Raw genomic sequence first — 57,671 nt, 5'->3', positions numbered from 1 at the left:
CGTGCTCTTCACCGCGCTCTCCAAGTACGACGGACAGCGGGTGCGGGTCCTGCGGGCCCGCGAGTTCCACCAGATCGCCGGCCGGGCCGGCCGGGCCGGCTTCGACACCGTCGGCCAGGTCGTGGCGCAGGCCCCCGAGCACGTGGTGGAGAACGACAAGGCGCTCGCCAAGGCCGGCGACGACCCGAAGAAGCGCCGCAAGGTCGTCCGCAAGAAGGCCCCGGAGGGCTTCGTCGGCTGGTCGGAGGAGACCTTCGAGCGCCTCATCGCCGCCGACCCGGAGCCCCTGGTCAGCCGCTTCAAGGTCAGCCACGCCATGCTGCTGTCCGTGATCGGCCGGCCCGGCGACGCCTTCTCCGCGATGCGCAAGCTCCTCACCGACAACCACGAGGACCGCTCCGCCCAGCGCCGCCACATCCGCTCCACCATCGCCATCTACCGCTCGCTGCTGGAGGGCGGCGTCGTCGAGCAGCTGGACGAGCCCGACCCCGACGGCCGCCGGGTCCGCCTCACCCTCGACCTCCAGGAGAACTTCGCGCTCAACCAGCCGCTCTCCACCTTCGCGCTGGCCGCCTTCGAACTCCTCGACCAGGAGTCGCCCTCGTACGCGATGGACGTCGTCTCCGTGGTCGAGGCGACCCTCGACGACCCGCGGCAGATCCTCGCCTCCCAGGAGAACAAGGCGCGCGGCGAGGCCGTCGGCGAGATGAAGCGCGACGGCATCGAGTACGAGGAGCGGATGGCCCGGCTCCAGGAGATCACCTACCCGAAGCCGCTCGAGGAGCTGCTCGGCCACGCCTACGAGGTCTACCGCCGGGCCCACCCGTGGATCGGCGACCACCCGCTGGCGCCCAAGTCCGTCGTCCGCGACCTGTACGAGCGGGCGATGACCTTCACCGACTACGTCGGCTTCTACGAGCTGGCCCGCACCGAGGGCATCGTGCTCCGGTACCTGGCCAGCGCCTACAAGGCACTGGAGCAGACCGTCCCCGACGACATCAAGACCGACGACCTGAAGGACGTCATCGCCTGGCTCGGCGAACTCGTCCGGCAGGTCGACTCCTCGCTGCTCGACGAATGGGAGCAGCTCGCCAACCCGACCGAGCCCGAGGCCGGCGAGGTCCGACTCGACGACAAGCCGGCGCCGGTCACCGCGAACGCGCGGGCGTTCCGGGTACTGGTGCGCAACGAGATGTTCCGCCGGGTGGAGCTCGCGGCGCTGGAGCACTACGACGCGCTCGGCGAGCTGGACAGCGAGTACGGCTGGGACGGCGACCGCTGGGCGGACGCGATGGACGGGTACTGGGAGGAGTACGACGACCTCGGCACGGGGCCCGACGCGCGCGGCCCGAAGATGCTGCTGATCGAGGAGGTCGAGGACGAGGGCCTCTGGCGGGTCCGGCAGATCTTCGACGACCCGGCGGGCGACCGCGACTGGGGCATCAGCGCCGAGGTCGACCTCTACGGCTCCGACGAGGAGGGCCGCGCCGTCCTCCGGGTCACCGCCGTCGACCGCCTGGGCGGGTGAAAGGGCAAGCCTTTAGGGAAGGCGATCACCTAGGGGCGCGGGGAACTGCGCAGTCCGGGAGTGGAGCACTGTACTGATCGGGGCCGCCCTGATCTGTAGAGTTCGCCCCATCTGGAATGCGCAGTTCCCCGCGCCCCTGAGGGACGACCCGGCCTGCGCAGTTCTCCCCCGGGCTTCGGCCGGGAGGTGCCCCCACGCGCCCCTGGGTTGCTCTCGCCCTACATCCAGAGGAAGGGGGCGCGGGCGGCGTAGGAGAGGGCGCGGGTGGCCTTGTCGAGGGTCTGGTCGCCGGCGGTGAGGGTGGTGCGCTGGTCGGTGTAGCGGGAGACGGTGACGGTCAGGTAGTGGCCGACCGGCTCGATGCGGGCCACGCCGGCGGGCTTCGGCGCGGGGGTGGTCGGGCTGGGCGGCGGGGTGGTGCCCGCGGGGGTGCCCGGCGAGGCGGTGGTGCCGGCGGTCGCGGTCGGCGACGGGGTCGGGCTCGGCGAGGGCGCCGCGGACTCGGCGGTGAGGAAGGCCAGGGCCGCCGGGTCGGTCAGTGCCTGCCGGGCCTTCTGGGCGCTCTGCTCGTCGGCGAAGCGGAGGACGGTCACGCTGCCGACGACCTGCTGGTCGGCGTTGGTGAAGGCGACCGAGAGGTAGGCCTGGCAGCCGGCGCCGTGCAGCGGGTCGTGGTCGCGGTCGGCGAGGATCTCGGTGCAGTCGCCGCCCTCGCGGGCCGCCGTGCGGTGTGCCTGGAAGCCGGCCTGGTCGACGGTGCGCTGGCTCGGGAAGTAGTGGTCGGCGGTGAAGGCCTGGGACTCCGTCAGCGGCTGCTCGGAGGCGAGGCCGGGGGCCGGCTGGGCCTTCTTGGAGTGGCCGCTGGTGCTGCCGAGGCCGGGTATGAGATCACCGGGGTTGGGGCGGCTGACCACCCATCCGGTGCCGGCGGCGGCTATCGCCAGGGCGCACCACAGGGCGGTGCGGCGCCGGCCGGGGCCGAATCGGCGCGGTCGGGCGGCCGTGCCGTCCTGGCCGGCCACGGTCTGGTCGGGCTCCCCCTGCGTGGTCATGCGGGAGATTGTAAGCAGTTGACTTCCTCCCCCTCCTGCGGGGGTTCCCCTCAGCCTCGCGGCTGAGCCGCCGCGCGTGAGCGCTGCGGGCGGACGACTTCCTGCTTCATCGACGACCGCCCGCCCGGAGTGCCCCGTTGAGGTCCTACATCGTCTCCACAGGCTGCAACCGCCAGTCCGGCGGCCAGGATGTTGCGTGCCGCGTTCACGTCCCGGTCGTGGACCGCGCCGCAGCCACACGTCCACTCGCGGACGTCCAGCGGCAGCTCGTCGCGGACGGTGTCGCAGGCCGAGCACTGCTTGGAGCTGGGGAACCATCGGTCGACGACGACGAGCTCGCGGCCGTACCAGGCGCACTTGTACTCCAGCATGGTCCGCAGCTCGCTCCAGGACGCGTCCGATACGGCTCTCGACAGCCTCCGGTTCTTGAGCATGTTGCGGACGGTCAGGTCCTCGATCACGACCACTTGGTTTTCGCGGACGAGTCGGGTGGTGAGCTTGTGCAGGAAGTCCCGGCGGCGATCGGCGATCCGCGCGTGCACGCGCGCGGCCTTCCCTCGGGCCTTCTCCCGGTTCTTCGAGCCCTTCGCCTTGCGGGACAGCGCCCGCTGCGCCCTGGCCAGGCGCTCCCGGTCCTTGCAACCGTGCCTCGGGTTGCTGATCTTCTCCCCGGTGGACAGCGTCACCAGGTTGCTGATCCCCGCGTCGATGCCCACCACCGCATTGACGGCGGGCAGCGGCTCGATGCCCGAGTCCTCGCACAGCATCGACACGAACCAGCGGCCGGCCGCATCCCGGCTCACGGTCACCGTGGACGGCGACCGCCCCACGGGCAGCGGCCGGGACCACACGATGTGCCAGCGGCTCCGCCATCTTCGCCAGCGTGAGGCAACCGTCCCGGTACCGGAACCCGGACCTGGTGTACTCGGCACTGCCGCGGGACTTCTTCTTCGACTTGAACCGGGGATACTCCGCCCGCTTCTGCCAGAAGTTGGAGAACGCGCCCTGCAAGTGCCGGAGGGCCTGCTGGAGCGGCACGGAGGAGACCTCGGAGAGGAACGCCAGTTCGTCGGTCCGCTTCCACTCCGTCAGCATCGCCGACGTGGCGTTGTACCCCACCCGCTCGCGGCGCAGAGTCCACGCCTCGGACCGGGCGGCCAGCGCCTTGTTGTAGACGAGCCGCACACACCCGAACGTGCGCGACAACTCAGCCGCCTGCGCATCCGTCGGGTAGAAGCGGAACCTGAACGCCCGCCTCACGCGGGTGATCGCCATGACACACACGGTAACACCCGCCCTTACGGCCACCCGCATGTGACGGGAGCTTCGCCTCCTCCTCCATGGAAACCGGGCGGATCCGCGGAAGAACCCAGATGATCAGTGGGGCCCGGAGGGAGGGGCTGTCGCTGGGGGCGCTGCGCGCACGAAGGGGGCGTACGTGACCTGCGCCACTACCCTGTGCGGCGACACTGTGACAACTCGCACACCGCCGAGCGGATCTTCTGGCGGGTTCCCTCTGGCGGAACGCGACGCGGCACGGGCAGGATCGGGCGCATGGATCTGCTCGACACCCTCACCGCCAAGGGCCTGCGCCGGGAACTGCCCACCCGGGAGGAGGCGCTGGCCGTCCTCGCCACCACCGACGACGAACTGCTCGACGTCGTCGCGGCCGCCGGCAAGGTCCGCCGCCAGTGGTTCGGCCGGCGGGTCAAGCTCAACTACCTGGTGAACCTGAAGAGCGGTCTCTGCCCGGAGGACTGCTCGTACTGTTCGCAGCGGCTCGGTTCCAAGGCGGAGATCCTCAAGTACACCTGGCTGAAGCCGGAGCAGGCGGCCGAGGCGGCCGCCGCGGGTCTGGCCGGTGGCGCGAAGCGGGTCTGCCTGGTCGCCAGCGGCCGCGGTCCGACGGACCGTGACATCGACCGGGTGGCCGACACCATCGCGGCCATCAAGGGCGCCGACGAGCAGGTCGAGGTCTGTGCCTGTCTGGGTCTGCTCTCCGACAACCAGGCGGAGCGGCTGAAGGCGGCCGGCGCGGACGCCTACAACCACAACCTGAACACCTCCGAGTCGACGTACGGCGACATCACCACCACCCACACCTACGCGGACCGGGTGGACACCGTGCAGAAGGCGCACGGCGCGGGCCTGTCCGCCTGCTCGGGCCTGATCGCGGGCATGGGCGAGAGCGACGAGGACCTGGTCGACGTGGTGTTCGCGCTGCGCGACCTGGGTTCGGACTCGGTGCCAGTGAACTTCCTGATCCCGTTCGAGGGCACGCCGCTGGCGCAGGAGTGGAACCTCACCCCGCAGCGCTGCCTGCGCATCCTGGCGATGGTCCGCTTCGTCTGCCCGGACGTCGAGGTGCGGATCGCCGGCGGCCGCGAGGTGCACCTGCGCTCGCTGCAGCCGCTCGGCCTGGAGATCGCCAACTCGATCTTCCTGGGCGACTACCTGACCAGCGAGGGCCAGGCCGGCCAGGCCGACCTCGACATGATCAAGGACGCGGGCTTCACCGTCGAGGGCGCGGACGAGCGGACGCTGCCCCGCCACCGTGCGGACGCGGTGGCGGCCGGCGGCTGCGGCGGTGCCTCGGCCTCTGCCTCTGCCTGCGGCACCGCGGAGCACGCCTGCGGCAGCGGCGGCGGCTGCGGCCCGTGCGGCGGGCACGCCGAGCAGGCCCCGGCCGAGGCCGCGGACGCCGCGGCGGAGTCTGCGGACGAGGTTCGGACCGACCTGGTGCGGGTGCGCCGCCGCGGCGCGGGCACCGAGCTGGCCCCGAACGCCTGATGTCGGACGTCCAGCACCTCCTCGGCCTCGACCGGGCGCACGTCTGGCACCCGTACGGGCCGATGCCCGGCACCGTCGCCCCGTACGTGGTGGAGTCCGCATCCGGGGTGCGGCTGCGGCTCGCCGAACCGGCGGGCGGCCACCGGGAACTGATCGACGGCATGTCCTCCTGGTGGGCGGCGATCCACGGCTACCGGCACCCGGTGCTGGACGAGGCCGTGCGCGAGCAGCTCGGCCGGATGAGCCACGTGATGTTCGGCGGGCTCACCCACGAGCCCGCCGTGCGGCTGGCGGCGACGCTGGTCGACATCACCCCGGAGCCGCTGCGGCACGTCTTCCTCGGCGACTCCGGGTCGGTCGCGGTCGAGGTGGCGCTGAAGATGTGCCTGCAGTACTGGCAGTCGGTCGGCCGCCCGGCCAAGCGCCGGGTGCTGACCTGGCGCGGCGGCTACCACGGCGACACCTTCCACCCGATGTCGGTCTGCGACCCCGACGGCGGGATGCACCACCTGTGGGGCGGTGTGCTGCCCCGTCAGCTGTTCGCCCCGGAACCGCCGGCCGGCTTCGACGCGCCGGTCGACGAGGCGTACGCGGGTGCGCTCGCCGACCTGGTCGCGCAGCACGCCGACGAGCTGGCCGCGGTGATCGTGGAGCCCGTGGTGCAGGGCGCGGGCGGGATGCGCTTCCACTCCCCCGGCTACCTGCGGCTGCTGCGCGAGCTGTGCGACGAGCACGGCGTGCTGCTGGTCTTCGACGAGATCGCCACCGGCTTCGGCCGCAGCGGCGCACTGTTCGCCGCCGACCACGCCGGGGTGTCGCCGGACGTGATGTGCCTGGGCAAGGCGCTGACCGGCGGCTACCTGACGATGGCGGCCACGCTGTGCACCGCGGAGATCGCGGACGGGATCAGCCGCGGCGAGATGCCGGTGCTGGCGCACGGGCCGACGTTCATGGGCAACCCGCTGGCCGCGGCGGTCGCCAACGCCTCGATCGGGCTGCTGCTCGGCCAGGACTGGCAGCTGGAGGTCAAGCGGATCGAGGCCGGGCTGGCCGCCGGGCTGGCCCCGGTCGCGCAGGCGCCGGGCGTGCGGGAGGTCCGGGTGCAGGGCGCGATCGGCGTCGTCCAGCTGGACCACCCCGTCGACATGGCGGCCGCCACCGAGGCCGCCGCCCGCGAGGGCGTCTGGCTGCGGCCGTTCCGCGACCTCGTGTACACGATGCCGCCGTACGTGACGGACGATCAGGACCTGGCGCGGATCGCCGCCGGTGTCGCGGCCGCGGCGGTGGCCGGATGACCGTCCTGTTCGTGACCGGCACCGGGACGGAGGTCGGCAAGACCGTGGCCACGGCCGCGGTCGCCGCGCTGGCCGACGGCCCGGTGGCTGTGCTGAAGCCCGGCCAGACCGGGGTCGCCCCCGCGGAGGCCGGCGATGTCGCCGAGGTGCTCCGGCTCACCGGGCGCAGCCTCACCACCCGCGAGCTGGCCCGTTACCCGGAGCCGCTCGCCCCGGACACCGCGGCCCGCCGGGCCGGGATGCCGACCGTCCGCCCGGAGCAGGTCGCCGAGGCGGTCGCGGAACTCGCCCGGGACCACGCGCTGGTACTGGTGGAGGGCGCGGGCGGGCTGCTGGTCCGCTACGACGAGCAGGGCGGCACGCTGGCCGACATGGCGCTCGCCACTGCGGCGCTCGGCCTGGACCCGGCCGTGCTGGTGGTGGCGACCGCGGGCCTCGGCACGCTCAACACCACCGCGCTGACCGCGGAGGCGCTGGCCGCCCGGGGCCTTGCGATGCACGGTGTCGTGATCGGCGCCTGGCCCGGGGAGCCGGACCTGGCGATGCGCTGCAACCTCGCCGACCTGCCGGTCGCGGCCGGCGCACCGCTGCTCGGCGCCCTGCCCGCAGGTTGCGCCGCGGACACCGGCGCGCCCTTCGTCTCGACGGCCCGCGCCTCGCTCGCCCCGGCCCTCGGCGGCACCTGGGACGCCGCCGCGTTCACGGCCACCCACGCGATCCCCGCCCCCGGCAGGTAGGACGGACGCACCGGTGCGGCCCCCGCTCCCCGGGTGGGAGCGGGGCCGCGCCGCGGGCGGTCACTGGGCGAGCGTCTTGCCCGTCTCCAGGAGCGACTTGAGGTCGCTGAGCACCCAGCTCCAGCCGCCGCCACCGCCCATCTGCTCGTCGTCGTGGGCGCCGCTGACCAGGGACGCGAGCTGCGGGGCGCCGGAGAGCTCGTGGGTGACGGTGAGCCGGGTGGAGCCGTTCTTCTCCGCGAGCTCGTAGGTGAGCCGGGTGAAGCCCTCGGCGGCCAGCTGCGGGTCCATGAGCATCCGCCAGGTCAGCACCAGCTTGCGCGGCGGGTCGGCCTCGACGACCTCGCCGTCGATGACGGTCTCCGGGACGGGGAAGCCCATCGCCTTGGATCCCTCGACCATCGCCGGGCCCGGCCGGGTCCGGTAGGCCGCGCCGGGGGTGAGGTCGTAGTCGGTGAGGCCGCCGTAGCCGTAGCGGTCGGTCCACTCGGGCTTGGTGATGGCGTCCCACACCTGTTCGGGGGAGGCCTTGATGTAGACGCGGTAGACCTGGGTGGTCGCCGCGGTCTCGGTCCCGCTCATGAGTCCTTCTCCAACTCTGCTTTGAGCTCGGTCAAAGCGGTCACGTGGCGTTCGGTGTACTTGTCGATCCAGCGGTCGTGGATCAGCCGGATCGGCACGGGGTTGAGGAAGTGGAGCTTCTCGCGGCCCGATTTGCGGGTGACCACGAGGCCGGCGTCCTCCAGGACGCGCAGGTGCTTCATGACGCCGAACCGCGACATCTCCAGCTCGGACTCCAGCTCGGTCAGCGTTCGCCCGTCGCGGGCGAAGAGCAGGTCGAGGAGGAACCGGCGGGTCGGATCGGCGAGCGCCTTGAACACCAGGTCGTCGTCGGACACGACTCCAGAATAGGTGACCATTTGGTCACATGTCCACCGGACGCGCGAACTCGGCCGACCCCGGCCGTCAGGCCACGCCGCAGAGCCGGAGCAGCGCCGTCGTGCCGGCCGCCGCCACCACGACCAGCGGGAAGGGCGCGCGGCGCAGCACCAGCACGCCCGCGACGAGCACGCCCGCCGGGCGGGCCCAGCCGGCGAAGCCGTGCGCCTGGGTGAGCGCGGCGGTCGCCACCAGGGCGATCAGCAGCACGGCGGTGGCGGTGGAGAGCAGTTTCTCCAGGGCGTCGGAGAGGTGCAGCCGGTCGCGCAGCACGGGGCCGGCGAGGCGGAACGCGTAGGTGCCGCCGGCGAGCAGCAGGATGGCGTAGAGCGGCATCAGCGGACCTCCGCCACGGGTTCGGGTTCGGGCGTGCGGGCCGGGGTGCGGCGCAGTGCCGCGCGAACGGCCGGGACGAGAGCGGCCAGAGCCAGCAGCACGGGCAGGCCGGCCGGCAGGAAGGGGGTGGCGGCGACCGCGATCACCGCGCCGACGAGGGCCGGGTTGCGGACGGAGCGGTCGGTGAGCGAGGGCAGCACCAGGGCGAGCAGGACGGCGGGGAATGCGGCATCCAGCCCGAGGGCGCCGGTGTCGCCGACGGCGCCGCCGACGAGGGCTCCGAGCAGCACGGCGGCGTTCCACACGGCGAACAGGGCGACGCCGCAGATCCAGAAGGCGGCGCGGCGGGCCTTCGGGTCGCGCTGCAGCAGGGTGAAGGCGGCGGACTCGTCGGTGAGCATCTGGGCGCCGAGCAGCCGCTGCCATCGGCTGCCGCCGAGGACGTCGGCGACGGCGAAGCCGAAGGGCAGCAGCCGCGCGTTGAGGACGAGGCCGGTGACCACGGCGGCGATCGGGCCGCCGCCGGCCAGGATGACGCCGACCGCGGCGAACTGCGAGCCGCCGGCGAAGACCAGCAGGGACATGGCGACCGGCACCCAGGCCGGCAGGCCGCCGGAGACGGCGATCGCGCCGAAGGAGGCGCCGACGAGGGCGTCGGCGAGACAGACCAGGGCGATGTCGCGGAGCGTGCCGCGATCGAGTGTTCGCATTGCCGAACGCATGTCCATTAGAATGAACAGCACGACAGGCGTTCGTCAAGTCGAACGATCGGCAGTCTGGAGCGAACACGTGGATCACGCGGACGTACCGGTACCCGGCGGGCACCGGTCCTCCCTCGACCTCATCACCCTCATCTCCGCCGCCATCCGGCGGGAGCGGGAGCGGGCCGGCCTCTCGATGGCCGAGCTGGCCCGCCGGGCGGGCATCGCGAAGTCCACGCTCTCGCAGCTGGAAGCCGGCGCCGGCAACCCGAGCGTGGAGACGCTCTGGGCGCTCGGCGCCGCACTCGACGTGCCGTTCAGCCGGCTGGTCGACCCGCCGCGCCCGCAGGTCCGGATCGTCCGGGCCGGCGAGGGGCCGGTCACGTGGTCCGAGCGCGCCGACTACGCGGCCACCCTGCTGGCCTCCTGCCCGCCCAACGCGCGCCGCGACATCTACCGGATCGACGCCCAGCCCGGCGGCGCCCGGCGCTCCGACCCGCACCTGCCCGGCTCGGTCGAGCACGTGGTGCTCGGCACCGGCCGGGCCCTGGTCGGCCCGGCCGAGGCCCCGGTCGAGCTCGGCCCGGGCGACTACATCGCCTACCCCGGCGACGCGCCGCACGTCTTCGAGGCGCTGGAGCCCGACACCACGGCGACGCTGACCATGGAACACATCTGAGCGCCCGCGGCGGCCGGGCGGGCCGTCCTCAGACCGCCAGCGGGCGGACCCAGCGGCGCCAGTCCTCCTCGCGCCGGTAACCGGCGCCCACCCAGGCACTCTGCCCCAGGGCGTTGCGCTCCAGCACCATGGCGTCCACCCGGCGACCGCCGAGGGCGGCGAACCGTTCCTCCGCGGCCGCGATCAGCGCGCCGCCCACGCCGCGGCGGCGCAGTTCCGGGGCCACCGCCAGCCGGTACAGGTGGCAGCGCCAGCCGTCGAAGCCGGCGATCACGGTGCCGGCGAGCACCCCGCCGACCTCGGCGACCAGCAGCGCCTGCGGGTCGCGCTCGACCAGCCGGGCCACGCCGTCCTCGTCGTCGGTGATGCTGGCGCCCTCGGCGGCCCGCGCCCAGAAGGCGAGCAGGGCGGGGATCTCGTCGGGGCGCGCGGGGCGGATCTCGATCTCGGTCATGCGCCTCTGTCTAGCAGCCGCGCTCCGTACCGACACGACATTCCGCATGCCGGGACGGACCTCGGCTGACCGCATGTCACCGATCCCGTAGGCTCGGGCCACGCCGCCAGCGACACCCCTCGAGGAGCACTGTGCCGACAGCATCCACCGCCGACCCCGCCAGGGCCGACACCGCCGGTCCGACCGAGTCCGCGGAGGACTTCGTCCGCGCGCAGACCGCCGTCGGCGCGGTCCCCTTCGTCCCGGAGGTGCGGCTGCACCTGGCGGAGGAGGCGATCGGCCTGTGGGAGCGCACCGAGTCCGCGAAGGGTGAGATCGGGCTGCCGCCGCCGTTCTGGGGGTTCGCCTGGGCGGGCGGCCAGGCCGTCGCCCGGTACGTCCTCGACCACCGGGAGGCAGTCGAGGGGCGGACGGTCCTCGATCTCGCGGCCGGCTCCGGGCTGGTCGGCATCGCCTGCGCGCTGCGCGGTGCGGCCGCCGTCACCGCGGCCGAGATCGACGCCTACGCGGTCGCCGCGATCGGCCTCAACGCCGAGGTCAACGGCGTACGGATCGACGCCCGGTGCGCCGACCTGCTGGCGGGCGACGGCGCCCCGGCCGAGGTCGTGCTGGCCGGCGACGTGTTCTACGAACGGGCCATGGCCCTGCGGGTGCTGCCGTTCCTTCAGCGCGCCCGGGCCCGCGGCGCCCTGGTGCTGGTCGGCGACCCCGGCCGGGCCTACCTGCCGCGCGAGCACTTCACCGAGGTCGCCTCCTACCGGGTGCCCGTGGTGGCCGACCTGGAGGACACCCCGGTGAAGACCTCGGTGGTCTGGCGGCTCACCGGCTGATCCCGCACCGGCCGATCGCCCACCGGCCGGTCCCGCCCCGGCCGCCCGCCGCACCGAAGCGTCACCGCGTTCGTACCGTTTCCATACCGAAGCCGTGATGAGCTGCGGAAACGCTCGCGGCCCGAGGGGTGCCCGAGTACCATCCGGCTGACGCCTCCGGGGTGCGCGCCACTGTGCCGTGCCGCCCCGCGGCGGACTCTCGCGGGGCAACGGAGGTCACCGCGCACTCGGCACCGCGCGCCAGAGCTGTCGCGCGAACGCGGGAAGGGCAGCGACTTGGCGGATCGGCTCACCGGAGGCGACTCCTCGCTGCTGCGTCGGATCAACGCGGCGGTCACCCTGCGGGCACTGCGCGACGGACAGACCGTCACCCTGACGCAACTCGTCGGCGACACCGGCCTCTCCCGGCCGACCGTCGAGGGCGTCATCGAGAGCCTGGTGGAGTCCGGGCTGGTCGCCGAGGTCGAGCACGGCCAGGACGGCGGCGGGCGCCGGGGGCGGCCCGCCCGCTGGTTCCGGTTCCGCGCCGAGGCCGGTCACGCGCTCGGCATCGAGATCGGCGTGCACGACGTCCGGGTGGTGCTGGCCGACCTCAGTGGCGAGATCCTGACCGGCCACGCCAAGCCCGTCGAAGGGACCCTCGACGCCGAGGAGCGGCTCGGCGTCATGCGGACCACCGTGGCCGAGGTGCTGCGCAAGACCGGTGTCTCCCGGGACAGCCTCTGGGCGGTCGCCGTCGGCACCCCCGGCATCGTCGACGGCGAGGGCACCGTCCGGCTCAGCACCGCCATGCCCGGCTGGACCGGTCTCGACCTCGGCGCCCGGCTGCGCCGCTCGTTCCGCTGCCCGGTCGTCATCGAGAACGACGCCAACCTCGCCGCGATCGCCGAGCACTGGAAGGGCGCCGCGGTCGGCAAGGGCGACGTGGTCTTCGTGATGGCCGGCCTCAGCCCGGGCGCCGGCTCCCTCATCAACGGCCGGCTGCACCGCGGGTACGGCGGCGCCGCCGGCGAGATCGGCGCCCTCCACCTGCTCGGCCAGGAGGCCACCCCGGAGCGGCTGCTCTCCACCACCGGCAAACCGCTCGACCCGCTGGACGAGGCCGCCGTCGCCCGGGTGCTGCGGCTGGCCCGGGAGGGCGACGAGGTCGCCAAGGACGCCATGGACCGCTTCCTGCACCGGCTGGTGCACGACGTGGCGGCGCTCGTCCTCGCCCTCGACCCGCAGCTGGTGGTGGTCGGTGGCTGGGCGGCCGGACTGGACGGCGTGCTGGAGCCGCTGCGCGAGCGGCTCGGCCGGTTCACGCTGCGGGCGCCCGAGGTGGCGCTCGCCGCGCTCGGCACCGAGGTGGTGGCGACCGGCGCACTGCGGGTCGCGCTGGACCACGTGGAGGAGCAGCTGTTCGCGGTCGACCCGCCCGGGACCGGCCCGCGCTGACCCGCGGTCCACGATCGAGAGACAGCACGCGGGCCCGTCCGGTGTCGGACGGGCCCGCGCTGCGTGTTCGGGCAGGTGTCAGGCCGAGCGGACGGCCTCGACCGGGGTGACCTCGACGGCGCCGGTCTCGCCGAAGGTGAGCTTGCAGGTGTCGGCGCGGTAGGTGCACACGGCGCGGGCGATGTGACGGCCGGCGGACGCGTACACGGTGGTGACCACCAGCACCGGGGTGCCCGGCGGGCGCTCCAGCAGAGCGGCCTGCTCGGCCTCGGCGACGCCCAGCTCGACCGTGCGGGACTCGCCGTCCACCCCGCAGCGCTCCAGCTGGCGGAGGACCGAGCGGGCGCGCTCGCCCTCGGCCGTCGAGCCGACCAGCTGCGGCAGGGCGGGCAGGTGCGGCACCGCGGAGTCGGGGACGTGCAGCGACTCTGTCGCCATCACGCGGCCCTGGACGAGGCGCACCCGGCGCACGGTGTGCACCGTCTCGCCCGGCAGGACGCCCAGCTCCGCGGCCAGCCGGACCGGGGCGGGGGCGCTGGTGCAGTCGACGATCCGCCAGGACTGGTTGCGCGAGGCGCTGGGCCAGCCCTCCTCGCTGCTGCTGACCGGGACGCCCACCCGCGGGGCGGCGATCACGGTGCCGATGCCGCGGCGGCGGACCAGGCGGCCCTCCAGCTCCAGCTGGTCGAGGGCCTGGCGCAGCGTCGCCCGGGCCACGCCGAAGCGGGCGGCGAGCTCGCGCTCGTTGGGCAGCACCTGACCGGCGGAGAACTCCGAGTCGATCGTGCGCACCAGGACGGTGCGCAGATGCCAGTACTTCGGCTCAGGGGCCGCCGCGAGCTGTCCTTGCGCCACCGTGTCCTCCGCCCTGAAGGTGTGGGGCCGCCCGCCACTCCCCCGGTTTCGGCAGGTGGGGAGGGTGGGCTTTATCCGTCCTTCTTTATTAAAGGTCTTTGCAGTAAGCGACCCTAGGGGGTGGCCGAGGAGATGGTCAAGACCAATGACCGAGCTTGACCAGAGCGCGGACGACGGCCGACCGTTCGTGACCTGCGCCACAGCGGAAGCGGACCGCTTCGGCGATCCGGCGGGGCGGCGGGTACCCTCCCGGGGTGATCGTGGTTTCAACAGTCAACGTCAACGGCATCCGTGCGGCCGCCAAGAAGGGCCTCACCGAGTGGCTCGCCGGCACCAAGGCCGACGTCGTCTGCCTGCAGGAGGTCCGCGCCGAGCAGGACCAGCTGCCGGCCGAGATCCGCGACCTGGAGGGCTGGCACGCGGTCTGGGCGCCGGCGGCCGCCAAGGGCAGGGCCGGGGTGGCGGTGCTCTCCCGCCGCGCGCCCGAGCGAACGGCGATCGGCTTCGGCTCGACGGAGTTCGACGGCTCCGGCCGGTACGCCGAGATCGACCTGCCGGGTCTCACCGTCGCCAGCCTGTACCTGCCCTCCGGCGAGGTCGGCACCGAGCGCCAGGACGAGAAGGAACGCTTCATGGCGGAGTTCCTCGTCCACCTCGACAGCCTGAAGCGGCGGGCCGCCGAGGACGGGCGGGAGGTGCTGGTCTGCGGTGACTGGAACATCGCGCACCGCCCCGAGGACCTGAAGAACTGGCGGGCCAACCAGAAGAACGCCGGCTTCCTCCCCGAGGAGCGCGCCTGGCTGACCCGGATCCTCGACGACGTCGGCTACGTGGACGTCGTCCGCGACCACCACCCCGACCAGGCCGGCCCCTACACCTGGTGGTCGTACCGCGGCCGCGCCTTCGACAACGACTCCGGCTGGCGGATCGACTACCAGATCGCCACACCCGGCCTCGCCGCGAAGACGGTCGAGGCCCATGTCGAACGCGCCGCCACCCACGCCGAACGCTGGAGTGACCACGCTCCCGTCACCGTGGTGTACGACCACGGATTCTGACGGTCCCTTCCGACCAGGTCCCCGGCGCGCGCTGCGGTTGTGGCCGCACATGTCCACCGGTCTCCGTGCCGAATCCGCGAGCGCGGCGACAGTCGTCGGGGCGGCGTGCGCGCGCCCTTCAGCCCGTCACCCCTTCAGCACCCCGAGCGGGACCAGCCGGGCGACGATGCGGCTGAGCCCGTTGCGCTCACTGGCGGTGACGACGGCGTCGACGTCCTTGTAGGCCTCCGGGGCCTCCTCCGTCGCACTGCGCCACGAGGTCGGGCGGGCCGACACGCCGGCCGCGACCAGTTCGGCGCGCAGGTGGCGGATATCGATCTCGCGCTGGGCGCGGTGGCGGCTCCAGACCCGGCCCGCACCGTGGCAGGAGGAGTAGAACGCCTCGTTCCCCGCCACCCCCGCCAGGACGTAGGACGCCGTGCCCATGGTGCCGGGGACGAAGACCGGCTGCCCTGCCCCGGCCAGGTCGGCCGGCAGGTCCGGGTGGCCCGGCGGCAGAGCTCGGGTGGCGCCCTTGCGATGGACGCAGAGCAGTCGGCGCTCTCCGTCCACCTCCTGGCGTTCCAGCTTGGCCAGGTTGTGCGACACGTCGTAGAGCAGGTCCAGCCCGTAGCCGGTGTTCTCCCGGAACGCCGCTCGGGCAGCGTCGGCCAGCAGGTGGCGGTTGGCGCGGGCGTAGTTGGCCGCGGCGGCCATCGCCCCCAGGTAGTCCCGGGCCTCCGGGGAGTCCACCGGGGCACACGCCAGCTGCCGGTCGGGGACGGAGATCCCCCGGCGGTGCATCACGGCCTCCATCCGCCGGACATGGTCGGTACAGATCTGGTGACCCAGGCCGCGCGAGCCGCAGTGGATCATCACGCAGACCTGATCGGTGCGCAGACCGAAAGCCCGGGCGCATGCTTCGTCGTAGATCCGGTCGACGGCCTGGATCTCCAGGAAGTGGTTGGCCGAGCCCAGGCTCCCGACCTGGCCCGCTCCGCGCTCCAGCGCGCGGTCGCCGACGTGCGTCACGTCCGCGTCGTCCACCGCCCCGCCGTCCTCGCAGCGGTCGAGGTCGCGCGGCACCCCGTGCCCCATGTCCACCAGGTAGCGGGCGCCGCCGCGCAGCAGGTCGGCCAGTTGCCGGCGCCCGGCGGGCCGCCACAGGCAGCCCCGCCCCAGGCCGCGCGGGATCAACGGGTCCAGCCGGTCCATCAGCGCCGGCAGCACCTCGCGCACCGTGTCCCGGTCGAGTTCGCTGGTGAGCAGCCGGACCCCGCAGGAGATGTCGAATCCGACCCCGCCCGGCGACACCACGCCGCCGGCCCCGACCTCCGTGGCCGCCACCCCGCCGATCGGGAAGCCGTAGCCCCAGTGGATGTCGGGCATCGCGTACGAGGCCCGGACGATACCCGGCAGTGAGGCGACGTTCGCGACCTGTTCGAGTGCGCGGTCGCCCTCGTCGAGCGGCAGCAGCCCGTGCGGGGCGAAGATCACCCCGGGCACCCTCATCACGCCGCTGCGCTCGATCCGGTATCGCCAGGGGGTCTCCTCCACCAGTCGGACGTCCATGTCAGCCGATGCCTCCTCGGCCCTGTCACGCTCATGTGCCACGGTGGCGCTCATCCGCCGCGATGCCCGGGCCGCCCGCCGGTCAGACGTCCAACGTCACGTGGCACCGCCAGCCCCCCGCCGCTTCTCTCGTCATCCGCAGACCGTGCAGGGACACCGCCTTCGGCACCGCGCCGACCTGCTCGACCAGGGCGATGTCCACCATGGCCAGTCGCATCCGCACGCCCGCCCCCGTGCGCCGGACCGACACCTGGGCCGGCAGCTCCCCGGCCGTCTCCGCCCGGAAGATCATCTCTTCCAGTGCCGAGACCAGCAGCCGCTCGTCGGTGTCGTCGGCCAGCTCGTACTCCCGCTCGGTGCGCGCCGCCCCCGGCGGGAACTCCGCGAAGCCCCCGACCGCCCCGTGCACCGCCTCCGCGACGCACTCCTCCCGCTCCGGGGCCCATGCCTCGACAGCCAGATCCCCGGTGTGCGGCACGGTCCGGTGACCAGTGCCGCCGGGTGCTGCGCCCGGTGCGCCGTTCACACCACCAGTCTTCCCCCGGAACGGGCCCGGCGGCAGCCCGGGGAACGGAACGTGCCGCACGGCCGGGCCGGCGCTATGGTCGGCCCATGCGGCACCGCACCACGCCACCCGTCAGCGCGGCCCTGATCGACATCGACGGGGTGCTCACGGTGTCCTGGAAGCCCGTTCCCGGGGCCGTCGAGGCGCTGGAACGGCTCCGGGAGGCGGGCCTTCCCTTCCTGCTCCTCACCAACACGACCTCGCGCACCAGGGCCTCGATCGCGACGACCCTCGCCGGTGCGGGCTTCCCGGTCTCGGCCGAGTCCATCCTCACAGCACCCAGCGCCACGGCGGCCTTCCTGGCGGAGCACCATCCCGGTGCCCGCTGCCTGCTGCTCAACAGCGGCGACGTCCGACAGGACCTGACAGGGGTGGCCCTGGCCGAGGACGACGAAGCCACGGAGGGGGAAGGCGTGGACGTCGTCCTGGTCGGCGGCGCCGGCCCCGAATTCGGCTACCGGGCCCTCAACCGCGCGTTCGGCCACCTCCAGCGGGGCGCCCGCCTCGTCGCCATGCACCGCAACCTGTACTGGCGCACCGACCGGGGCCTGCAGCTCGACAGCGGCGCCTTCCTGTCCGGCCTGGAGCAGGCCTCGGGTCAGCGGGCCGAGGTGGTCGGCAAACCCGCTGCCGCGTTCTTCACCGGGGCGCTGACCCGGCTGGGAGTCGCGGCAGACCGGACGCTGATGGTGGGCGACGACATCGAGTCCGATGTGCTCGCCGCCCAGCGCTGCGGCATCCGCGGCGTCCTCGTGAAGACCGGGAAGTTCCAGGACCGTGCGCTCCGCGACGCCGACGGAACCCCCGACCACGTCCTCGACTCCGTCGCCGATCTGCCGTTCCTGGTGGCGCAGTTGGCCTAGCGTTGAAGCATGGGCACCGACGTGGTGACGCTGTTCCTCTGCGGGGACGTGATGCTCGGGCGCGGGGTCGACCAGATCCTGCCGCACCCGGGTGCTCCGAGGCTGCTGGAGCCGTACGTGCGGGATGCGCGGGACTACGTCGGGTCGGCGGAGGCCGTGAACGGCCCGATCCCCCGCCCGGTCGACTTCTCGTGGCCCTGGGGCGAGGCCCTGGCGCTGCTCGACCGGGCCGCGCCCGACGTCCGGGTGCTGAATCTGGAGACGAGCGTCACCCGGAGCGACGACTTCGCGCCGGGCAAGGACGTGCACTACCGGATGAACCCGGCGAACCTTCCCTGTCTGGCCGCGGCCCGGCCCGACGTCTGCGTACTGGCCAACAACCACGTGCTGGATTTCGGCGTCCCCGGGCTCCAGGAGACGCTGGCCGCTCTGTCGGGCACGCGGCTGCAGACGGCGGGAGCGGGGTGGGATGCGGGCGAGGCCCGACGGCCCGCGATCGTCGAGGCCGACGGCGGCCGCCGAGTGCTCGTCTTCGCCTTCGGAACCGCGTCCAGCGGGATTCCGTCGACCTGGGCCGCGTCCGAGCAGCAGGCCGGCGTCTACTTCGTCTCCGAGGCGTCGAGCGCCGACGCGGCCGAGGTCGTCGACCGGGTGCGGCGGGTGAAGCGGCCGGGCGACATCGCGGTCGCCTCGGTCCACTGGGGTTCCAACTGGGGCTACCGCGTCTCCCGGGAACAGGTGCGCTTCGCGCGCGCACTGATCGACGGCGGTGTCGACGTGGTGCACGGGCACTCCTCGCACCATCCCCGTCCCATCGAGCTCTACCGCGGGCGGCTGATCCTCTACGGGTGCGGCGACTTCATCGACGACTACGAGGGCATCGCCGGCCACGAGCAGTACCGGGACGACCTGCGGCTGCTGTACTTCGTCTCGGTGGAGCCCGACAGCGGGGAGCTGGTCGGTGTGCACATGGCACCCGCACAGGCTCGACGGATGCGGCTGGAGCACGCCTCCTCCGAGGACTCGCAGCACCTGCGCGAGACGCTCGACCGGGTCAGCCGCCGCTTCGGCGTACGAGTGGGTTCCGGGCCGAACGGCATGCTGGCGCTCCTGGCCGCGTAGGAGAAGCAGGCGTGACCGGAGGACCTCCCGAGGCCTTCCCGCTCCCGCGACTCCCGCGAGCGGATCCACAGCCCGCACGTACCAGGAGCGGGTGGATCGGCCGCCCTCCGCGGTGGGAGGCTGGGAGAAGGGCCTGAGCGCCGACGACCGATCCGAGCACGTGATGCCCACGAGGATTCTGCTGGAGGGGCGCCCCGGCAGCGGGAAGACGACCGCGATCCGCCGGCTGGCGGCGCTGCTGCGCACCCGGGAGGCCGTCGGCTTCACCACGGAGGAGATCCGCGAGGGCGGCGCCCGGGTCGGTTTCGCGTTGGAGACGCTGACGGGCCGGAGAGGTGTGCTCGCCCAGGTCGGATTGCCGGGGCCTCCGCGGGTCGGGCGGTACGGCGTCGACGTCGGAGTGATGGAACGGCTCGCGCTGCCCTCGATCGCGACGCCACTGGGGCCCGGCACGCTCGTGCTCATCGACGAGCTCGGGCGGATGGAACTGGCGTACTCCCCGTTCCGGAACGCCGTCCGGGCCGTGTTCGCGGCCGACGTGGATGTGGTCGCCACCGTGCACACACAGCACGACCCCTTCACCGACGTCCTCAAGCGCCGTACCGACGTCGAACTGATCCAACTGACCCGGGCGAACCGGGACGTCCTCCCGGAGCGGCTGGCAGCGCGGCTGGAGGGACGGTGAGCGGCGCGGTGCCCCACCGGGGCCGGGCGGGCGCCGCGATCGTCCGGCGACGCGACGGCTGGCGGGCCGGGCTCCTGGCCGCCTCCGACCGGTGGGCCGAGCGCGCCGACCGGTGCGCCGATTGGACCGGCCGGGGCGTCGAGCGGTGCCGCCGGTGGGCGCGCGAGGGCTCGCAACGGCCCGGGGAGCTGGCACCGCCGTCGTGGTTCTTCCTCGCCCTGCCGTTCGGCATCACCTGGTACCGGGTGACGGGTGGCGCTGCGCGGGCCTGGTGCGGACTGGCCCGCCCGGTGTGCCGGGTCGTCGCCGGAGCCCTCTCCGGGGTGCTCACCGCATTGGCCCTCGTCCTGTCACGGCCGTGACCAGGAGACGACGCGCACGTGGGCACGGCGGTACTGAACGCCTGGACGGTTCCTGGATCAGTGGTTCTCGGATTCCTTCAGCCACACGGAGGATCGGCACGAAGGCCTGAACCACGGCTCACGCGTCGATGCCGAGCCGTCGACCCGTGGATAGACTGACCAGGCGTTCCAGGAACGGACCCGGCGCGGGCGGCGGAGCACTCATGCGCCTCGTTGTCGCACATGTACGCCACTCTCCGTGACCGCACGGCGATGGCAAACCTGTCGCGGATGATCCGGTAGCGGGCCATCGATCGGACGGGAGCCCTGCCATGGCGAACACGTCCAGGTCTCCGGACGGCTACGACCCCGAGATCACCCTCCCCGTGTCCGCCCGCGCTCCTTCGCCGTCGTCGGGCTCCCCCGCTGACACCGAGCCGACCGCGGCCAACGACCGGCTGGCGCTCAACGGCATGGGCAGCTTCGACTGGGACCTCGACAAGGGCACCTACCACCTCGACGACGTGGGCCTGGAAGTGTTCGACCTGCGGGCCGACGAGTTCGACGGACTGCCCGCGTCACTCTCCGCCAGGGTGCTGCCGACGGACAGCGAGCGGCTCGACAACGCCGTGTCGCTCGCGCTGCGGGAGGGGCACCTGACCTTCGCGTCCTATTTCCGCCTGGTCTGCCGCGACGGAACCCTGCGCTGGGCCCACACGCAGGGACGCATCCTGCGCGACCCGCAGGAGCACCCGTACCGCATCGTCGGCATCGTCCGCAACGCCGAGGAGGAGCTGGCCCACGCCGAGGGGATGCGTACGCTCGCCGCTGACCGGCGCCGCCAGACCGACTCCGTGCGCGCCACCACCGAAGCCCTCGCCCGCGCCATCACCGTCCGCGACGTGACCAACGTGCTGACCGACAGCGAAGGGCTGCGACGCTTCGGGGCGGACGGGCTGGCCCTCGGGCTGGTGGACGGGGACGTCATGCGCCTCGTCGCCGCGACCGAGCAACCGTCGGCAGAGCTCAGGGCCCAGGACGACCTGTCGCTGACCCACCTGGAGGACGGGCTGCCGCTGTCCGAGGCCGTGCTCACCCGGCGCGCGCGATTCGTCGGCACCAGGGAGGAGCTCACCACCCGCTACCCCCGCCTGCTGCCCTATGCCGAGGAGATGGGGATCGAGGCGGCGGCCTTCCTGCCCCTTGCCGCCCAGGCCCGCACCATCGGCGCGCTGGGCCTGTTCTACCGGGACAGGCACCACTTCAGCACCGAGGACCGCAACATCTGCATCGCGCTCAGCAGCGCTGTCGCGCAGTCCCTGCAACGCGCCATGCTCTTCGACCAGGAACGCGAATTCGCGACCACGCTCCAGACCACCATGCTGCCGCGCCGCATCCCCGAGATCAACGGCGGTGAGGTGGCCGTCCGCTACCGCGCCGGCCGCAGCGGACGCGAGGTGGGCGGGGACTGGTACGACGTCATCCCTCTGCCGGGTCGGCGGGTGGGTCTCGTGGTCGGCGACGTGGAGGGGCACGACAGCCACGCGGCCGCCATCATGGGTCAGTTGAGGATCGCTCTGCGGGCCTACGCCACCGAGGGGCACACTCCCGCCACGGTCATGGCCCGCGCGTCCAGGTTCCTCGCCGATCTCGACACCGAGCGGTCCGCGACCTGTCTCTACGTCGACGCCGACCTGGAGACCGGAACACTGCGCATGGTGCGGGCCGGCCACCTCGAACCACTCGTGCGGCACAGCACCGGCCGTACCGGCTGGGCCAGCGTCCGCGGTGGCCTGCCGCTCGGCGTGGCCACGGTCTTCGGCCAGGACGGCTACCCCGAGACCCGTCTCGACCTCAACCCCGCGGACACCCTGCTCCTGTGCACCGACGGCATGGTCGAACAGCCCGGTCGGGACATCGCGGACGGCATCGAAGCGCTCGCCGCCGCCATGCGCGCCGGCCCGCTCGGCACCGAGGCGCTCGCCGACCACCTCTGCGGCGGCCACCCGAGCCGCCTCGGCAGCAGCGACGACGTGGCGCTCCTGCTGCTGCACCGCGCAGCCGAACCCGGCGCCTACGCCACCCGGCAGATGACCCAGCACGTCCACCAGGCAGATCCGGAAGGGCTGGCGGAGACCCGGGCCATGCTCCGCCAGGCCCTGGCCGCGTGGGGCGCGGCCGACCTCCTGTCCGACATCGAACTCACTGCGGACGAACTGATCACCAACGCCCTGGTCCACACCGACGGGGGCGCACTGCTCACCATAGAACTACGGGCCGGGACGGCCCCCTGCATCCGCCTGGAGATCCAGGACCGCTCCAGCGTCCTGCCGCGCCGCCGGACCCCCGGCGAGACCGCCACCTCCGGCCGCGGCCTGCTGCTGGTGGACGCCCTCAGCGGGAGCTGGGGCGTGGAGCCGCTCGGCAGCGGCAAGAACGTCTGGTGCGAATTCCCGCTGGCGGGTTGACCATCTGATGGCGGCTCACATGTGCGGCCCCCGCAACCAGCTGCGCCACCTCGGCGCCGGGCCCTGAGCGCGGCCCGGCCGTCAGTGGCGGGACGCCTCGGGACTGCCGGTGCAGGCAGCCTTGAGAACTCCCGCAACACACGTCACAATGCACGTCTTTTTTCTCAAGAAACCCACGCAGTAACCGTTCCGTAGATCAAGTTCAAATATCGAGCACGCGTTTCACACATCGCCCCCGTCGGGCGTCCCCGATGCTCTAGATTGATTGTCGATTCGCACAGTTGGACGCGAGTCGCACTAATGATCCACAGGTCCGGCGTCGACGGTTTCCCATGCACCTCGGGACTCCGGCGGGACATACGAGTCTGCCGACGTCCGGGTGGGATGTTCACGCACCACTGCAGTAGCCGGTTATGCGCGGGAGGCGGGGCCTATTGAGAGGCGGGAACAGCACGGTACGGGAGGCGGGGGCCTCCCGAGGGGAGGAACAGTGCGGGAGGCGAAAGCCTCCCGGGGGGAGGAACCGTGTGGAGCGAACACGTCGAACCCACTGCCGACCTGGAAGGGGCCGTAAAGCAGGGGGAAGGAGAATTGGTCAGTCCGTTTCCACCGGCGCGGGGGCGTCGGACGAACGGGAGGATCAGCCGGCCCGAGAGTGACTGGGAGCAGCGGTACCGCCGTGCTGTCATCATCAGCGATATCCTGGCCACCGCCTTCGTGGTGGCGGCGATAGGCCGCTTCTTCGGGGTTCGGGACGCGGCCAACTGGCACGAGAAATGGGGAATTCTCGCCTTCGGCACCGAGCTGTTGGTGCTGGGAGCGCTCGCGACGACCCGGTCGTGGGCTGCGGCCGTGCTCGGTCAGGGCGCCGAGGAATTCCGTCGGCTCGGACGCTCGCTGTTCACGGCCGCCGTCGTACTGGCGCTCGGCGGGATCGCCCTCACCTCGCACAACATCAAGCTCTGGATCTTCGTCGCGATCCCGGCGATCACGCTCGTCACCATGACCGAGCGGTATCTGCTGCGCCTGTGGCTGCACAGACAGCGGAACGAGGGACGGTGCCTGCGCCCGGTGCTCGCCGCCGGGAGCCCTGCGACCGTGCGCGACCTGATCGCCCGGACCCGCAAGTTCCCGCACATCGGCTGGCGGGTCGAGGCGGTGTGCACGCCGCACGGTCTCGGGTACGACCGTGACCGGCTGGACGGAGTGCCGGTCGTCGGCCGACTGACGGACGTCGCCAACCACGTCCGCCGCGACGGCTACCGTGTCGTTGCGATCACACCGGACCCGCACTGGTCACCGGACCGGCTGCAGCGCCTGGCCTGGAACCTCGAAGGCGGCGATGCCGAGATGGTCGTGGCCCCCGTGCTGATGGAGGTGGCCGGGCCGCGGCTGCACGTCGACGCGGTGCTCGGGATCCCGATGCTGCGGGTCAGCATGCCGACCTTCACCGGGGGCCGCCGGGCGGTCAAGGAGGTCGTCGATCGGCTGGGTGCCGCGGTCCTGCTGGTCCTGTTCGCGCCGCTGATGGTGGTCGTCGGGCTGCTCGTGCTGGTGGACAGTCGGGGCGGGGCCTTCTACCGACAGCACAGGGTCGGCAAGGACGGCCGCCAGTTCACCCTGGTCAAGTTCCGCACCATGGTCGCCGGGGCCGACAGGGCACGTGCCGAGCTGGCCGACCGCAACGAGGGCGCCGGCCTGCTGTTCAAGCTCCGCCGGGATCCACGAGTGACCCGGGTGGGAGGAGTGCTTCGCCGGTACTCGCTCGACGAGCTCCCGCAGCTCCTCAACGTGCTCACCGGCTCGATGTCGCTCGTCGGTCCGCGGCCTCCGCTGCCGGAGGAGTCCGCCGCGTACGGCCCGGACATCCGGCGGAGGCTGCTCGTCAAGCCCGGGCTCACGGGCCTGTGGCAGATCAGCGGACGCAGCGACCTGCCGTGGGAGGAGGCGGTCCGGCTGGACCTGCGGTACGTGGAGGACTGGTCGCTCGCCCTTGACACGGTGATCTTGTGGAAAACGCTGCGTGCGGTGCTTCAGGGGCAGGGGGCCTACTGATGCGTGGGGGGCGTCGTCCGATCGGCGGCGCGCGGCCGGCCGGCCAGAAGGGCCTGCCCGAGGGGAGGAACGGGTCATGAGGGTCAGTGTCCTGGGGCTCGGCTACGTGGGCTGCGTGTCGGCCGCGTGCCTGGCCAGGATGGGTCACGAGGTCATCGGGGTGGACGTGAACCAGGTGAAGGTCGACCTGGTCAACGAGGGCAGGGCCCCGGTGGTCGAGGAGCGGATCGGCGAGCTCGTCGCCGAGGTCGTGCGGGCCGGAGCGCTGCGCGCCACCGGCGACGTCCGCGAGGCGATCATGGGCAGTGAGGTGTCGCTGGTCTGCGTGGGCACGCCGTCGGAGCCCGACGGCAGCCTGTGCACCACCTACCTGGAGCGGGTCACCGAACAGATCGGTGCCGTGGTGGCCGAGCGGGGTGGGCGGCAGACCGTCGTGTTCCGCAGCACCATGCTCCCGGGCACCTGCCTGAACCTGCTGGTGCCGATCCTGGAGAAGTACGTCGGCGGCACGGCCGGGGTGGACTTCGGGGTCGCGGTCAACCCGGAGTTCCTGCGCGAGGGCACGAGTGTGCGGGACTTCTTCGACCCGCCCAAGACCGTCATCGGCGAGCTCGACCCGGCGAGCGGCGACGTCGTCGCGGCGCTGTACGACGGACTGCCCGGCGAGGTGTTCCGGGTGCCGGTCCCGACGGCCGAGGCGATCAAGTACGCGGACAACGCCTTCCACGGGCTCAAGATCGGCTTCGCGAACGAGCTGGGCGCGGTGTGCCGGGCGCTCGGGGTGGACTCGCACCAGGTGATCGACGTTTTCCTGGCCGACCGCAAGCTGAACATCAGCCCCGCCTACCTGCGGCCCGGCTTCGCCTTCGGTGGCTCCTGCCTGCCCAAGGACCTGCGCGGCCTGGTCCACGCGGCACGGCAGGCCAACATCTCGGTGCCCATCCTCTCCCATGTGCTGCCCTCCAACTCCGAACACCTGCAGCGCGCGGTGGAGTTGGTCGAGCGCACCGGCAGGCGTCGGGTGGGCCTGTTCGGCCTGTCCTTCAAGCCCGGCACCGACGACCTCCGCGAGAGCCCGCTCGTCGAGCTGGCGGAGAGGCTCTTCGGCAAGGGCTACGACCTGCGGATCCACGACCCCAACGTGAGCCTCTCCCGGCTGCTCGGCGCGAACCGCGAGTACATCGAGACCCGGCTGCCGCACCTCGCGCAGCTGCTCGCGGAGTCCGTCGACGAGGTCCTCGACCACGCCGAGGTGTGCGTGGTCGGGACGAACGACCCGGCCGTGCTGTCGGCGTTGCCCCACGGCGGCAGCCCGATGATCGTCGACCTCGTCCGCCTTCCCGACGCCGCGGCGCGCCGGACCGAACCGGGGTACGCGGGCCTTGCCTGGTGACGCAACGGGCGGCGACGGGCGGGGCCGTCGCGCGCTGATCCTGGTGGAGAACCTGTCGGTGCCGTTCGACCGGCGGGTGTGGCAGGAGTGCACGACGCTTCGTGACGCGGGCTGGACGGTGGACGTCATCTGCCCGCGGGGCAGCAAGCGGGACACGGAGCCGGAGGCGGTGATCGACGGGGTGCGGATCCACCGGTACCCGTTGCGTGCGGCCACCGGAGGACCGGCCGGCTACCTGCGGGAGTACGGATCGGCGTTGTGGCACACGGCCCGGCTGGCCCGCAGGGTCGGCCCGGTCGACGTGGTTCACGCCTGCAATCCGCCCGACCTGCTGTTCCTGCCGGCCCTGTGGTTGAAGCGGCGCGGCGCCCGGTTCGTGTTCGACCAGCACGACCTGGTGCCCGAGCTGTACCTCTCCCGGTTCGACCGCGGTGAGGATCTGCTCTACCGCGGCGTGTGCGCGCTGGAACGGCTGACCTACCGGGCCGCGGACGTCGTGCTCGCCACGAACGAGAGCTACCGGGACGTCGCGCTGCGCCGTGGCGGCCGGCGCCCGGACGACGTCTTCGTGGTGCGCAGCGCGCCCGACACCGGGCGGTTCCACCCGGTACCGCCCGAGCCGGAGCTGAAGCGCGGCAAGCCCCATCTGCTGTGCTACCTCGGCGTGATGGGGCCGCAGGACGGCGTCGACTACGCCCTGCGGGCCCTCGCGAAGCTTCGCGACGAGTGCGGGCGGACCGACTGGCACGCGGTGTTCGTCGGCGGTGGCGACACCTTCGACGCGATGGTGGAGCTGTCCCGGCGGCTCGGGCTCTCGGAGCAGGTGGAGTTCACCGGGCGCGTTCCGGACGCCGACCTGGTGCGGTACCTGTCCACCGCGGACGTGTGCCTCTCCCCCGACCCGCGCAATCCGCTCAATGACGTGTCGACCATGAACAAGGTTCTGGAGTACATGGTGATGGGCCGGCCGATCGTCTCCTTCGACCTCCGCGAGGCGCGGGTCTCCGCCGGTGACGCCGCCGTCTACGCGCCCGCCGACGACGAGGCCCGGTTCGCCGAACTCGTCGCACAGCTGCTGGACGACCCGGAGAAGCGGGCCTTGATGGGCAAGGTCGGCCAGGAGCGGATCAACGGGCCGCTCGCCTGGCGGAACTCCCAGCGTTCGCTGCTCGCCGCTTACGCCGCTGCCTGCCGTGACCGCGCCCCGGTGTCGGCGGGCGACCCGGGCCGGGCCGGGAAGAGGCAGCGCCGTTGAGCGACGAAGCGATACGCCTGGTCATGATCGGTCTGATCTTCCGTCGGCGCTGGCGGCTCCTCGCCGTCCTCGCCGTGGTGGGTGCGCTCGTCGGCTACGGCAGTTCCCTGCTGTTTCCGCCGCGCTACACGACGTCGGCCTCGGTCCTGCTGCCGGGGGCGTGGCAGGAGCGCGAGTTGACGACCCAGGCGCAGATCGCGACCAGTTCGGTGGTGCTCGACCGCGCGGCCGCCGCGCTCGCCTGGTCCGGGGTCGGCGGCGACGAGCTGCGGGACGGGGTGAGCGCCACGGCCGCGGACGGAAACATCATCAAGATCTCGGGTACGGCCGACACCCCGGAGCGCGCACAACAGCTCTCCGATCAGGTGGCCCAGGAGTTCGTCACGTTCGCCGCGCGATACTCGGGCGACGGCACCGCCGCCGAAGCGGCGCAGCCCGAGGCACTGCGGCAGTTGGTGGAGCAGACCAGCCGCCGCATCACCGACCTGGCCGACGCGGCCGGCTCGGGGCAGAGCGTGGAGAGCGTGCAGACCCGCACCGAGCTCGTGAAGCTGCGCACCGCGCTGCAGGACGCCGTCAAGAAGCTGGACCAGGTCGACCCGGCCGCCACCAAGACGGTCAACCTGGTCGTCATGGGGCCGGCGGCCCGACCGACGGGGGAGGCACCGCCGACGAGGACGCAGCTCGTCGCCGGCGGGGCGGCGCTGTTCCTCGCGCTCGGGGTCGTCGGCCATCTCACCACCGCACGGATGAGCCGCCGCCTGCGCACCGAACCGGAGATCGCCGCGGCGCTGGGCTCGGTGTTCCTCGGCACCGTCGACGTACCCGGTGAACGGTCCGCGCACCGGCCGGAAGGCCGTGGCCCGCGGGCCCTGATCCGCCGACTGCTGGGCACCGACGTCCGGTGGGACCTGCCGACCCGGCACGCTCCCGGCGACGAGGCCGGTCGGCAGCTCCGCCTCCGGCGGGTCTGCGACCGCCTCCGGGACCGACTGCCGGCGCCCCGGCCGCTGTTGGTCATCGTCCCGGACGGGGACGAGATGGCCGGCCGGGCTGCCGGGCAGCTCGTCGCCGAGGCGGAGGGCGATCCTTCCCCAAGCTCTTCGAGCAGGGGATACCCCAAGCTGCGGGTGGTGGGGGTCTCGGTGTCCCGGCCGCTGGTGCCGGACCGCGGCGACGAGTCCGGCGCGCTGGTCGTGCTCAGCGCGGGCAGCTGGACGGCGGCGGAGCTCGCCGGCATCGCGGAGGCGTGTGCGGACGCCAGGCACGAGGTCGTCGGCACCGTCGTCGCCGGCGTGGTCCGGGCCCGTCCGGAACGGTCCGCCGACCGTGATCCGGACGGCGCCACGCCAGTGCTCGCGGCTGGCGGCGACACGAGGAGAGCCGCGGGGTGACGACGAGTACGACGTGGGAGTCGTCGGCCGCCGCGCCGCTGGTGGACCTGCAGGCGCTGGTGGTCGCAGTGCGCAGGCGGCGCCGCTTCTGGTGCGCGATGGCGCTGCTCGGGCTGCTGGCCGGCGCGGCGCTGGCCGTCCTGCGGCCGCCGCCGCCGACCGCGCTGGTCAAGGTGCTGGTCGCGCACCAGGCGGACCAGCCGAACGACCCCGGAACGCTGATCCGCACCGACGTCGCCCTGCTGCAGACCACGGGGATCGCCGGCAAGGCCCTGCAGTCCCTCGGGTCATCGGAGAGGCCGGAGGACTTCATGAAGGACTACGAGGGCATCGGCCTGACCAACAACGTGCTGCAGATCACCGTGACGGGTCACACCGAGGGGAAGGCGGTGGCCCGGGCCAAGGCGCTCGCCGACGCGTTCGTCGCGGACCACGTGCGACGGATCCAGGAAGCCGCGGACGCCCAGGCCAAGGCCCTGCTCGACCAGCGGGACCGCCTGCAGGAGGAACTCGCCCAGGTCAACCGGACGATCGGCGACGGTTCGCAGCAGAGCGGGCCGAAGGCGTCGGCGAGCCTGGAGTCGCTCTTCGCCAGCCGGGCCGAACTCACCGCGCGGATCACCGACTTCGGCCAGCGCGCAGCGGAGGCGCGGGTCGGCACGCCCGGGCTCGTCGCCGGCACGCAGATCGTGGACGCCCCGCGCCCGGTGCGGCAGTCCCTGACCGGGACCGCCGCCACCGACGCCGCGATCGGGCTCGTCCTCGGGCTCGTCCTCGGGCTCGCGGTGGCCGCGGTCGGCACGGTGGTGGCGGACCGCCCCGTGCTGCGCCGGGACATCGCGGCGAACCTCGGTGCCTCGGTCATCGCGGAGCTGCGCCGGGTGCCCCGCCGGCCGGCCGGACGGTGGCAGGGCCGACGGACCAGGGCGGCACGGGCGAGGCTCACCACGACCCTGGCCCGCACCGTGCGCGGTTCCGCCGAGGCGGTGTCGCTGCTGGAACTGGGCTGCGCGCGCAGCACCAGCGCGATCGCCCTGGATCTCGCCGGGGCACTGGGGGAAGAGGGGCCGGTGGCCCTCGTCGACGAGCTGTCCGGCCCGCGGTTCGCCAAGCGCGGCCCGCAGCCGGGAGAGCCGACCGTGGTCGGCGGCGAGCGTGCGACGACCGGCGCAGGCCAGGAGCGTCGGCTCGGCGTCGGCTCGGTGTCGCCCGGCACGACGTGGACCGACCTCCGGTACCTCGGCACCCGGACCGTGCTCGTGGTGCGTGCCGGGCACGGCAGCACCGCGTGGCTGCACACCGTGGCGCGGCAGCTCGCGGACCAGGACATCCCGGTGATCGGTGTGGTGCTGATCGACCCCGATCCGCGGGACCGCACCGACGGCACGGTGTGGGACGGGCCGCACACCCCGGAGCGCGGCCGGTACGAGGGGCCGGCCCGGCACACCGGCACGGGCCGGCGGCCGACGGGACTGACGACGATGTGGACCGCGAGGGTCCCGGACAGTGACCAGGAGGTGCGGTAGGACATGTGTGGCATCGCGGGTACGTACCGATGGCCGGACGGAAAGGTCGTGACCGACCTGCTCACCGAGACCCTCGCGCACCGCGGTCCCGACGGGGCGGGTCGGTACGGCCACCCCGTCGGTGACGGCGAAGTGCACTTGGGGCACCGGCGGCTGGCCATCGTCGACCTGTCCGGGACCGGCGCCCAGCCGATGGTCTCGGACGGCCTCGTCCTGACGTACAACGGCGAGCTGTACAACGCGCCCGAGCTGCGTGCCGAACTGGCGGCCACCGGGGTGCGCTTCCGCGGCACGTCCGACACCGAGGTGCTGCTGGAGGCCTGGCGGCGCTGGGGCACGGACTGCCTGCCCCGGCTGCGCGGCATGTTCGCGTTCGGGGTCTTCGACGAGCGGACCGGCGAGCTGGTGCTCGTCCGCGACCAGCTCGGGATCAAGCCGCTGTTCCTGGTCCGGCGCGGCGAGGGCCTGGTGTTCGCCTCCGAGCTCAAGGCGCTGACCGCCGCCACTGGCGGGTCGCTGGAGGTGGACCCCGCGGCGCTGGTGGCCTCACTGCTGTACTACTGGGTGCCGGACTCACGGTGCGCGTTCCGCGGGGCGGAGAAGCTGCCGCCGGGGAGCTGGCTCCGGTGCCGGCCCGACGGCCGGATGGACCGCGGCCGGTTCTGGCACCTGCGGGACGTCGCCGCCGAGGGCCGGGATCGGGCTCTCGGCGGCGAGCAGCCGGACCTCGCCGCGATCGTCGAGGAGTCGACCCGGCGCCACCTGCTCTCGGACGTGCCCGTGGCGACCTTCCTCTCCGGCGGCCTGGACTCCAGCTACCTGACCGCGCTCGCGGCCCGCGACCGGCCCGGGATCTCCGCCTACACGATCGGGTTCCGCGCCGAGGACGCCAGGTTCGAGGCGATGCCGGACGACCTCCGCTACGCCCGGCAGGTGGCCGAGCAGTTCGGCGTCGACCTGCACGAGATCGAGATCGCTCCGGACGTGCTCGGCCTGCTGCCGCGGATGACGTACCACCTGGACGAGCCGATCGGCGATCCCGCCGCGATCAACACCTTCCTGATCTGCTCGGCCGCCCGGGAGGCCGGGGTCAAGGTGATGCTCTCGGGGATGGGCGCCGACGAGCTGTTCGCCGGCTACCGCAAGCACCTGGCCAACCGGCTCGCGCTGCGCTACCAGCGCGTCCCGCGGCCCCTGCGGCGCGGCCTGTCCGCGGCCGTGGACCGGCTGCCGGTCGCCACGGGCGGCCGGGGGTTCCGGTCAGTGCGGTTCGCGAAGCGGTTCCTCTCCTTCGCCGATCTGCCGGAGGAGACCGCGTTCCGGCGCAGTTACACCATGTACGACCGGGACGAGCTGCTGGCCCTGCTCGATCCGGACCTGGCCGGGACCGTCGACGACGTGCTGACCGAGCACGCGGACGTCTACCAGGACAACGACCTCGACGACTTCGTCAACCGGATGTGCCTGGGTGACGCCCGGATGTTCCTGCCGGGCCTGAACCTCGCGTACACGGACCGGTCGAGCATGGCCGCGTCGACCGAGGTGCGGGTGCCGTACGTGGACGTCGAGGTGGTCAGGGCGGCGTTCGCGGTGCCCGGCGATCGCAAGATCGTCGGACGGCAGGGGAAGGCCGTCCTCAAGGAGGCGGCCACCTCGATCCTGCCCCGGGAGATCGTGTACCGGCCCAAGGGCCTGTTCAGCGCCCCCCTGCGGGCCTGGATGAGCCGGGACCTGGCACCGCTGGTGCGCGAGGTGGTCAACGACGGCGTGCTCGTCGGTTCCGGGTTCCTGCGCCGCGACGCGCTCGCGCGCATGGTCGCCGAGGACGCCGCCGGGCAGCAGGACTACTCCAAGCACCTGTGGCACGTGCTGACCCTGGAGTACTGGTACCGCGGCGCGACCTCCGGCTCCGGCCACAGGGCTCACTTGACGGCGTAGTGCTCACTTGACGGCAGAGAAACGAGGGGACTTCCGGTGAAGCAGGTTGTGCAGAACTACAAGAGCGGCGAGCTGGCGGTGCTCGACGTGCCGGTGCCGGGGTGCAAGCCCGGCGGTGTGCTGGTCCGCAGCGTCTTCTCGCTGATATCCACCGGAACCGAGCTCATGAAGGTGTCCGAGGCCGGCATGTCGATGCTGGGCAAGGCCCGCTCCCGTCCGGACCAGGTGGCCAAGGTCATGCAGAGCGTGGCCACCAACGGACTGCCCGCCACCTACCGCAAGGTGATGGGCAAGCTGGACTCCTACACGCCGTTGGGCTACTCGCTGTGCGGGGTGGTCGAACAGGTCGGTGCCGGAATCGACGACGTGAAGGTCGGCGACCTGGTGGCCTGCGCCGGCAACGAGCACGCGTTGCACGCCGAGTTGAACTGGGTGCCCAGGAACCTCTACACCCCGGTACCGGACGGCTTGGCGCCGCGGCATGCGGCGTTCGGCACCGTCGGGTCGATCGCGTTGCAGGGCGTCCGGCAGGGCGAGCCGCAGCTCGGCGAGGTGGCGCTGGTCATCGGCCTCGGGTTGATCGGGCAGCTGGTGGTGCAACTCCTCGCCGCCGCGGGGGTGCGCGTCGTCGGCGCCGACCCGGACCCGGCGCGCTGCGAACTCGCCGAGCGCCTGGGCGCGGTGGCCTGCGGCGACCCCTCGTCCGCGGCCGTGGAGACCGCCGTCGCCGAGCTCACCGGCGGTCACGGCGTGGACCAGGTGTACCTGGCCGCCGGCGGCGGCAGCAACCAGCCCGTCGAGCTGGCCGCCCGGTTGAGCCGGGACCGCGGCCGGGTCGTCGACATCGGCAAGTGCCGCCTGGACCTGCCGTGGAACGCGTACTACGAGAAGGAGCTCGACGTCCGGTTCTCCCGCTCGTACGGCCCCGGGCGCTACGACCCGGAGTACGAGCTGGAGGGGCGGGACTACCCGATCGGCTACGTGCGCTGGACCGAGCGCCGCAACCTGGCGTGCTTCCTCGACCTGATGGCCCGCGGCCGCGTCGACGTGGCACCCCTGATCTCCCACATCGCCGACTTCGACGACGCCGTCGAGACCTACCAGCGCCTGAAGGACGGCGAGTTGAAGGCGGTGGCGGTGCTGTTCCGGTACCCCGACGCCTCTGGGGAGGGGACGGCGCAGGCCCCGGCGGTGGCGGTGCCCGCGGTGCGGCGCGACGGCCCGGCGCCCGTCCTGGCTCGACCCGCCGGGACGCCGGTGCGGCTGGCGTTCGTCGGCGCGGGGAACTACGCGACGTCGATGCTGCTGCCGCACCTGGAACAGCGCGACGGTGTCGTGCTGTCCACGGTCGTCACCACGACGGCGCTGTCCGCAGCCAACGCCCAGCGGAAGTTCGGCTTCGCCCGGGCGACCACCGATCTCGACGCCGTGCTCGGCGACCCGTCCATCGACGCGGTGTTCGTGGTCACCCGGCACAGCTCGCACGCCGACCTGACCCGCAAGGCGCTGCTCGCCGGCAAGACGGTGTTCGTGGAGAAGCCGCTGGCCCTCACCGAGGACGAACTGGCCGGCGTGCTCAGGGCGGTGGAGGAGTCCGGCAACGACCGGTTGCAGGTGGGCTTCAACCGCCGGTTCGCACCGCTGCTGCGCGAGGCCAGGGACCGGTTCGGCGCCCGGACCGGTCCGGCGAGCCTGCGCTACCTGGTCAACGCGGGCCGGCTGCAGCACGGCAGCTGGTACCTCCAGCAGGGCACGGAGGGCTCGCGGTTCGTCGGCGAGGGCGGGCACTTCATCGACACGGCGAGCTGGCTGCTGGACGCCGACCCCGTCTCGGTGTACGCGGTCGCCCCGGCCGGCAACGAGGACCTCCAGGTCGTGCTGCGCTACCCGGACGGCTCCACCGCCACCCTCAGCTACGTGACCACCGGCGCGTCCGGCTTCCCCAAGGAGACGCTGGACCTCGTCGCGGACGGCAAGGTGCTGAAGCTCGACGACTTCGTCCGCGCCGCCGTCTACGACGGCCGCCCCCGGCGGTGGGTCAGCTCGCGGCTGCCGAAGGCCCGGGACAAGGGCCAGTCCGCGGAGCTGGCCGCGTTCATCAAGGCCGTGCGGACCGGCGGGCCGATGCCGGTTCCGCTGGAGTCGCTGGTCGCCACCACGGCGGCCACCCTCGCCGTGCAGGCCTGCCTGGCCGGCGGGGCGCCCGTGACCCTGGCGAGGGCGCGATGACCATGGGCCCGGGCTGGTATCTGCGGCGGCTTTCCCGGATGGGACCGCAGGAGGTCGGCGGCCGGGTGGGCGACGCGGTGCGCAGGCGGCGGTGGCGGTCGGCGCCGCCGGACTGCCCGCCCGTGACGGACGCCCGGTTCACCGCCGTGCTGCCCGCCGGGGCGGTCGCCGCGGTGCCACCGGACGCCGCGAAGCGCCTCGTCGCCGAGGCGGACCGGTTGATGGACGGGCACGCGGAGTACTTCGGGGAGGCCCGGGACGACCTGGCCGCCCCCGACTGGTGGCGCGACCCGAGGACCGGGCGGCGGGCGCCGTCCGGCTACGCCTTCGACGTGCCGTACCGGAGCGAGGACGCGGTCGGGGACGTCAAACAGATCTGGGAACTGTCGCGGCACCAGTACCTGACCGTGCTCGCCGCCGCCTACGCGGTCACCGGGAACGAGCGGTACGCCGAACGCGTGGCCGAGCACCTGCGGTCGTGGTGGGCGGCCAACCCGCCGCTGCGCGGCGTGCACTGGATCAGCGGCATCGAGCTGGGCATCCGGTTGCTGTCCTGGGTGTGGGTGCGCCGGCTGCTCGACGGCTGGCCGGGCGCGGCCGGGCTGTTCGAGGACAACCCGGTGGCGCTGAATCAGATCTGGCACCACCAGCGCTGGTTGGCCGCCTTCCCCAGCCGGGGGTCGTCGGCGAACAACCACGTCATCGCCGAGACCGCCGGGCAGTTCGCCGCGGCCTGCGCGTTCGGGTGGTTCCCCTCCTCGACGCGTTGGCGGTCCGCCGCGCTGCGGTCGCTGGAGCGGCACCTGCGCGCCAACACCTTCCCCTCCGGCCTCAACCGCGAGCTGGCCACCGAGTACCACGGGCTCGTACTGGAGCTCGGCCTGGCCGCGGTGGCCGAGGCGGACGCCGCGGCCGTGCCGGTCCCCGCGTCCGTCCGGCTCGTCCTGCTGCGGATGACCGACGCGCTCGCGGCCGTCGTGGACAACAGGTTGCGGCCCCCGCGCCAGGGGGATGCGGACGACGGGCACGGTCTGGTCCTGGACGGCGCGGGCACCGACCGCTGGGGCTCGCTGCTGGCCACCGGGGACGTCGTGTTCGGCCGGCTCGCCTGGTGGCCGGCGGTGACCGGCACCGATGTGCGCACCACGCTGCTGGCCGCGCTCGTCCGGCCGTACGCGCGGAACGCCGGCGCCGACACATGCAGCGTGACCCGCCCTGCCGACCGGCCGGCCCACTTCGCCGACGCGGGCATGACCGTCCTGCGCGGTCCGGAGGAGATCTGGTGCCGCTGCGACGGCGGTCCGCACGGGTTCCTGTCCATCGCCGCGCACGCCCACGCGGACGCGCTGTCCGTCGAGGTCCGGCACGACGGGGTCGACGTGCTCGCCGACCCGGGGACGTTCTGCTACCACGGGCAGCCCGAGTGGCGCCGGTACTTCCGGTCGACCCTGGGCCACAACACCCTGCAGGTGGACGGCGGTGACCAGTCCGTCTCCGGCGGCCCGTTCCTGTGGACCCGGCACGCCCGCAGCCGGGTCCTGGTCGCGGACACCTCCGACGAGGGCGTGGCCCGCTGGGGTGCCGAGCACGACGGCTACCGGCAGTCGGTGCACCGCCGCCGGGTGGAGCTGACCGCCGCGACCCGGGCGCTGCGGATCGTCGACGAGGTGCGCGGACCGCGCCGGGCCGTGCGCCTGGCGTTCCACCTCGGCCCGGCGGTCACCGCGGACCTGACGGGGGACCGGGCCGCGCTCACCTGGACCCGGGACGGCGAGGACCGCTCCGCGGTGCTCGCCCTGCCCGGGGAGCTGTCCTGGTCGGCGCACCGCGGCGAGACCGACCCGCCGCTGGGCTGGTACTCCGCCGGCTTCGGCCGCAAGGAACCCGCCACCACGCTGGTCGGCACCGGGTTCGCCGACGGCGCGCAGGAGTTGACCACCGTACTCAGGTTCCGGGGCTAGGGGGGCGGGTGGGGATCACGAGGTGGCGCCGGGGGGCGTCGGCGGCGTCGGCGCTGACGCTGGCCCTGCTGGTGGCGACCGGCTGTACGAGCACGCCGGACGCCCCGGCGGAGGCGACCGCCACGCCGTCCGGGCCCGTGGCCGTGGCCGTGGCCCGGGTGTGCGCCGAGCCCGCGGCCGGGCCGACGAGCGCGCCGGCGGGCGCGGTGACGGTCGACCCCGCGGTGGTCGGTGATCTGGCGGCGAAGACCAGGAGCAACCCCCCGCACACCACGTTCTGGCTGCTCCCGGGCACGCACACGCTCGAACCGGACCGCTACGCCCAGGTCATGACCAAGGAGGGGGACACCTATCTCGGCGCGCCGGGCGCGGTGCTCGACGGCCGGAGGACCAACAACTACGCGTTCAGCGGCACCGCCCCCGACGTGACCATCCGCTACCTGACCGTGCAGGGTTTCGTCGCCCCGCACGACGAGGGCGTGGTCAACCACGACATGGCCGACGGGTGGGTGATCGAGCACGCGACGATCCAGCACAACTCCGGCGCCGGGCTGATGGCCGGTGCCCGCCAGCAGGTCCGCGCCAGCTGCCTGCGCGACAACGGACAGTACGGAATGAACGCGTACAAGACCGGCGGCCCCATCAAGGGCCTGCTGGTCGAGGGCAACGAGGTCGTGGGCAACAACACCGACGACTGGGAGCGGCAGCAGCCGGGCTGCGGCTGCACCGGGGGCATCAAGTTCTGGGCCGTCGACGGCGCCGACATCCGCGGCAACTGGGTGCACGACAACCGCGGAGCCGGCCTGTGGGCGGACACCAACAACAACGACTTCCGCATCGAGAACAACGTGCTGGAGGCCAACGACGGCGCCGCGCTGGTGTACGAGGCCAGCTACAACGCGGTCATCCGGAACAACACGATCCGGCACAACAACTGGGTCGAGGGCCGCAGATCCGCCGACCGCGGCGACAACTTCCCTTATCCGACCGTCTACCTGTCCGAGTCCGGCGGCGAACCACGGATCCCGGCCCGCACCGACAGGATCGAGATCGACCGGAACGTGCTGGAGGACAACTGGTCCGGAATCACCCTGTGGGAGAACGCCGACCGGTTCTGCAACAGCCCGGCCAACACCTCGTCCGGTGACTGCACGCTGCTGGTGAAGAACACCGGCCGCTGCACCCGGCCGGCGATCGCCACCGCACCGCTCTACGCCGACTGCCGGTGGAAGACCCAGCGGGTGGACGTCCACGACAACCGCTTCACGCTGAACCCGTCCGTCGTCGGCTGCACGACGAAGTGCGGCCGGATGGCGGTGCTGGCGAACTACGGCACCTACCCGGACTGGTCGCCGTACAAGGGCGAACCGGTGGCCGAGGCGATCACCGGCAAGCAGCAGAACCGCTGGCACGACAACACCTATGTCGGACCGTGGAGCTTCGTCGCCCACGACCCGAGCCGGACGCTCGACTTCGGGCAGTGGCAGGGCGCGCCGTACCGGCAGGACGCGGGCAGCACCTTCCAGCCGCGGACCGGTGGTTGAGATGGGACGGGACCTGACGCGCGACGGGACGCCGCACGGACCGGACACCACGGTCACGCGGCCCGGCGCCGAACCGCGCCCCGCCGGCCCGTCGAAGACCGTCGAGCTGATCTGGGGGCTGCTGATCCTCAACACGCTCGGCTCCGCCGGGGCGCGGACCATCGTCCCGCTCCCCCGCTCCCTCATCCAGATGGCCACCATGGGCGCGCTGGTCACCGCGTTCGCGCTGGCGCTCGTCCTCAACCTCCGGTTACGCATCCGGGCCGGCGCCTTCCTGTTCCTGCTCACCCTGCTGCTGGTGCTGAGCGTGATCTCCAGCGCGAACCTGGAGTCCGGGTTCGGCGCGCTGTTCCGCTGCTTCCGGCTGACGCTCTTCGTCAGCACGCTGTGGCTGCTCAGCCGCTGGTGGGACGGCAGCCCGACGTTCGTCCGGTTCCACATCCGGATGTACTTCGCGGTGCTCGTGTCGGTGGCCGCCGGACTGGTCGCCTCACCGGGCGCGGCCATGCCCGACCTCTACGGCGGACGGCTGGTCGGCGCGCTGTGGCCGCTCACCCCGCCGCAGATCGGACAGTACGCCGCGGTGATCATCGGGCTCACCGTGCTGCTCCTGCTGGACCGCCGGACCAGCGGGGCGAGCGCGGCGACGATCATCGCGCCCTCGCTCGTCCTGCTCGCGCTGACCCACACCCGGACGGCCACCCTCGGCCTGATCATCGGCCTGGCGCTGGCGATCGGCTCGCTCATCATGACCAGCGCCGCCGCCCGCCGGTTCTTCAGCTGGGCGGTGCTGCTGGCCACCGCGGTCGGGGTGGGCCTGAGCTCGCTGCTCCAGGCCTGGTTCCTGCGCGGCCAGAGCCAGGAGAACTTCTCCAACCTCACCGGCCGGGCCAAGGTCTGGGACGCTCTGCTGGCGGCACCCCGGACGACCACGGAGCAGGTGTTCGGGATGGGGCTGGGCGACAAGTCCTTCGGCGGGCTGCCGATCGACAACAGCTGGCTGGCCGTCTACAACGAACAGGGCCTGGCCGGGGTCGCCGTGGTGGCGGCGGTCTTCATCGTGCTGGGTGGCGTGGCGCTGCTGCGGCCGCCGTCGCCGGAGCGGGCTGCCGCGATCTTCCTGATCAGCTACTGCGCGATCGCCTCGTACACCGAGGCCGGGCTGGGCGACGCCTCGCCGTACCTGCTGCACCTGACCGTGGCCGTCTCGCTGCTGGCGGCGCCGGCCGTCCCCGCCCCCCTTCCGACGCCTGCTGTCCCCCGGCAGCGCACCGCGCCCCGGGCCCAGCGAACGGAGCTCACCTGACATGCACGTCCTCGTGGTGCACAACCGCTACGCCTCGGCGCAGCCGAGCGGGGAGAACAAGGTCGTCGACCAGGAGGTGGAGCTGCTGCGCGAGGCCGGCCACCGGGTCGAGGTGTTCGAACGGCGCAGCGACGACATCGCCACCCGGTCCCTGCCGGGCAAGGTGGCGGTGCCGCTGCTGGTGCCGTGGAACCCGGCGGTCCGCGCGGAGCTCGCCGCCAGACTCCGCGCCGACCGGCCGGACGTGGTGCACGTCCACAACGTCTTCCCGCTCCTGTCGCCCGCGGTGCTGGCCGCCTGCGCCGACACCGGCGTGCCCGCCGTCGCCACGCTGCACAACTACACCCAGATCTGCCCGCCGGGCACGCTGCAGCGGGACGGCCGGCCGTGCACCGAGTGCGTCGGGGCCACGCCGCTGCCCGCCGTCCGGCACGGCTGCTACCGGAACTCCCGGCTGGCGACGGTGCCGCTCGCGGTCAGCCTGGCGGTCAACCGGCGGCGGTGGTGGTCCGGCGTGGAGCGGTTCTTCTGCATCTCCGCGGCGCAGCGCGACGTCCTGTCGCGGGCCGGCCTGCCGGCCGAACGGCTGGCGGTGAAGCACAACTTCGTGCCCGACCCGGGCGCCTGCCGAACGGGCGCCGGCGAGCACCTGCTCTACCTCGGCCGACTCGCGGAGGCCAAGGGCGTGCGGCTGCTGATGGCCGCGTGGGACGAGATCGCTGCGGACGGCGGGGTGGGCGTACCGCTCGTGGTCGCCGGCGCGGGTCCGCTGGAGCGGGAGGTGACCGCCTGGGCGGCCGGCCGGGACGACGTGCGGTACGTCGGCCTGTACGACCAGGCCCAGTGCCGGCAGGCCGTCGCCCGGTCGTTCGCCGTGGTGGCCCCCTCGACGTGGCTGGAGGCGTTCGGCCTGGTGGTCGTGGAGGCGATGGCGGCCGGGGTCCCGGCCGTCGCCGCCGGGCACGGCGCCTTCGTCGAACTCGTCGAGGACGGGGTGACCGGGTTGCTGCACCGGCCGGGCGAGGCGGCCTCGCTCGCGTCCTGCATCCGCCGGATCACGGCCGATCCGGACGGCAACCGGGAGATGGGCCGGGCGGCCCGGCGCCGGTACGAGCAGGGCTTCAGTCCGGCCGTCGGGCTGGAGCGCCTGGTGGAGGGGTACCGCACCGCGATGGCGGCGCGGTCCGGCGGCGCGGACGGCGCGCCGCCGGTGGGGAACGGAAACGCTGGCTCGCGGCGGGGCACCCCGCGCGGGCGGGAATGGGGGCAGTAGATGACACGATGCCGACTGTGCGGCTCGACGGCGCTGGGGAGCGTCGTCGACCTGGGGGCGACCCCGCCGTGCGAGAGCTTCCTCGCGGCCGACGAACTGGACCGGCCGGAACCGACGTACCCGCTGCACCTGCGGGTCTGCACCGACTGCTGGCTCGCGCAGATCCCTCCGCTGATCACGCCGGAGGAAACCTTCACGCAGTACGCGTACTTCTCCTCGTACTCGACCTCCTGGGTGGAGCACGCGCGCACCTTCGTCGCCGAGGCCGTACCGCGGCTGCGTCTCGGCCCCGACTCCTTCGTGGTCGAGGTCGCGAGCAACGACGGCTACCTGCTCCGGCACGTGGTGGACCGGGGCATCCGCTGCCTCGGCATCGAACCGTCGGTGAACGTCGGCGCCGCGGCGCGGGAAGCGGGCGTTCCCACGCTCACGGAGTTCCTGGACCCGGCCACCGGCGCGGCCGTCCGCGCCGAGCACGGCCCGGCGGACCTGGTCGTCGCCAACAACGTGTACGCGCACATCCCCGACGTGGTCGGATTCACCCGGGGGCTGCGCGCCCTGGTGTCCGACGACGGCTGGGTCTCCATCGAGGTGCAGCACCTGCTGACCCTGATCGAGGAGAACCAGTACGACACGATCTACCACGAGCACTTCCAGTACTACACGGTCGCGTCCGCGGCCCGGGCGCTGGAGAGCGGCGGACTCGCGCTCGTGGACGTCGAACTGCTGCCCACGCACGGCGGCTCCATCCGGCTGTGGGCCCGGCCGGCCGGGGTGGCCGGCGAGCCGACCCGGCGGGTGGCCGACGTACTGGACCGGGAGAAGGCCGCCGGGCTGCAGGAGCTGTCCGGGTACACCGAGTTCTCCGCCCGGGTGGCGAAGGTGCGCCGGGACCTCCTGCGCTTCCTCGTCGAGGCGGCCGAGCACGGCGAGACGGTCGTCGGCTACGGCGCCCCGGGCAAGGGCAACACCCTGCTCAACCACTGCGGCATCCGGCCCGACCTGCTCCCGTACACGGTCGACCGGAACCCCTACAAGCACGGCAGGTTCACCCCGGGCACCCGCATCCCGATCCTGCCGCCCGAGCGGATCGCCACCGACCGGCCGGACTACGTCCTCGTCCTCCCGTGGAACCTGCGGGACGAGCTGGTCGAGCAGTTGTCCTTCGTGCACGCCTGGGGCGGCCGGCTGGTCTTCCCCGTCCCGGAACTCAGCATTGTCGAGGTCAAGCCGTGAAGGTCGTCCTGTTCTGCGGCGGTTACGGGCTGCGGATGCGCAGCGGAGCCTCCGACGACGTGCCCAAGCCGATGGCGATGGTCGGGCCGCGGCCGCTGATCTGGCACGTGATGCGCTACTACGCGTACTTCGGGCACACCGAGTTCATCCTGTGCCTCGGGTACGGGGCCCACCACATCAAGGACTTCTTCCTCAACTACGAGGAGACGACCTCCAACGACTTCGTGCTGCGGGGCGGGCGGACCGAGCTGCTGTCCACCGACATCGCCTCCTGGACGATCACGTTCGCGCAGACCGGCATCGAGTCGCCGATCGGGGAGCGGCTGCGCCGGGTGCGCCATCACCTGGACGGCGACGAGATGTTCCTCGCCAACTACGCCGACGTGCTCACCGACGCCCCGTTGCCGGCGATGATCGACGCGTTCGCCCGGCGCGACGTCGGTGCGTCGATGATGGTGGTGCCGCCGCAGTCCTCGTTCCACTGCGTGGACCTGGGCGAGGACGGCCTGGTGGGGGGCATCACCGCGGTGAGCGAGCTGCCGCTGTGGGAGAACGGCGGCTACTTCGTGCTCCGCCAGGAGGTCTTCGACCACATCCCGGAGAACGGCGACCTGGTCGCCGACGGATGCGCCGGACTGGCCAAGCACGGCCGGCTGGTGGCGCACCGGCACCGCGGCTTCTGGAAGCCGACCGACACCGTGAAGGAACGGGCCGCGCTCGACGACGCCTACGCCCGGGGCGACCGCCCGTGGGCCGTCTGGGAACGGGACGGCGCGGGCGCGACCGGCAGCGGCGACAACCTCGTGGCGAGGACCGGGTGATCCGGCTCGGCGCCGGGCGCGCGAGGAGGATCGTCGCGGTGGGGGCGCACTGCGACGACATCGCCATCGGCGCCGGCGGCACGCTGCTGACGATGTGCCTCGCGCGCCCGGGCCTCAGGGTCGACGCGCTGGTGCTCTCCGGCGGCGGCGGCGAGCGGGAGCTGGAGGAGCGGGACGCGCTCGCCGCCTTCTGTCCGGACGCCGACCTGCGCCTGACCGTGCTCAAGCTGCCGGACGGCCGGCTGCCCGCGCACTGGGACGAGGCCAAGGTCTCGGTCGAGGAGCTGCGCGGACGGACCGAGCCGGACCTGGTCCTCGCACCGCGCACCGAGGACGCGCACCAGGACCACCGCGGACTGGCGCAGCTGGTGACCACCGCGTTCCGCGACCACCTCGTGCTCGGCTACGAGATCGTCAAGTGGGACGGCGACCTCGGCCGTCCGACGGCGTACCAGCCGCTGTCCCCGGCGATCGCCGAGGAGAAGGTGCGGCTGTTGCAGGAGCAGTACCCCTCGCAACGGCACCGGCCCTGGTACGACCGGGAGGCCTTCCTCGGGCTGGCCCGGATCCGCGGCATCGAATGCCACGCGCGCTACGCCGAGGCGTTCGCCGTCACCAAACTCGTTCTCGATCTGGAGGGATGAACCTTGCGCGTACTGCTGACCGGTCACCAGGGCTACCTCGGCACCGTGATGGCCCCGCTCCTCAGCTCCGCCGGGCACGAGGTCGTGGGGCTGGACGCCGGCCTGTTCGCGGACTGCGTCCTCGGCCCGGCGCCCGCGGACCCGCCGGGGCACCGGGTGGACCTGCGCGACGTCACGGCCGACCACGTGGCCGGGGTGGACGCCGTGATCCACCTGGCCGCGCTGTCCAACGACCCGCTGGGCTCGCTGGCGCCGGATCTCACCTACGACATCAACCACCACGCCTCCGTGCGGCTGGCCCGGCTGGCACGCGACGCCGGAGTGCGGCGCTTCCTGTACGCGTCGACCTGCTCGGTCTACGGTGCCGCCGGCGGCGACGGCCTGGTCACCGAGGACGCCCCGCTGCGCCCGGTGACGCCGTACGCGGAGTCCAAGGTGCGGGTGGAGGACGACCTGCACGCGCTGGCCGACGGCGACTTCAGCCCGGTGTACCTGCGCAACGCCACCGCCTTCGGCTACTCGCCCCGACTGCGCGCCGACATCGTGCTGAACAACCTGGTGGGCCACGCGCTGCTGTCCGGCGAGGTGCTGGTGCTCTCCGACGGCACCCCCTGGCGCCCGCTGGTGCACGCCGCCGACATCGCACGGGCCTTCGCGGCCGCGCTGGTCGCGCCGCGGGAGGCGGTGCACGACAGGGCGTTCAACATCGGCAGCGAGACCAACAACGTCACCGTCGGCGAGATCGCCGAACAGGTCGCCGAGGCGGTGTCCGGCGCGAAGGTGGTGATCACCGGGGAGAACGGCGCCGACCCGCGGTCCTACCGGGTGGACTTCTCCCGGTTCCGCGCCGCGCTGCCCGGCTTCGACTGCGAGTGGACGGTGAAGCGGGGCGCGCTCGAACTCGCCGACGCCTACCGGCAGTTCGGGCTGACCCGGGACGGCTTCGAACGTCGCTTCACCCGGCTGGCCGTGCTGCGCGCGGCGTCCGACGCCGGCACCGTCGACGACACCCTGCGGTGGCGCCGATGACCACGGTGGGCGACCGGATGCACGCGCTGGTGGAGCGGCTGTACCCGCTCTGCCGGAGCATCACCGGCGACGGCGTGCGCGCCACCCTTGACATCGTCGGCGAGTACGTCCCGCTGCAGGTGCACGAGGTGCCGACCGGGACGCGGGTGCTCGACTGGACGGTGCCGCAGGAGTGGAACATCCGGGACGCGTACATCGCCGACACCGCCGGCCACCGGGTCGTCGACTTCGCCGCGTCCAGCCTGCACGTGCTCGGCTACAGCGTCCCGGTGGCGGCGACCATGCCGTTGTCCGAGCTGCGCGGACACCTGCACACCCTGCCCGACCACCCGACCTGGGTGCCGTACCGCACCAGCTACTACACGCCGCAATGGGGGTTCTGCCTGGCCCAGGAGACCTTGGACGCGATGCCGGACGGCGAGTACGAGGTGCGCATCGACTCCACGCTCGCGGACGGCCACCTCACCTACGCCGAGCACGTCGTCCCCGGGCAGGTCGCCGACGAGGTGATCGTCTCCTGCCACGTCTGCCACCCCTCGCTGGCCAACGACAACCTGGCGGGCGTCGCGGTGGCGACCTTCCTGGCGCGGGAGCTGGCGGAGCGGACGCCCTACTACACCTACCGGTTCGTCTTCGCGCCCGGCACCATCGGGGCGATCACCTGGCTGGCCCGCAACGCGGAGCGGGTGGGACAGGTCAGGCACGGGCTGGTGCTGGCCTGCGCCGGCGACCGGGGCCGGCTGACGTACAAACAGAGCAGGCGCGGCGACGCGGAGATCGACCGGGTGCTGCGGCACGTCCTGCGCGCATCCGAACGGCCGCACCACGTCACCGAGTTCACGCCGTACGGCTACGACGAGCGGCAGTACTGCTCGCCCGGGTTCGACCTCGGTGTCGGCTCGCTCAGCCGGACCCCGTACGCCGGGTACCCCGAGTACCACACCTCGGCGGACAACCCGGACTTCGTCTCCCCGGAGGCGATGGCGGACACCCTTGCGGTCTGCCGCGAGGCGTTCGCCGTCCTCGACCGCAACCGGCGGTACCTCAACCTCAGCCCGTACGGCGAACCGCAGCTGGGCCGGCGCGGGTTGTACGACTCGCTCGGCGGCCGCAGCGACGCCAAGCAGGCGCAGCTGGCCATGCTCTGGGTGCTCAGCCTCTCCGACGGCGAGCACAGTCTGCTGGACGTCGCCGAGCGGTCCGGGCTGCCGTTCGACACCGTCGCCGCCGCGGCCGACGCCCTGCACGGCGCCGGACTGGTCAAGGCCTGACGCCGATGACCACCGAGAGTGAGAGGACGACGACCCGGGCGGACCCGCCCGGGCGGACCCGGCGAGCCGCCGGCCGGGGGGTGGCCGGCCGGCTGTCCTGGGGGCTGGCCGACCAGGCGGTCTCCAGCATGACCAACTTTGCGGTGGGCGTCTTGGTGGCCCGCTCGCTGGGGGTGACCGCGTTCGGCGTGTTCAGCCTGGCCTGGCTGACCTACGGCCTGGTGCTCAACGTCGCCCGCGGGCTGGCCACGGACCCGCTCATGGTGCGGTACAGCGGCGTGCCGGACACGGTCTGGCGTGCGGCGGCGGCCCGGTCGTCGGGGACCGCGCTCGTCATCGGCTCCTCCCTCGGCGCCGTGTGCCTGCTCGTCGGGCTCGGCCTCGGCGGTCGGATCGGGCCCGCCTTCGTCTGCCTCGGCGCCGCGCTGCCGGCGCTGCTGCTCCAGGACTCCCGGCGGTTCGCGTTCTTCGCCGCCGGCGCAGGGCGGAAGGCGTTCACCAACGACCTCGTGCAGGGCGTCGCGCTCGTCCCGGCCATGGTCGTGGCGGCCCGTGTGAACACCGTGGCCGCCTTCCTGCTGGCCTGGGGTGCCGCCGCCGCGGCGGCCGCCGGGTACGGCTTCCTCCAGTCCGGCATCCGGCCCCGGGTGACCGCGGCCCGCGGGTGGCTCCGCGAGCAGCGCGACCTCGGCAGCCGGTACCTGGCCGAGAACGTCAGCCTCAGCGGCGCCGGCCAGCTCCGGGCGTACGGGCTTGGCGCGATCGCCGGGGTCGGTGCGGTGGGAACGGTCCGGGGCGCCGAGCTCCTGCTCGGCCCCTTCCTCGCCCTGCTGATGGGACTGTCCCTGGTCACCGTGGCGGAGGCGGCCCGGGTACTGAGGCAGGCACCGCACCGGCTCGGCGGGTTCTGCCTCCGGCTGGGCGGCGGGCAGGCCGCCGCCGCACTGCTGTGGGGCGCCGCGCTGCTCCTGATGCCGGACCGGATCGGCGTGCTCGTCCTCGGCGACGTCTGGCACTCGTCCTCGGGGCTCATCGTGCCGGCCACCCTCGGCGTCGCCGGCGCCGGCCTGGGCAGCGGCGCGGCGGCCGGGCTGCGCGCGCTCGCCGCGGCCCGGCGCAGCCTGCGCTGCCAGCTGTTCGCCTCCGCCTGCTACCTCGGAGGCGGACTCGGCGGAGCCGCCCTGGCCGGCACGGCCGGCTCCGCCTGGGGCGTCGCCACCGCGACCGCCTGCGGCTCGGCCGTGTGGTGGCTGCAGCTGAGGGCCGCCCTGCGCGAGCACCACCGAGCCCCCACCCCCGAAGTGGAGAACGACATCCCCGAAGTGAGGACCCCATGACCGCCGTACCCCGGTTGAGCATCGGGCTGCCCGTCTACAACGGCGACGAGTACCTCGCCGAGTCGCTCGACGCCCTGCTCGGCCAGACCTACGAGGACTTCGAGCTGGTCATCTCCGACAACGCCTCGACCGACGCGACCCAGGACATCTGCCGCCGCTACGCCGCGCGGGACTCGCGCATCCGCTACCTCCGGCTGCCCCGGAACATCGGCGCCTCGCCGAACCACAACCACGTGTTCACCGAGTGCCGCGGCGAGCTGTTCAAGTGGGCCTCGCACGACGACCTGTACGCCCGGGACCTGCTGCTGCGCTGCGTGGAGGCGCTGGACGAGCGGCCGGACGTGATCCTCGCGCACGCCGACCAGGCGGTCATCGACGGCGACGGCCGGGTGAAGGTCCCCTACGAGTACGGGCTCGCCACCGGCTCGCCGCACGCGCCGGAGCGCTTCCGCAGCATGCTGTTCGAACCCGGCGGCGACGACTTCTACGGGGTGATCCGGGCCGACGTGCTGCGCCGGGTCAAGCCGCTCGACAGCTACCACCATGCGGACCGCACGTTCGTCGCCGAGATCGGCCTGCGCGGGCGCTTCCACCAGGTGCCGGAGCTGTTGTACTTCCGCCGCGACCACCCCACCCGCGCCGAGCGGGCGAACCCCTCCAAGCGCTCCCGGTGCGTCAACCTGGACCCGCGCCGGGCCGGCCCGCTGCACCCGACGCCCCGGCTGCTCGCCGAGTACGTCTGGGGCTTCGTCGCGACGATCCGGCGGGTGCCGTTGTCCCCGACCGACCGGCGCGCGTGCTACGGCCACCTCGCAGCCTGGGCGGCCAGCCGGGCCCGGCCGGGCGCCGGCGAGCGGGTCGAGGACCGCGTCCCGGTCGACCCGGACCGGCTCGCCGTCTCCGTGGACGCCCTCGTCGCCGGGCGCGAGGGGAGGCGGGCATGACGTCCACGGACAGAACCCCGGTGCGCGTCGGGGTGTTCGGCCTGCTCGGCTCCGGCAACCTCGGCAACGACGGCTCGCTCGAAGCCCTGCTCGGCCACCTCCGCGCCGAGCACCCGGAGGCGGTCGTCGACGCGCTGTGCGGCGGACCCGAGGCCGTCACGAGCCGGTACGGGATCCCCGCCACCCGGCTGCACTGGTACCGCGGCGAGTACCGGACCGCGTCGCGGGCGGGCTCGATCGCGGCGAAGGGACTGGGCAAGCTCGTCGACGCCGCCCGCACCGCCGTCTGGGTGCGCCGGCACGACGTGGTGATCGTGCCGGGCATGGGCGTCCTGGAGGCCACCCTGCCGCTGCGGCCGTGGGGCTTCCCGTACGCGCTGTTCCTGCTCTGCGCGGCCGGCCGGCTGTTCGGCACCCGGGTGGCGCTGGTCAGCGTCGGCGCCGCCGCGATCGGCAGCCGGCCCACCCGGACCCTGGTGCGCTGGTCGGCGCGGCTGGCCGCGTACCGGTCGTACCGGGACGCGCCGTCCCGCGAGGCGATGCGGGCGATGGGCGTGGACACCGGGCGGGACGAGGTCTACCCGGACCTCGCGTTCTCCCTGCCGACGCCGCCGTCGGGCGCGCCCGACGGTCCGCCGGGCCCGGTCTGCGTCGGCGTCATGGCCTTCCACGGCGGGAACGACGACCGCGCCCGGGCGGAGGAGATCCACCGGCGCTACCTCGACGGGACGACCCGCTTCGTCCGCGCGCTGGTCGAGGACGGCAGACAGGTCCGGCTGCTGATGGGCGACGACGTCGACCGGCCGGTGGTCGCCGCGATCCTCGACGCGGTGGACTCGCCGCTGGTCACCGCCGCCTCGCCGGCCTCACTGGCCGACCTGATGAGGGAGACGGCCGCCGCCGACACCGTGGTGGCGACCCGGTACCACAACCTGATCTGCGCACTGAAGGTCGGCACGCCGACGCTCGCCCTGAGCTACGCGGCGAAGAGCGAGGCGCTGATGGCCCGGATGGGGCTGGGCGAGTACTGCCACCCGGCCCGAGAGGTCGACGCCGCCCGCCTGCTCGAGCAGTTCCGGGCACTGGAAAAGCAGTCCCCGGAGCTGCGGCGGACCCTCGCCGAGCGGAACCTGGCCGCCCGCCGGGAGCTCGACCAGCAGTTCAGCGCCTTGACGGCCGCCCTCTTCCCGGCGGCCGGCCACACCCGCGCCCGGTCCGACGCCCATGACCGGAACCGTGCCCACGCACACGACCGCACCCACGACCACGCCCCACGGGAGGCTCCATGAAGGCGACCGAAGTCCCGGCGATCGCCGGCGCGTACCTGTTCGAACCGACGCCGTACGCCGACGAGCGCGGCTTCTTCTGCCGCACGTTCGACGCCGAGGTGGTCCGCTCGGTCGGCCTCGACCCGAACGCCTTCGTCCAGCACAGCGTGTCCCGCTCGGTCCGGGGCGTGCTGCGCGGCCTGCACCTGCGCTCCGGCGCCGGCGAGGCCAAGCTGGTGCGCTGCTCGTACGGGAAGGTCTTCGACGTCGTCGTGGACCTGCGGCCGGACTCGCCGACCTACCGCGGCCGGGCCTTCTTCGAGCTGAGCGGCGAGACGCAGGTGAGCGTGTACGTCCCGGCGGGGTGCGCCCACGGGTTCCAGGCGCTGACCGACACTGCCGACGTCTCGTACCGGATCGACCGCCCGCACGATCCGGCCGAGGACGTGACGATCGCCTTCGACGACCCGGATCTCGCCGTCCCCTGGCCGCTGCCGGCCGTGTCGGTGTCCGAGCGGGACCGGAAGGCACCGAGCCTCGCCGAGGTCCTGCGGCACGAGGGGCGGCCGGCGTGAACACCCGAGACACCCGAGACGCCCGAGGCTCCCGAGGCCCGCAGAACGCCGATGAGTTCAGCCTGCCCCGGTCGCGGCGGGCGAACGAGAGGCTGCACGCGCTCGTCCCCGGGGGCGCCCACACCTACGCCAAGGGCGACGACCAGTACCCCGAGCACCTGGCCCCGGTCATCAGCCACGGCCGCGGCGCCCACGTGTGGGACGTCGACGGCAACCGCTACATCGAGTACGGCTCCGGCCTGCGGTCGGTCAGCCTCGGCCACGCCCACCCCCGCGTGGTCGAGGCGGTGCGGCGGGAACTCGACCGCGGCAGCAACTTCGTCCGGCCGTCCGTCGTGGAGGTCGAGGCAGCGGAACGCTTCCTGGCCACGGTGCCGACCGCCGAGATGGTGAAGTTCGCGAAGAACGGCTCCGACGTCACCACCGCCGCGGTGCGACTGGCCCGTGCCGTCACCGGGCGGCCGCGGGTGGCCGTCTGCGGCGACCACCCGTTCTTCTCCGTCGACGACTGGTTCATCGGCACCACGCCGATGTCCGCCGGCATCCCCGCCTCGACCACCGAGCTCACCGTGGCGTTCCCCTACGGGGATCTGGCCGCCACGGAGGAGCTGCTCACCCGGTACCGGGACGAGATCGCCTGCCTGATCCTCGAACCCGCCGGCCACACCGAGCCGCCGCCCGGGTACCTCGCCGGCCTGCGCGAGCTGGCCGACCGGCACGGCTGCGTACTGATCTTCGATGAGATGATCACCGGCTTCCGCTGGTCCGAGGCGGGCGCCCAGGGCCTGTACGACGTCGTCCCCGACCTCTCGACGTTCGGCAAGGCGCTGGGCAACGGGTTCGCCGTCTCCGCGCTGGCGGGGCGCCGGGACATGATGGAGCGCGGCGGGCTGCGCCACTCCGGCGACCGGGTGTTCCTGCTGTCCACCACGCACGGTGCGGAAACGCACTCGCTGGCCGCCGCGATGGCCGTGCAGACCACCTACGTCGAGGAGGGCATCACCGCTCGGCTGCACGCCCTCGGCGAGCGGTTGGCCGCCGGTGTCCGCGAGGCCGCCGCCTGCACGGGCGTCGGCGACCACCTCGTCCTCCGGGGCCGGGACAGCAACCTGGTCTTCACCACCCTCGACGAGGACCGGCGGCCGTCGCAGCAGTACCGCACCCTGTTCCTGCGCCAGCTCCTCGCGGGCGGAGTGCTGGCCCCGTCGTTCGTGGTGAGCAGCGCGCTCGGCGACGCCGACATCGACCACACCGTCGACGTGGTGGCCCGGGCATGTGTCGTGTACCGGAAGGCGCTGGACGCCGCTGATCCCACCCCCTGGCTCGCCGGGCGGCCGGTGAAGCCCGTGTTCCGCCGCTTGGCGTGACGTGATCCCGTGTGATGTCACGTCACGCGACATCACACGACATGACGTCAGCGATGCTCCCGCCGACCGACGTCGGCCATCCGGTCGACCAGCCACGCGGTCGCCGGTACCACCGCCAGCGCGGTGCACCAGCCGCCGAGGACGTCGGTCGGGTAGTGCGCGCCCAGAGCGACCTGTGCCCAGCCCATGGCGGCACCGGCGACCAGCGCGGCGGCAAGCACGAGCAAGGTGCCGGCCGTTCTGCCGGGGCCGAGCCCGTCCCGGCCCCGGCGGCGAGTCGCGAGCATCGCCACCGCGAGGGCGAGCGCGGTGGCGAAGGCGGTGTGCCCGCTCGGGTAGGACAGGTACCCACCGTGGATGGTGCGTCCCACCAGGTGCTTGAGCAGCGCCGTCGTCCCCACGGCGATGCCGACGCCGGCAACGATGAACACCGCTGCGCGAGGACGCCGAAGCAGCAGGCAGCCCGTCACCGTGGCCACGACCAGCGTCGCGGCTCCCACCGGCTCCCCCAAGGAGTCCATGGCCGACGCGACATGCCGCCACGACGGCCCCGCACCGTCCACCGCTGCCCGGATCCGCGCATCCACCGCGCCGGGCTCGCCCTCGTCGGCATACCGGATCCCGAGCACGACGACGACCAACGCGGCGAAGGCCGCGATCAGACCGAGCCCCACGCGCAACGCTGGGGGCAGCACCACGGGCGCCGGCCGGCCGGTCACACGCCCACCGCGTCCGGTCGACCTGCGGCCACGACGGCGGGGCGTTGACTCCGGACGATTCCGGTGCCCGTAGGTCCGGGCCCGCCAGGACCGGTGTGTCCCGTCAGTACCGCAGCTCCCGCCGGCAGCTCGGAAGTCGGGCACCGGTCGCCGACCGCTTCCACGGCCGCGGCAGAAGCCCGCACGTCGCCGAACACGGCGCCCGGCCCGCCGCCGGTCACAGTGCGTACAGGAAGGGCGTGACCCCGCCCGCGACGGTGATGCCACCGGCGAGCGTGTACCGGCGTGACCGGCTGTCCTGATGTCCGCTCAGGCTCCACCTCTGCAGGCATGGGCCGAGTATGTCAGCGGCTCACCGGCGCCGGCAGCCGTTCACGAGGAACAGCTCCACCCGGATCGAGTCGGAGGTCGGCGCACAGCGCCAGGCGTCGCGGAGGACGACCCGCTGGTCGCTCTGCCCGCAGAAGGCACTCTTGGTCGGCTCTCCCCCGGGACCAGCCGGGGGCCTGGCGTGTCGGCGAGCGCGGCGACAGTCGTCGAGGCGGCGTGCGGCGCAGCCACTGTGGCGGCCCCGGCGACGAAGGACTGGATCGCCGAGTCGCCCTGAGGACATTGCGCCGAGCGTGTACGGCAAGGTCAAGTCGAGCGTCTTGATGACGATTTGACCTACCGTCATCTCCACCGTTCGACCGGGCGGGCCGGTCCTCGGGGCGCACGGCCGATGACCCCTCCGGAGGACGAGGCGCAGCGGATGCGGCAGATGAGACCGTGGTGCCGACGGCCCGGGGCCGGGCCGGAAGGGGCGGGCACCATGACCATCGTTCAGGCTCGAACATCGCACCGGCGCGGCCGGTTGGGGACGCGGCTCGCGCCGTCGCCCTGGCCGGTGCCACCGTCGTCACGCTCGCCCCGACAGCGGCGGTGGCGGCGGGAGGGACGGGCGCACCGGTGTCCGGAACCGGGTCCGCGGAGGAACGTCGGCCCCGCGTCGACGGACAGCGGGAGCTGCGGGACCTCGTGGAGCGCGGGGGGATGACCGCCGCGCTCGCGGAGATCCGCTTCGCCGGCCGCCCCCAGTGGCGGGGCGCCGCCGGGACCGCCGACCTGGCCACCGGGCAGCCGGCCAGGTCGGACGGCCGGTTCCGGATCGGCAGCGTGACCAAGACCTTCGTGTCGACGGTCGTCCTCCAGCTGGTCGGGGAGGGCCGGCTCGGACTGGACGAACCGGTCGAACGGCACCTGCCGGGGGTCGTCCCGAACGGCGCCGCGATCACCGTGCGGCAGCTGTTGAACCACACCAGCGGCCTGTTCAACTTCACGGAGGACGAGCGGTTCCTGGTCAGGAACGAGGCCGATCTGCAGGACTTCGCGTACGGGAGTTGGCGCTACCGCGACTACCGCCCGCAGCAGTTGGCCGCGGTCTCCGCCGAGCACGCGCCGTACTTCGCGCCCGGGCAGGGCTGGCACTACTCCAACACCAACTACGTTCTCGCCGGGATGATCGTCCAGAAGATCACCGGGCGCACCTGGCAGCGCGAGGTCGAGCGCCGGATCGTCCGGCCCCTGCACCTGGACGACACGACGTTCCCGGGCTCCGAGACCGGCCTCGGTGGCCCGCACGCCCGCGCGTACCTCGACATGCCGGCGGGGCCGGCCGACATCACCCGGCTCAACCCGACCGTGGTGGACGCGGCCGGCAACGGCATCTCCACCACCGCCGACCTCGACCGCTTCCACGCCGCACTGTTCGGCGGGAAGCTGCTGCGGCCGGCCGAGATGGCGGCGCTGACGGACACGGTGCCGACCACGATCGAGGGCGCGCGGTACGGGCTCGGCGTGGTCCGGATCGACCTGGGCCCGGGCTGCGAGGCGGCCTGGGGCCACGACGGCAGCCTCCCCGGCTGGAGCACCCTGCTGCTCGGCAGCCGGGACGGGCGGCGGCAGTTCGCGCTGTCGCAGAACCCGTACGTGGGCAAGGACGACTCGGCGAGCGGGGAGGCGATCGGCTCGCTCGTGGTCAAGACGCTGTGCGGCCCGGGGACGAACGCGGGCACCGTCACGGGTTCCGCCGCCGGAGCGGCCCCGGTTCCGAGGACGCTCCCCCGGACCGGCCCGGACCTCAGCGTCGACGGCGGCGGCCCGGCCGCCCGCTGAACCCGGCTGAACCCCGTCGCCGACCGGCGATCGGATGGTGCCCACGGGCGCAGGGCAGTTGCGCACCCGGTCCACCGGAAGCCCGGCGCGCGGGTGGACGGCGGCCCTCCTATCGTGGAGTTGATCGTCCGCGGAGGAATCACCCGTGCCATGGGTCCGCGCCGGCTCCCAGCGCCACGTTTCCCAGCACTACAGCCCGTCACCGCACTTACGGGGAGTCATCATGACTACGCCCCGCGACTCCCGCCGCCCCGTCCCGGCCCGGACCGGCAGCGGATACCGCACCTCCATCCCCTGGCGGATCGTCACCAGCGCGTCCGAGTACGTCGACCGGCGCATCGGCTGGGACAGGCTGCCCGTCCTCCCGGGCCTGCTGACCCTCCTCGGACTGCGGGTCAGACTGCGGCAGGAGAACCTCCACGACACCGGCGGGATCCCCTCCGTCGATCCACCCGCCCCCGCACCCGCGTCCGCGAAACAGCAGGTCAACCGGACCGCCGACGGCAGCCACAACGACCTCGGCGAGCCTCGGATGGGCATGGCGGGCACTCGCTTCGGCCGCAACGTTCCGCTGGACCGGATCGCCCCGGCCACGCCCGAATCCGTCCTGTCCAGGCCGAACCCGCGCGAGGTCAGCCGCGCCCTGCTCACCCGGCACGAGCTGGTCGCGGCCGAGTCGGTCAACTCGCTGGTCGCCGCCTGGCTGCAGTTCATGATCCGCGACTGGTTCAGCCACGGTACGAGCCCCACCGACCACCCCTGGGAGGTGCCGCTCCTGGACGACGACCCGTGGCCCGAGCGGCCGATGCGGATCATGCGGACACCGGACGACCCGACCCGGGACCCGCACGCGCCCGCCGGGACCCCCGACACCCGCGTCAACGTCTCCTCCCACTGGTGGGACGCCTCCCAGCTCTACGGCAACGACGGGACCGAACAGCGCCTGCTGCGCACCGGAGAGCTGGGCAAGCTGCACGTGTGGGACAACGGACAGACCCCGTTCTCCGCCGACCCCTCGCGTGACCCCTCCCGCCTTCCCGGCTTCTGGCTGGGCCTGGCCCTGATGCAGGACCTCTTCGTCCGGGAGCACAACGCGATCTGCGACCACCTGCACGGCGCCTACCCGACCTGGGACGACGAGGAGCTGTTCCAGCGGGCCCGGCTCGTCAACGCCGCGCTCCTCGCGAAGATCCACACCGTCGAGTGGACGCCGGCCGTGATCAGTCACCCCACGACCGTCGCCGCGCTGCGGGCCAACTGGTGGGGCGTCGCGGGCGAACGCGTGCACCGGCTGTTCGGCCGGATCAGCGGGAGCGAGGTCGTCAGCGGCATCCCCGGAGGCGGCACCGACCACTACGGCGTCCCCTACTCCCTCACCGAGGAGTTCGTGGCCGTCTACCGCATGCACCCGCTCGTCCGCGACGACTGGCACCTGCGCTCCGCCGACGACGACGCCACCCTGCGACAGTGCACCTTCCGTGACGTCTCGGGTCCCGACGCGCTGAAGGTCCTCGGGACCCTGCGGACGGCCGACCTGCTGTACAGCTTCGGCACGCTCCCGCCGGGCCTGGTCACCCTGCACAACTTCCCGAGGTTCCTGCAGGAGTACCGGCGTCCGGACGGGAACCTGCAGGACCTCGCCGCCACCGACATCCTGCGCAGCAGGGAGCTGGGCGTCCCCCGCTACAACGAGTTCCGGCGACTGCTGCGGCTGAAGCCCGCGCAGGACTTCCAGGAGCTGACGGACAACCCGGAGTGGGCCGCGGAGATCGAGCGGCTCTACGAGGGCGACATCGAGAAGGTCGACCTGACGGTCGGGATGTACGCGGAGAAGCTGCCCACCGGATTCGCCTTCAGCGACACCGCGTTCCGCATCTTCGTGCTGATGGCGTCACGGCGGCTGAACAGCGACCGCTTCTTCACCAAGTACTACACCCCCGAGGTCTACTCCAAGGCCGGCATGGCCTGGATCGACGACAACACCATGGTCACGGTGCTGCTGCGCCACCACCCCGAGCTGCGGACGGCCCTCGCGGGCCTGACGAACGCCTTCGCGCCGTGGCACACCGCCGGAACGACGGCGAGCTGACGTGACTCCCCCTCGCGAACGGGGGCTTCCCGCCAGGCCGGTCCGGTTCACGCCGACACGGGCGGCCCTTCCCCCGGCCGGGCGCGTGCCGGGCGGCCCGGCGGCGCATCGGCGAGCCGTCGGACCGGACGCCGCCCGCGCCCCACGGGCTGCCGACGGCGGTTTACGTCCGGGGCCCGGTGTGCCAGGCTGAGAGAGTGCGTGGGTTCCCCGCACCCGACGGCGGGAAACCCGGCTCCGGTGGTCCGGAATTGTCACCGTCCGTCACCCGGCCCGGTGCGGGCCGGCGGTGACGCTGTGTGTCCGGGGCTCCGGTCGGCCGGGCCCGAAGCCGCCGCCGGACGCGGCGGGCAGTCCCGGCCCCGCGCTCACGCACCGCAGCCGTCGAGCGGGGCCGTCGGCAGGGTGGTGAGTGCCGTGAGCCTGGTTCAGATCGAAGGCTCCGAGGAGGTCCTGCGTGCCGTGCAGGACATTCCGGAGCTCCACCTGGTGCGTTCGAGCCTGGAGGCCCGTTCCGACTACCGGTACAAGGTCGCGGCGTACGCGTCCGACCAGGCGGTCGAAGCGGCGGTCGCGCAGGGTGCGCAGGTGACGGTGGTGCTCTCCTCGGAGGGCGTCGACGAGCACCACGCCCGGCTGTCGGCCGTGATCGGCCAGGGGTACACCGAGCGCGGGGAGGTGTGAACGATGCCCCCGCCCTACGCCACGCCGACCGTGCCGCAGACCCCGGCCCAGATCGAGGCGGCACTCGCCGACCTCGCGGCCACGTTCCCCGCCCTGTGCACGCTCGGTGAGTTCCCGAACCGCAGCGTCGAGGACCGGGAGATCCACTTCATCCGCATCGCGAACGCGCCGCAGAACGGCCGTCCGGCTGTGGTGCTGACCGGCGGGGTCCACGCACGCGAGTCCGCGCCGCCGGACGCGCTGGTCCACTTCGCGCAGAACCTCCTGGTGAGCCGCACCACCGGCGCCGACATCGTCTTCCCCGCGACGTCCTGCCGGCCGCTCCCGGCCGGGCCGACGGTGAACTACCCTCCGTTCACCATCCCGGCCGTCGAGGTGGAGCGGATCCTGAACGGCGTCGACCTCTACGTCGCGCCGCTGATCAACCCCGACGGCCGGCTGTTCGACCAGCTGAACCCGCCGTCCGACCCGATCGGTGCCGGCTGGCGCAAGAACCGGCGCTCCCACCCCAACCCGGCCAGGGTCGGAGTGGACATCAACCGCAACCACGACATCGCCTGGAGGTTCGAGGACTACTACGACATGGGGGTCTACCTGTCCTTCTACCAGGACGGCCCGGCCTCCACGGACAGCAGGGCGGAGACCTACCGGGGACCGTCCGCGGCCTCCGAACCGGAGACCGCGAACGTGCAGTGGCTCATCGACGACGCCAGGGCCACGTACTTCGTCGACGTCCACCAGTTCGGCCGCAAGGTCCTGCTCTGTTGGGGCATCGAGGACAACGGCACCGACCCGTCCATGAACTTCTCCTCTCCCACCTGGACGGGCAAGCGGGACGGCCTCCGCCCGGGCAGCCCGGGCCTGCCGCCGAACCGCCCCGACTATCGGGAGTTCGTCAGCAACGCCCCGCCGCACTTCGTGCGCAAGACCCTCGTCACCATCGCCGATGAGATGCGCGACGCCATCCTGCGCAGCGCCGGCGTGGACCCGACCGTCAGCACCGCGAAGCCCCAGCGCGCCCACTCCACCTACGACGTCGGCCAGAGCGCCTCGCTGTACCACCCGCTGGGCGGACCGGTCACCGGCACCACCGACGACTACGCCTTCCGCCGGCAGTTCGACGACCCGACCAGGGCACCGGTCTTCGCCTTCACCATCGAGACCGGGCACGAGGAGGAGTCCGGGTTCCACCCCGACTACGACAGCCCGCCCGGACACTACGCCAAGATCGAACGGGAGGTGCATGCGGCGCTCATGGCCCTCTGCAACTTCGCCGCCTGAGCGCCGAGTTGCCGGATCCGGAACTGATACCGGGGCGTGGGGGCGGGGGGGGGGGGCGCGGGCGGGCGCGCCCCCCCGGAGGCCCGCGGGAC

The 57,671-nt window shown here is 73.0% G+C and carries 48 protein-coding genes and 1 pseudogene (1 of these 49 running past the window's edge); 38 read left to right on the top strand and 11 right to left on the bottom strand.

Going from position 1 to position 57,671, the window contains the following annotated elements; all coding sequences use genetic code 11:
* Nucleotides 1-1,528 carry the 3' portion of a DUF3516 domain-containing protein gene (locus tag AB0P35_RS02730; RefSeq protein WP_363505490.1) on the top strand. The gene continues 1,016 nt to the left of window position 1, outside the view, so 1,528 of the gene's 2,544 nt are visible here — the last part of the coding sequence; its start codon lies beyond the left edge, outside the window; the stop codon is at nucleotides 1,526-1,528.
* 218 nt (nucleotides 1,529-1,746) lie between these two features.
* On the opposite strand, the gene AB0P35_RS02725 is transcribed toward AB0P35_RS02730, so the two are convergent.
* On the bottom strand, nucleotides 1,747-2,580 hold the full coding sequence (locus AB0P35_RS02725; protein ID WP_363505487.1) for a hypothetical protein: 834 nt from the start codon (nucleotides 2,578-2,580) through the stop codon (nucleotides 1,747-1,749).
* A gap of 50 nt (nucleotides 2,581-2,630) precedes the next feature.
* Nucleotides 2,631-3,855 (bottom strand): annotated as a pseudogene (locus AB0P35_RS02720) (RNA-guided endonuclease TnpB family protein).
* Between the two features lie 279 nt (nucleotides 3,856-4,134).
* Between AB0P35_RS02720 and bioB the strand changes: the two are divergent.
* Genes bioB through bioD form a run of 3 tightly spaced genes read left to right on the top strand, consistent with a single transcriptional unit; the run spans nucleotide 4,135 to nucleotide 7,402 of the window.
* Nucleotides 4,135-5,370 carry a biotin synthase BioB gene (bioB, locus tag AB0P35_RS02715; protein ID WP_363505484.1) on the top strand — a complete coding sequence of 412 codons (1,236 nt, stop codon included), beginning with the start codon at nucleotides 4,135-4,137 and terminating at the stop codon, nucleotides 5,368-5,370.
* The gene (locus AB0P35_RS02710) at nucleotides 5,370-6,665 is read left to right on the top strand and encodes an adenosylmethionine--8-amino-7-oxononanoate transaminase (protein ID WP_363505481.1); all 1,296 of its coding nucleotides are present in this window, start codon (nucleotides 5,370-5,372) and stop codon (nucleotides 6,663-6,665) included. The genes bioB and AB0P35_RS02710 overlap by 1 nt, the downstream gene beginning before the upstream one ends.
* Nucleotides 6,662-7,402, top strand: a complete 741-nt coding sequence (gene bioD, locus AB0P35_RS02705; RefSeq protein ID WP_363505478.1) for a dethiobiotin synthase — start codon at nucleotides 6,662-6,664, stop codon at nucleotides 7,400-7,402. Before AB0P35_RS02710 ends, bioD begins: the two co-directional genes overlap by 4 nt.
* A gap of 60 nt (nucleotides 7,403-7,462) precedes the next feature.
* Here the strand turns inward: bioD and AB0P35_RS02700 are convergent, their stop codons facing one another.
* From AB0P35_RS02700 to AB0P35_RS02685, 4 genes are all read right to left on the bottom strand, one after another.
* Nucleotides 7,463-7,984: an SRPBCC family protein gene (locus AB0P35_RS02700; RefSeq protein WP_095871595.1), complete on the bottom strand. Its 522-nt coding sequence runs from the start codon at nucleotides 7,982-7,984 to the stop codon at nucleotides 7,463-7,465.
* Nucleotides 7,981-8,301 carry a metalloregulator ArsR/SmtB family transcription factor gene (locus tag AB0P35_RS02695; protein ID WP_363505473.1) on the bottom strand — a complete coding sequence of 107 codons (321 nt, stop codon included), beginning with the start codon at nucleotides 8,299-8,301 and terminating at the stop codon, nucleotides 7,981-7,983. The genes AB0P35_RS02700 and AB0P35_RS02695 overlap by 4 nt, the downstream gene beginning before the upstream one ends.
* 67 nt (nucleotides 8,302-8,368) lie before the next feature.
* Entirely contained in the window at nucleotides 8,369-8,677 is a 309-nt protein-coding gene (locus AB0P35_RS02690; RefSeq protein ID WP_363505470.1) for an AzlD domain-containing protein, read from the bottom strand.
* Nucleotides 8,677-9,399, bottom strand: coding sequence for an AzlC family ABC transporter permease (locus tag AB0P35_RS02685; RefSeq protein WP_363505467.1), 723 nt, complete (start codon nucleotides 9,397-9,399; stop codon nucleotides 8,677-8,679). The genes AB0P35_RS02690 and AB0P35_RS02685 overlap by 1 nt, the downstream gene beginning before the upstream one ends.
* A 121-nt stretch (nucleotides 9,400-9,520) precedes the next feature.
* On the opposite strand from AB0P35_RS02685, the gene AB0P35_RS02680 reads away from it, so the two are divergent.
* Nucleotides 9,521-10,057, top strand: a complete 537-nt coding sequence (locus AB0P35_RS02680; RefSeq protein WP_306454423.1) for an XRE family transcriptional regulator — start codon at nucleotides 9,521-9,523, stop codon at nucleotides 10,055-10,057.
* 28 nt (nucleotides 10,058-10,085) lie between these two features.
* Here AB0P35_RS02680 and AB0P35_RS02675 read toward each other — a convergent pair whose 3' ends face one another.
* Nucleotides 10,086-10,559, bottom strand: a complete 474-nt coding sequence (locus AB0P35_RS02675) for a GNAT family N-acetyltransferase (protein WP_363505464.1) — start codon at nucleotides 10,557-10,559, stop codon at nucleotides 10,086-10,088.
* Between the two features lie 83 nt (nucleotides 10,560-10,642).
* On the opposite strand from AB0P35_RS02675, the gene AB0P35_RS02670 reads away from it, so the two are divergent.
* Both AB0P35_RS02670 and AB0P35_RS02665 read left to right on the top strand, forming a co-directional pair.
* Nucleotides 10,643-11,341 carry a 50S ribosomal protein L11 methyltransferase gene (locus AB0P35_RS02670; RefSeq protein ID WP_363505461.1) on the top strand — a complete coding sequence of 233 codons (699 nt, stop codon included), beginning with the start codon at nucleotides 10,643-10,645 and terminating at the stop codon, nucleotides 11,339-11,341.
* A 276-nt stretch (nucleotides 11,342-11,617) separates the two neighbouring features.
* Nucleotides 11,618-12,778 carry an ROK family protein gene (locus AB0P35_RS02665; RefSeq protein WP_363505458.1) on the top strand — a complete coding sequence of 387 codons (1,161 nt, stop codon included), beginning with the start codon at nucleotides 11,618-11,620 and terminating at the stop codon, nucleotides 12,776-12,778.
* 78 nt (nucleotides 12,779-12,856) lie between these two features.
* Here AB0P35_RS02665 and AB0P35_RS02660 read toward each other — a convergent pair whose 3' ends face one another.
* A complete protein-coding gene (locus AB0P35_RS02660; RefSeq protein WP_363505455.1) occupies nucleotides 12,857-13,633 on the bottom strand; it encodes a GntR family transcriptional regulator in 777 nt (258 codons plus the stop codon).
* Between the two features lie 254 nt (nucleotides 13,634-13,887).
* Between AB0P35_RS02660 and AB0P35_RS02655 the strand changes: the two genes are divergently transcribed.
* Nucleotides 13,888-14,691, top strand: a complete 804-nt coding sequence (locus AB0P35_RS02655; protein WP_363505452.1) for an exodeoxyribonuclease III — start codon at nucleotides 13,888-13,890, stop codon at nucleotides 14,689-14,691.
* A 126-nt stretch (nucleotides 14,692-14,817) separates the two neighbouring features.
* Here AB0P35_RS02655 and AB0P35_RS02650 read toward each other — a convergent pair whose 3' ends face one another.
* Together AB0P35_RS02650 and AB0P35_RS02645 are read right to left on the bottom strand one after the other, a co-directional pair.
* Complete coding sequence (locus tag AB0P35_RS02650) at nucleotides 14,818-16,242, bottom strand: RtcB family protein (RefSeq protein ID WP_363505449.1); 1,425 nt, start codon at nucleotides 16,240-16,242, stop codon at nucleotides 14,818-14,820.
* An 82-nt stretch (nucleotides 16,243-16,324) separates the two neighbouring features.
* Complete coding sequence (locus AB0P35_RS02645) at nucleotides 16,325-16,768, bottom strand: archease (protein WP_363505446.1); 444 nt, start codon at nucleotides 16,766-16,768, stop codon at nucleotides 16,325-16,327.
* A gap of 86 nt (nucleotides 16,769-16,854) precedes the next feature.
* Between AB0P35_RS02645 and AB0P35_RS02640 the strand changes: the two genes are divergently transcribed.
* From AB0P35_RS02640 to AB0P35_RS02515, 26 genes are all read left to right on the top strand, one after another.
* Entirely contained in the window at nucleotides 16,855-17,670 is an 816-nt protein-coding gene (locus tag AB0P35_RS02640) for an HAD-IIA family hydrolase (protein WP_363505443.1), read from the top strand.
* Nucleotides 17,671-17,679: 9 nt separating this feature from the next.
* The gene (locus tag AB0P35_RS02635; RefSeq protein ID WP_363505440.1) at nucleotides 17,680-18,792 is read left to right on the top strand and encodes a CapA family protein; all 1,113 of its coding nucleotides are present in this window, start codon (nucleotides 17,680-17,682) and stop codon (nucleotides 18,790-18,792) included.
* A gap of 91 nt (nucleotides 18,793-18,883) precedes the next feature.
* Complete coding sequence (locus AB0P35_RS02630) at nucleotides 18,884-19,477, top strand: nucleoside-triphosphatase (protein ID WP_363505437.1); 594 nt, start codon at nucleotides 18,884-18,886, stop codon at nucleotides 19,475-19,477.
* Nucleotides 19,474-19,839 (top strand): hypothetical protein, encoded by a 366-nt coding sequence (locus AB0P35_RS02625; RefSeq protein WP_363505434.1) that lies wholly within the window; start codon nucleotides 19,474-19,476, stop codon nucleotides 19,837-19,839. The genes AB0P35_RS02630 and AB0P35_RS02625 overlap by 4 nt, the downstream gene beginning before the upstream one ends.
* A 311-nt stretch (nucleotides 19,840-20,150) precedes the next feature.
* On the top strand, nucleotides 20,151-22,286 hold the full coding sequence (locus AB0P35_RS02620) for a SpoIIE family protein phosphatase (protein WP_363505432.1): 2,136 nt from the start codon (nucleotides 20,151-20,153) through the stop codon (nucleotides 22,284-22,286).
* A 639-nt stretch (nucleotides 22,287-22,925) separates the two neighbouring features.
* Nucleotides 22,926-24,341 (top strand): sugar transferase, encoded by a 1,416-nt coding sequence (locus tag AB0P35_RS02615; protein WP_363505759.1) that lies wholly within the window; start codon nucleotides 22,926-22,928, stop codon nucleotides 24,339-24,341.
* Between the two features lie 76 nt (nucleotides 24,342-24,417).
* Nucleotides 24,418-25,734 carry a nucleotide sugar dehydrogenase gene (locus tag AB0P35_RS02610; protein WP_363505429.1) on the top strand — a complete coding sequence of 439 codons (1,317 nt, stop codon included), beginning with the start codon at nucleotides 24,418-24,420 and terminating at the stop codon, nucleotides 25,732-25,734.
* A complete protein-coding gene (locus AB0P35_RS02605; protein ID WP_363505426.1) occupies nucleotides 25,724-26,989 on the top strand; it encodes a glycosyltransferase family 4 protein in 1,266 nt (421 codons plus the stop codon). The genes AB0P35_RS02610 and AB0P35_RS02605 overlap by 11 nt, the downstream gene beginning before the upstream one ends.
* Entirely contained in the window at nucleotides 26,986-28,383 is a 1,398-nt protein-coding gene (locus AB0P35_RS02600; protein ID WP_363505423.1) for a polysaccharide biosynthesis protein, read from the top strand. Before AB0P35_RS02605 ends, AB0P35_RS02600 begins: the two co-directional genes overlap by 4 nt.
* The gene (locus AB0P35_RS02595) at nucleotides 28,380-29,909 is read left to right on the top strand and encodes a Wzz/FepE/Etk N-terminal domain-containing protein (protein WP_363505421.1); all 1,530 of its coding nucleotides are present in this window, start codon (nucleotides 28,380-28,382) and stop codon (nucleotides 29,907-29,909) included. The genes AB0P35_RS02600 and AB0P35_RS02595 overlap by 4 nt, the downstream gene beginning before the upstream one ends.
* 3 nt (nucleotides 29,910-29,912) lie before the next feature.
* Nucleotides 29,913-31,847 carry an asparagine synthase (glutamine-hydrolyzing) gene (asnB, locus tag AB0P35_RS02590; RefSeq protein WP_363505418.1) on the top strand — a complete coding sequence of 645 codons (1,935 nt, stop codon included), beginning with the start codon at nucleotides 29,913-29,915 and terminating at the stop codon, nucleotides 31,845-31,847.
* Nucleotides 31,848-31,883: 36 nt separating this feature from the next.
* Nucleotides 31,884-34,076 carry a bi-domain-containing oxidoreductase gene (locus tag AB0P35_RS02585; protein ID WP_363505415.1) on the top strand — a complete coding sequence of 731 codons (2,193 nt, stop codon included), beginning with the start codon at nucleotides 31,884-31,886 and terminating at the stop codon, nucleotides 34,074-34,076.
* Nucleotides 34,073-36,037, top strand: coding sequence for an alginate lyase family protein (locus AB0P35_RS02580; protein ID WP_363505412.1), 1,965 nt, complete (start codon nucleotides 34,073-34,075; stop codon nucleotides 36,035-36,037). The genes AB0P35_RS02585 and AB0P35_RS02580 overlap by 4 nt, the downstream gene beginning before the upstream one ends.
* 14 nt (nucleotides 36,038-36,051) lie before the next feature.
* Nucleotides 36,052-37,581 (top strand): right-handed parallel beta-helix repeat-containing protein, encoded by a 1,530-nt coding sequence (locus AB0P35_RS02575; protein WP_363505756.1) that lies wholly within the window; start codon nucleotides 36,052-36,054, stop codon nucleotides 37,579-37,581.
* A gap of 1 nt (nucleotide 37,582) precedes the next feature.
* Nucleotides 37,583-38,887, top strand: a complete 1,305-nt coding sequence (locus AB0P35_RS02570) for an O-antigen ligase domain-containing protein (RefSeq protein WP_363505409.1) — start codon at nucleotides 37,583-37,585, stop codon at nucleotides 38,885-38,887.
* Nucleotide 38,888: 1 nt separating this feature from the next.
* Nucleotides 38,889-40,160, top strand: coding sequence for a glycosyltransferase (locus AB0P35_RS02565; protein WP_363505406.1), 1,272 nt, complete (start codon nucleotides 38,889-38,891; stop codon nucleotides 40,158-40,160).
* Nucleotides 40,161-41,396 (top strand): class I SAM-dependent methyltransferase, encoded by a 1,236-nt coding sequence (locus AB0P35_RS02560; protein ID WP_363505403.1) that lies wholly within the window; start codon nucleotides 40,161-40,163, stop codon nucleotides 41,394-41,396.
* A complete protein-coding gene (locus tag AB0P35_RS02555; protein ID WP_095871647.1) occupies nucleotides 41,393-42,217 on the top strand; it encodes a glucose-1-phosphate cytidylyltransferase in 825 nt (274 codons plus the stop codon). The genes AB0P35_RS02560 and AB0P35_RS02555 overlap by 4 nt, the downstream gene beginning before the upstream one ends.
* A complete protein-coding gene (locus AB0P35_RS02550) occupies nucleotides 42,214-42,861 on the top strand; it encodes a PIG-L family deacetylase (protein WP_363505400.1) in 648 nt (215 codons plus the stop codon). Before AB0P35_RS02555 ends, AB0P35_RS02550 begins: the two co-directional genes overlap by 4 nt.
* Before the next feature lie 3 nt (nucleotides 42,862-42,864).
* Nucleotides 42,865-43,890: an SDR family oxidoreductase gene (locus AB0P35_RS02545; protein WP_363505397.1), complete on the top strand. Its 1,026-nt coding sequence runs from the start codon at nucleotides 42,865-42,867 to the stop codon at nucleotides 43,888-43,890.
* On the top strand, nucleotides 43,887-45,161 hold the full coding sequence (locus AB0P35_RS02540; protein ID WP_363505394.1) for a DUF4910 domain-containing protein: 1,275 nt from the start codon (nucleotides 43,887-43,889) through the stop codon (nucleotides 45,159-45,161). The genes AB0P35_RS02545 and AB0P35_RS02540 overlap by 4 nt, the downstream gene beginning before the upstream one ends.
* Nucleotides 45,162-45,166: 5 nt before the next feature.
* Nucleotides 45,167-46,498 carry a hypothetical protein gene (locus tag AB0P35_RS02535; protein ID WP_363505391.1) on the top strand — a complete coding sequence of 444 codons (1,332 nt, stop codon included), beginning with the start codon at nucleotides 45,167-45,169 and terminating at the stop codon, nucleotides 46,496-46,498.
* Nucleotides 46,495-47,442: a glycosyltransferase family 2 protein gene (locus AB0P35_RS02530; protein ID WP_363505388.1), complete on the top strand. Its 948-nt coding sequence runs from the start codon at nucleotides 46,495-46,497 to the stop codon at nucleotides 47,440-47,442. The genes AB0P35_RS02535 and AB0P35_RS02530 overlap by 4 nt, the downstream gene beginning before the upstream one ends.
* The gene (locus AB0P35_RS02525) at nucleotides 47,439-48,731 is read left to right on the top strand and encodes a polysaccharide pyruvyl transferase family protein (RefSeq protein ID WP_363505385.1); all 1,293 of its coding nucleotides are present in this window, start codon (nucleotides 47,439-47,441) and stop codon (nucleotides 48,729-48,731) included. Before AB0P35_RS02530 ends, AB0P35_RS02525 begins: the two co-directional genes overlap by 4 nt.
* Nucleotides 48,728-49,285, top strand: a complete 558-nt coding sequence (rfbC, locus tag AB0P35_RS02520) for a dTDP-4-dehydrorhamnose 3,5-epimerase (protein ID WP_095871654.1) — start codon at nucleotides 48,728-48,730, stop codon at nucleotides 49,283-49,285. Before AB0P35_RS02525 ends, rfbC begins: the two co-directional genes overlap by 4 nt.
* Nucleotides 49,282-50,652, top strand: coding sequence for a glutamate-1-semialdehyde 2,1-aminomutase (locus AB0P35_RS02515; protein ID WP_363505382.1), 1,371 nt, complete (start codon nucleotides 49,282-49,284; stop codon nucleotides 50,650-50,652). Before rfbC ends, AB0P35_RS02515 begins: the two co-directional genes overlap by 4 nt.
* Before the next feature lie 47 nt (nucleotides 50,653-50,699).
* Here AB0P35_RS02515 and AB0P35_RS02510 read toward each other — a convergent pair whose 3' ends face one another.
* Complete coding sequence (locus AB0P35_RS02510) at nucleotides 50,700-51,371, bottom strand: phosphatase PAP2 family protein (RefSeq protein ID WP_363505379.1); 672 nt, start codon at nucleotides 51,369-51,371, stop codon at nucleotides 50,700-50,702.
* Between the two features lie 768 nt (nucleotides 51,372-52,139).
* On the opposite strand from AB0P35_RS02510, the gene AB0P35_RS02505 reads away from it, so the two are divergent.
* The 4 genes from AB0P35_RS02505 (at nucleotide 52,140) to AB0P35_RS02490 (ending at nucleotide 57,579) form a co-directional block, all read left to right on the top strand.
* Nucleotides 52,140-53,525, top strand: coding sequence for a serine hydrolase domain-containing protein (locus AB0P35_RS02505; protein WP_363505377.1), 1,386 nt, complete (start codon nucleotides 52,140-52,142; stop codon nucleotides 53,523-53,525).
* A gap of 223 nt (nucleotides 53,526-53,748) precedes the next feature.
* Nucleotides 53,749-55,614: a peroxidase family protein gene (locus AB0P35_RS02500; protein ID WP_363505374.1), complete on the top strand. Its 1,866-nt coding sequence runs from the start codon at nucleotides 53,749-53,751 to the stop codon at nucleotides 55,612-55,614.
* A 417-nt stretch (nucleotides 55,615-56,031) separates the two neighbouring features.
* The gene (locus AB0P35_RS02495) at nucleotides 56,032-56,298 is read left to right on the top strand and encodes a hypothetical protein (protein ID WP_363505371.1); all 267 of its coding nucleotides are present in this window, start codon (nucleotides 56,032-56,034) and stop codon (nucleotides 56,296-56,298) included.
* Nucleotides 56,299-56,301: 3 nt separating this feature from the next.
* On the top strand, nucleotides 56,302-57,579 hold the full coding sequence (locus AB0P35_RS02490; RefSeq protein ID WP_363505368.1) for a M14 family zinc carboxypeptidase: 1,278 nt from the start codon (nucleotides 56,302-56,304) through the stop codon (nucleotides 57,577-57,579).
* Nucleotides 57,580-57,671: the final 92 nt, after the last annotated feature.

The organism is Kitasatospora sp. NPDC085879, assembly GCF_040686255.1.
Classification (GTDB): Bacteria; Actinomycetota; Actinomycetes; order Streptomycetales; family Streptomycetaceae; genus Kitasatospora.
Note: the sequence above shows the minus strand (reverse complement) of the source record. Positions and strands in the feature narration are given on the sequence as shown.

Bases quoted from the DNA above. Each gene is read 5' to 3' on its own strand.
- rfbC (WP_095871654.1), top strand. From the start codon at position 48,728: ATGAAGGCGACCGAAGTCCCGGCGATCGCCGGCGCGTACCTGTTCGAA.
- AB0P35_RS02635 (WP_363505440.1), top strand. From the start codon at position 17,680: ATGGGCACCGACGTGGTGACGCTGTTCCTCTGCGGGGACGTGATGCTC.
- AB0P35_RS02580 (WP_363505412.1), top strand. From the start codon at position 34,073: ATGACCATGGGCCCGGGCTGGTATCTGCGGCGGCTTTCCCGGATGGGA.
- asnB (WP_363505418.1), top strand. From the start codon at position 29,913: ATGTGTGGCATCGCGGGTACGTACCGATGGCCGGACGGAAAGGTCGTG.
- AB0P35_RS02525 (WP_363505385.1), top strand. From the start codon at position 47,439: ATGACGTCCACGGACAGAACCCCGGTGCGCGTCGGGGTGTTCGGCCTG.
- AB0P35_RS02650 (WP_363505449.1), bottom strand. From the start codon at position 16,242: ATGGACGTCCGACTGGTGGAGGAGACCCCCTGGCGATACCGGATCGAG.
- AB0P35_RS02530 (WP_363505388.1), top strand. From the start codon at position 46,495: ATGACCGCCGTACCCCGGTTGAGCATCGGGCTGCCCGTCTACAACGGC.
- AB0P35_RS02560 (WP_363505403.1), top strand. From the start codon at position 40,161: ATGACACGATGCCGACTGTGCGGCTCGACGGCGCTGGGGAGCGTCGTC.
- AB0P35_RS02710 (WP_363505481.1), top strand. From the start codon at position 5,370: ATGTCGGACGTCCAGCACCTCCTCGGCCTCGACCGGGCGCACGTCTGG.
- AB0P35_RS02490 (WP_363505368.1), top strand. From the start codon at position 56,302: ATGCCCCCGCCCTACGCCACGCCGACCGTGCCGCAGACCCCGGCCCAG.
- bioB (WP_363505484.1), top strand. From the start codon at position 4,135: ATGGATCTGCTCGACACCCTCACCGCCAAGGGCCTGCGCCGGGAACTG.
- AB0P35_RS02640 (WP_363505443.1), top strand. From the start codon at position 16,855: ATGCGGCACCGCACCACGCCACCCGTCAGCGCGGCCCTGATCGACATC.
- AB0P35_RS02725 (WP_363505487.1), bottom strand. From the start codon at position 2,580: ATGACCACGCAGGGGGAGCCCGACCAGACCGTGGCCGGCCAGGACGGC.
- AB0P35_RS02540 (WP_363505394.1), top strand. From the start codon at position 43,887: ATGACCACGGTGGGCGACCGGATGCACGCGCTGGTGGAGCGGCTGTAC.
- AB0P35_RS02535 (WP_363505391.1), top strand. From the start codon at position 45,167: ATGACCACCGAGAGTGAGAGGACGACGACCCGGGCGGACCCGCCCGGG.
- AB0P35_RS02690 (WP_363505470.1), bottom strand. From the start codon at position 8,677: ATGCCGCTCTACGCCATCCTGCTGCTCGCCGGCGGCACCTACGCGTTC.
- AB0P35_RS02565 (WP_363505406.1), top strand. From the start codon at position 38,889: ATGCACGTCCTCGTGGTGCACAACCGCTACGCCTCGGCGCAGCCGAGC.
- AB0P35_RS02570 (WP_363505409.1), top strand. From the start codon at position 37,583: ATGGGACGGGACCTGACGCGCGACGGGACGCCGCACGGACCGGACACC.
- AB0P35_RS02700 (WP_095871595.1), bottom strand. From the start codon at position 7,984: ATGAGCGGGACCGAGACCGCGGCGACCACCCAGGTCTACCGCGTCTAC.
- AB0P35_RS02620 (WP_363505432.1), top strand. From the start codon at position 20,151: ATGGCGAACACGTCCAGGTCTCCGGACGGCTACGACCCCGAGATCACC.
- AB0P35_RS02685 (WP_363505467.1), bottom strand. From the start codon at position 9,399: ATGCGTTCGGCAATGCGAACACTCGATCGCGGCACGCTCCGCGACATC.
- bioD (WP_363505478.1), top strand. From the start codon at position 6,662: ATGACCGTCCTGTTCGTGACCGGCACCGGGACGGAGGTCGGCAAGACC.
- AB0P35_RS02675 (WP_363505464.1), bottom strand. From the start codon at position 10,559: ATGCGGAATGTCGTGTCGGTACGGAGCGCGGCTGCTAGACAGAGGCGC.
- AB0P35_RS02500 (WP_363505374.1), top strand. From the start codon at position 53,749: ATGACTACGCCCCGCGACTCCCGCCGCCCCGTCCCGGCCCGGACCGGC.
- AB0P35_RS02610 (WP_363505429.1), top strand. From the start codon at position 24,418: ATGAGGGTCAGTGTCCTGGGGCTCGGCTACGTGGGCTGCGTGTCGGCC.